This is a genomic window from Chitinophaga vietnamensis (genome assembly GCF_902167635.1).
In the GTDB taxonomy this organism is placed as follows: domain Bacteria; phylum Bacteroidota; class Bacteroidia; order Chitinophagales; family Chitinophagaceae; genus Chitinophaga; species Chitinophaga vietnamensis.
Window position 1 is genome coordinate 117,843 of record NZ_CABHMS010000011.1, and the last position, 57,671, is coordinate 175,513.

The following is a 57,671-nucleotide window of genomic DNA, read 5'->3' on the forward strand; positions in this document are numbered from 1 at the left end:
TATGCTTGAACCGCGCAAACTCGCGCTTCTCGGAAGTGAACGCCTGCACCACCACCATACCAGTGATATGCTCCTGTACAAACGCATTCAGCGCCGCCACCGCATTGCGCACGCGGTAAAAAGATTTGTTCACACTTTCCTTGAACACATAGGTAGCAAAGATCAATATCGGGAAGGGCGACAAACTGATCAGCGTCAGCCGCCAGTCTTCCATAAACATCACCACCAATATGGCCACGATCATCAACAGATCCGCCACAATGGAAATGATCCCTTCGGAAAATACATCGTTGATCGCTTCAATATCGTTGATGGTACGCGTAGTAAGTGTACCAATGGGTGTTTTATCGAAGAAGGCCAGGTTCAGGTGCACGATCTTTTTGTAGACCGTTACGCGCAGATCCTTTACCACCGACTGTCCCAGCCAGTTGGTCAGGTAAGAGAAGAAGAACCTTACAATGGTTTCCAGCAACAGCAATAATATCTGTACAACTGTCACGATCACCAGCATGCGCATCACCTGGTTCGCGATATATTTATCCACTGTAACCTGTATCAGATAAGGGCGCAAGGGCGAGATAACCGCCAGCACCACTGTTAACAACATGGAAACGTAAAAAGACCGCCTGTAAGGTGCTGCAAAGGAGAATATGCGCCGTAATAAACTGAAATCAAATACTTTCTTAACCGCCAGATTTTCCAAGGTTGTTCCGTTTGTAAACAAAAATACGATATAATTTCTCGCAAAGCAGCATAAGCAACAAAGCACGCGGAGAATATCTCTGCGTGCTTTGTTGCTTATGCTGCTTTGCGAGAAATTACGATTTCTTCTCGTCTTTCATGATCTGTTTGTAAGCCTTGATGAAGATCGCGCCCAGGTTTTTATGCGGCGGCACATAGTCGCTGAAAAGCTCCTTGTTACGCGCATCTCCGGCGAATTTTTTTGCCAGCTGCGCCCACATAGCCACCCAGTCTACATTTTTACCACTGCGGATCACATCTTCCAGGCTGCGGATGATCGGCTCGTTCACGAAACGGGTACCTACCTGTTTGGAAGAGATAATGTGCGCCTCGGGTGATTTCTCCAATACTACCGCCAGGTTGTGATAACCGCCACAGGAGCCCAATACCACGATCTTCGCAGAACTTTGCAGGTTATCCAGCGTCGTATTTACGTGGTAACTGTGACCACGATGGATGAATATGGTAGGGTGAATATCGCTCTGATCCAGGAACTCCGACAGGCGGGAAATAGCGTCCTTATCATCAGGCTCGTCCAGCGGCAGGTTCGCGAAAATGGTAGTGGGCTTGCCTTTCAGCGAAGTGATAGTAGCCCAGTATTTATTTTTCACCACCTTCCATTCTCCGGCCGGGAAGTTGGTCATGAAGCTCGCGAAAGATTCCTGTCCATCTTTATCACCATAAAAGAATACCTGCTGATAAATGCGGCCGCTGTCGCTTTCGAGCGTATTATAGCTCACATAGTTGATCGGCGGCAATTGCAGCTTGCTGGCCATATCCGTGGCTTTGGATGAATCGTTCTCCTTGCTGGATTCCGTTTCAAACAAACTGCTGAGCAGTTGATAGATCACCGTACCACGGCGGTCGTTATGTTTCTTCACATAAGCCAGGTTCTTTCTCACTTCTTCGCGGAGGAAGTCCAGCAGCTTCTCGTCGCGGATACTGCCAAAGGAATTGGCCACATCCACCGCATCTTCCAGGTCTTCGGTCTTCTCCAGGTTCTGCACGTATTTCTGCATGAGATAGTTGGAGTTTTCCGGCGCCATGGACTTCAGGAAATTATCGAGGGTATTGAAACCCGCTGCCATCGCGATGAATTTCTTGAAACGGTCGAAATTCACCATCATCAGCAAACTATCGCCACGCGGAGGTTTCATGCGGGCCATCATCTGGTCGTACAAACCGGCGTTGTTATGGTTTGTATAGCTGGAAGTATATAATTCTTCCTGACCGTTGATGATCAGGTAATACAATTCTTCAGGCGTAAAGTCTTTCACGATGCGGAAGCGCACTGGTGCTGGTTCTTCGTGGAGATCGTTCACGTCGCGGATATACAGCAGTGATTTGGCCTGCATATTTTCCATCATGGCTTTCATGCCTATCGGGGTCTGGCCTTGCGCTTTCATTTTTTGCAGCGCCACCATGGATTTCACCATCTGCTTGTAATAGGCGTAGTCGCTATCAGCGATCTTTTCCAGTTTTTCCACTGTGGTGGTGCCGGCCAGCAGCTCATCGATGAAAGGCAGGATGCGCGTGCTTTGCGGCGATTGTCCTATCCGCACGATCTGCTGTACGATAGGGTCCTGGTTACGTTTGATGGCATTGGCCATCGGCGTATAAGAAGTAGCATAGGTGAGCACCTGGTTCGGGTACTTGCGTGCTACCGCGGCCACGATGGAGTCGGTACCGGGATTGTCCAGGTAATAACTCAGTTTAGGCATCACCGTTTCCAGGTTATTGAAGGCATATTTGGTGAAAACCTGTCCCCTGGCCTCTTTGTAGCCGGGGTTCTCACGGAATATTTCGATAAGTTTTTCGGAAGCGTCGAAGGAGAGATGCTGGATATAAGGAACGATGCTCTGTCCTTTAATGTCGGCGCGCATCATGTTGTGAAAGGCCTTTACAATAGCAGGGGCTTCTTCCGGCTCTATCTTGTGATGGGCGCGTTTCTGGTTATAGTCTTTGAGCATCAGGTAGAGGCCTGTGAGGTATTTCACCTTCAAACGGTGATCCAGCGCGGTGTCCCGCTCGATCTCTATCTGCATATTGTCTACATCCCGGAGCAGGGCATTAGTCACTTGCAGATTGGTGGTCTGGTCGTCTGATACTTTCACCATATCATCAACTTTCCCATCAAACTTGTCGGCAGCAACCTGCTCTTTGTCGATGTTATCGTGGAATCCCTGTCGCGTAATAGGAATCTGGATATGGCTGCTCTGTGCATGCACCCAGCTGTTTTGAGAAGCTAGCAGCAGCAACATGAATAAAAATCTTCTCATTATAAATGTACTTTTCAACCGACCTGATAGCAAATTTACAACCAAAATATTACTGTGGTAGCTATTATGCCTTATTCGTTCTTTTCTAGCTTGAAACACATATATATTTTAGCCATGAATATATTTAATCATGGAAGATGTAAATTTCATCAGCATTAAAATGCAGACGATATGCAAACCTTTACCAGTGATGTTTCAGGACAACAATTTCCGGAAGAAGAAAAAGTAAGCGCCAAATGGATACGCCCTTCCCTGTTGGCGCTCATCAAAAAAGAGCATCCGCACTTCAATCATAAATGTCATATCTCGGCTTCCGAGATGCTCCATTACCGGCAAAAATATTATGAGTCCATCTTCTCAAAAGAGATGAGCGACTTGACAGAGATGGAGAAACAAGTGATGGAGAAGCTGAGGGATCATGAAACCCTTACCGACAAACTCGGCGAAGAACAGGAAGATCACCTCTCTTATGGCGAGCGGCTGGCCGACAAGATCGCTGATTTCGGCGGCAGCTGGCGCTTTATCATCATCTTTGTCGGCTTCATCATCGTGTGGATGGCCCTCAATATCATGTGGCTGGCCAACAAAGGCTTCGACCCCTATCCTTTCATCCTGCTCAATCTTATTCTCTCTTGCCTGGCGGCCTTGCAGGCGCCGGTGATCATGATGAGCCAGAACCGCCAGGAAGATAAAGACCGCAGGCGCGCCAAGAAAGACTATATGATCAATCTCAAATCAGAGCTGGAAGTGCGCATCCTGCATGAAAAGATCGACCACCTGATCATCCGCCAGCAACAAGATACGCTCGAATGGCAACAAGCGCAGATGGAAATGCTGAACCAATTGACCAACACCTTGTCCCAACATCTTCGCCATAGCAATCAGAAGGGTACGGATAAGGAATAATGCATATATTCCCTGCATTTTATTTTTAGCGTAACTTGCTGCCAGTCAATGGAATCAAGACTAGTACTGAATTAACAATTTCATAATGTTAAGTTTCCATTAATCACGAGGATGGCTTTATAATTTTGTGCCGTCTTTTTAAAAGAAAATTTTTATGGTAGACCAAGCGGTTGCAGGAAAAATTCTGGTGGTAGATGATGAGTTGGACATTCTTGAGATTATCAGCTACAATCTCAAAACAGCAGGTTACGACACGGTAACCGCCAAAGACGGCAGCGAGGCTATCCAGAAAGCAAAGATCTTCAGGCCCGACCTGATCATGCTGGATATCATGATGCCCAATAAAAACGGTATCGATACCTGCCGTGAGATCAGGAAGATCCCCGAGTTCAAGGACACCATGGTCCTGTTCCTTACAGCGCTCAATGATGAAAAATCAGAGATCGACGGCCTTAACATGGGCGCCGATGACTATATCGCCAAACCTATCAAACCTAAATTGCTGGTAAGCCGCATCAATGCGCTGTTCCGCCGTTTGCACAAACCGGAAGAAATGCAGGTGCACCTCGGCGACCTGATCATAGACCGCGAGAAATTCACCGTGACCTACAAAGGCCAGGAGATCATTCTCGCGAAAAAAGAATTTGAATTGTTGCAGCTGCTCGCTTCCAAACCAGGCCGCGTGTTCCTGCGCAATGAAATATTGAACCAGGTATGGGGCACCGAAGTAATCGTAGGCGACCGTACCATTGATGTACATATCCGCAAGATCCGCCAGAAGATCGGTATTGACCTGATCACCACTGTGAAAGGCGTAGGTTACAAATTCGAAATGTAATCCGCCCCCGGAAACCCTTCGCACATCATCTTCCATTCACCAAAACCATTTGGGCTGACAGCGCTTTGCTGCTAGTCACCGGCTTTTTTATGGCAAGTAAAAAATTTACAGTAATTTCCCACTATTACAATAATTACTCACTTTGGAGTATGTTCAAGACTAAAAACCTGTCGCCACAGAAACTGGCGGGATTCACAGCGCTGATCTTATCTGCTGTAATAGCATTGGGCACATGGTTCACTGTAGGTAACTGGAAGGTGGTACTGGGCGCATTCATCCTTACTTTCCTGGTATCCTACTACCTTTATCTCTATACGTTACAGAACTTCATCTACCGGAAGATCAAACTGATCTACAAATTTATCTACCAGACCAAAGCATCTAAAAGAGAAGAATTTTTCAACAAAAATATTCTTCCTCTGAAAACGATTGAAGAAGTAAGTGAAGATGTGGAGAAATGGGCCAGCCAGAAAAAAGAAGAACTGGAAAACCTCCGGCGCAACGAAGAGTTCCGTAAGGAGTTCCTGCTCAACCTCTCCCATGAGCTGAAAACGCCCATCTTCGCGGTACAGGGCTATATTCATACGCTGCTCGATGGCGCACTCGAAGATCCTAACGTGAACAAACAATTCCTGAAAAACGCCACTAAAAATATCGACCGCCTTTGCCGTCTCATCGATGACCTCGATGAAATATCCAAACTCGAAAGCGGTGAAATGACGATCAACAGCGAAGTGTTCGTGATCCAGGACCTGATCAAAGATGTATTTGATACCCTCTCCCTGAAAGCCAATACCAAAGGCATCAAATTCAGTATCAAAAAGGGTTGCGAAGCGCCGGTACAAGTGCTGGCCGACAAAGAAAAGATACGCCAGGTGCTCATCAACCTGGTAGATAACTCCATCAAATACGGCAAACCGGATGGCCATACCATCGCCAGCATTTACAGCATGGACGGCAAACGTGTGCTGGTAGAGATTTCCGACGATGGTATCGGTATGGCGGAAGAGCACCTGCCGCGTGTGTTTGAGCGTTTCTACCGGACAGACCGTGCCCGCAGCCGCGACATTGGCGGTACCGGCCTGGGCCTCGCCATCGTTAAGCATATCGTGGAAGCGCATGACCAGTCCATCACCGTACGCAGCAAGCCGGAAATAGGCAGCACCTTCGGTTTCACCATGGAATCAGGCCGCGAATAGCCCGCACTAAAAACGGTATTGCATCCTGCAAGTGAATACATTATCTCTCAGGTCTTTCTCAAAGCCGGCGAGGGAGGTGGATTCATTCTTCACCCAATCATAGTACACCGTGAACTTGAGGTGCTCATTGGCATAATACAGATAGCCAAGGCCCCAGGTATTATATCGTATATCCGCTTCCGTGAGTCCGGAGCCGGGAGCGCCGATCTCTTTACCACTCACTTTCTTGTTGGGGTCGTACCAGTCGTATTTCAATACCAGCTGGTGTTTGTTGCTGGCCAGGTTCTGAATAAAATAAAAATAGGCCCCATCAAAATTGCGGATATAAAGCGGCAGCGGCTTGCCCTGCGCATCCACCGGAATAATGCCGGGTGTTTCGGAAGTGGCCGCAGTGGCGGTTTGTACGCCACGGATATATTCCGCCCGGAACTGTGTGCTTCCTTTACCTGGCCCGTTGGGGATCTTCAGCTGCACATCGGCGCCATAGTAATGCCGGGGCGCAATGGCGCCATTGTTGGTTACTGCTGAATCCATTACAAAACCAGGTTTGCCGTTTACCGTTCCCATACGGTTGATATACTGCGTGAATTGCTGCATGCCGCCATACAATACCGACACGCCTGCGGATAGCAGCCATTGCTGGCGGTTAAGCCGCACCGGCTTGATGGCCACACGGCCGATAAAGTCCTTATGACTGTCGAAATCGCTGGTGGCCGTCAGGCCCTGGCCATTGAACAAGCCGGCGTCTATTTTCAGGAAGCGCAGCGGATGGTCTTTCCGTCGTGGCTCAAAAGAGATCATAGCGCCAAGGTCGCGTTCTGTTTTCATTAATATCTGCGACATGCGGCCACGCTCGGGCGTTTCACGATCGGCAGAAGAAAGGTTTACCTCATACCCGAAAGGCCGTGCAAACATCCCTCCCACCAGCGAAAACATGTTGAATTTATTTTCAAAGAAACGGCCGTAGAAATCGCGGATGAATACGCCGCGTTCCGTTCCATCAAACTGAAAAGCAAATTGCACCAGGGGCATATCGTTTTTGTCGTAACGCTCGTAATCCAGGCGCAGACGGCCGCGGCGTAAAGTGAAGCGGTTGTCTGCCTGTGGCCCAAAATCGCCACCAGCATAGCTTTTAGCTCCACGCGATGAAATAGCCTGGAACTGTGGCTGGATATAGCCGCTAAACCGCAAGGCGTCGTACTTATGATACATGGCGATCATGCCCTTACCCAGTTCGGTAGTGGTATCAATCATATCCATCAGGAATTGCGCACGCGCAGCAGTGGTGATTAAAAGCAATGCTATAATCAGCAGGTAGTGTCTCGTAAACCGCATCAGGCTTTTCAGATTTTGCGCAAAAGTATTGAATTGGGGCGGATTAGTGCAGAAATCATATCTGTTAAGGGCTAGTTAATCTGAGTTTCATCAGGCCAACTTCGTTTTATCATTCTCAAAATTGAAATAATATTATTAAATCTCAAATCACCATAAACTCCTTTACTATGAAAAAACCGGAAACCTATCTTTACTGGTACCACATCTGTTTGAAAGCCATGTCTATAGTAGATAGCTATCCACATAAAACCTTTACTGTCAAGGAAATTGCTGAAATGCTGAATGTGTATCCGCAAACACTGACACGACGATATGAAGAGATATTCGGTATACCATTCAAGCAAGATATCATATTGCGGAAACTGGAAGCCGCCGGTGGATTGCTTCGCCACAGCGGTTATCGTATCACCGATATTGCAGATTTTGTAGCTTACACGCTGGCCAACTTTTCCAATGATTTCAAGAAAGTATTCAGCCTCACGCCAACAGCATTCCGCAAAAGGCCGTTTCTCCCCAATGAACATGAAACCATGCGGCGTACAAGGATCATTACTCAATCGCAGGACGGCTACCGCGATATTTTCTGTACAGATAATATGGTACCGGTAAAATTACCTGCTTATACCCTTTACTACTATCGACTTCCGGGCCATAGGGATCCGGTGCGGAACCTGGTGGAGAAATTACGTTACAAATTTGATACGCTGGAAATCCTGCTGAAGCTGCATAACATCAAAGATGGCATGATCGTTACCGGTACGCTGGATGCGGTGCCATCTACCTCCTACGAACGGTTACGCATGTACGTAGGCATGCTGATACCAAACAGGCCGGAATACTATAAGAATCACTATGAGCTGATGAAATCGCCCAACCTGTATAACAAACAAGTACCGGCTGGCGATTACCTGCAACTGGATCTGAACATGTCTTTTTCGGAGGCTGGTGCGCCCATGTACGACTTTATCAACGATAGCTGCCGCAGCGGGTATTTCAAGATGAGCGGCAATCATTTCTTTTTATCGATCACAGGCGAGCAAAGCTGTACGCTCTACATCCCGCACCAGAAGCATTATTAGAACTGGAAATAGATCGGTATCATGGGTTGCGTGCTCTTCACCTGTACCAGTAGCCAGATGAACACCACCATGATCAGCACGCTACCTACCACGGGTACGCGGCTCAACAAGGCCTCTGTGGAAAACTCTGCCCTGCGCGGCAGGAAATGCAGGATGAAGCCCAACACCATTACCCAGAACACTGCAGTATAACCTTGATAGAGCTCAGGCCATATGTCTGGCTGGAAATCGTACACCACCTGGTGTATCAGCGCCCAGGCATCGTGGAAAGTGGCTGCCTTGAAGAATATCCAGCAGAAACAAACGAAGTGGAAAGTAAAGAGAACGCCCAATACCTTGAGCAGATTGCCTTTCCAGCCTTCGAACACAATCTGGCGTTTTTTGAGCCAGTCGATCCGCACTTTGTCGATGGCCAGCAAACTGCCATGCATGCCGCCCCAGAAGATAAAGTTCCAGCTGGCGCCATGCCAGAAACCGCCGATCAGCATGGTGAGGCCCAGGTTGATATATTGCCGCACCTTGCCTTTGCGGTTACCGCCCAGCGGGATATACAGGTAATCGCGCAACCAGCTTGAGAGAGAAATATGCCATCTGCGCCAGAACTCTGTGATGGAAGAACTTTGATAAGGCGAGTCAAAGTTAGGCGGGATGCGGAAGCCCGTCCAGCGGGCAATGCCCAGCGCCATATCCGAATACCCGGAAAAGTCGCAGTAGATTACTAACGCATATCCATACACGCCGAGCAGGCATTCCAGCCCGGTATGCTTACTTGGATCGTCAAAAATATATTGTACAAAGTTCTGGTAGATGAAATCCGATATCACAATCTTCTTGAACAGCCCGCTCATGATGAGGTACATGCCTTTGCCGATATCCTCTGATTCAATGCGGTAGGGTTTTGATATCTGCGGGATGAAGTCGGCCGCACGCACGATCGGTCCCATCATCAGTTTGGGGAAGAAAGACAGGAAGAAGAGATAATCCATGAAACTGTTCACCGGTTCTATCTCATCTCTGTAAACATCTATTGTATAACTCAGGTTTTCGAAGGTATAAAAAGAGATACCAATCGGCAAGGTCAGCTTCAGCAGCGGAATGTGGCCTGCGCCAAAATCGTTGATGATACCGATAAAGAAATTCGTGTACTTAAAATAGAATAGCAGGCCGATATTGAGCAGGATACTGAACACCAGCAGCGATTTCTTGACAGCACGGCTGGGCGTACGGTGTATCCAGCGGGAAAGATTGAAATCGACGATCGCCGAAAGGATCACCAGGCCTACGTAGTAGCCGCAGGCCTTGTAAAAGAAATAGAGCGAAAAGAGCGTATATACCCACACGCGCCCCGTTTTGCTGCGATGCACGGCGAGGTAGCACATCAGGAACAATGCAAAATAATAGAAGAAAAAGGCGCTGTTGAATAATACCGGATCTGATGGATTATAAACTAATTCGGACAACAGCTTGTTAAAGTCGATCATTGGCGGTTAAAATATTTTTCTTTGATTCTCCCAGGTATCTGTTCCACGATTGTTTGATGGCTTCGTACAAGAGCTGGCCTTGCAACTGATAGCCTCTCACATTAAAATGGATATGGTCGCCCGCCCAGGCGCCACTGAACTGCGCATGCTGCGCTTTATTGACAGCATTGAAATTCCAGCAGGCGAGGCCATGTTCACGGGCATATCCCATTATCTGCTGCGTTACCATAGCGATATAGGGATTCGGGTAATATGAAACGCGATAATAAGTTTTCCACTTCTTTTTACCTACTTTTTTACGATAAGAGGTACGTACCGCACGCATGCAATCCGGTGGCGTAGTTAACAGGATATTGACTGCCGGCAATTGCTGGCGGATCAGTTGCACGGTTTTATCGATCTCGCCCCGGAACTGGAAAGGATCAAATTTCCCGTAGGCTTCATTGGTACCGAGGGAGATGATCACCAGCTGAGGCGCCAGCACAGCCATCTGCGCCAGCAGGATATTATTGACATCATTATAGTGTTGGTACATGGCGCCGTTGATGCCAACGCTATGATACAACACGCCACTGTGGCCATTCTTCAGCACGGCCCCATAGAAGGTAAGCGGGCCGCTGCCGCCTTCCCAGCGAGCCTGGAACGATTGCTGCTGCTGCAGGAAGCTGAGCGTAGCCATACTGATCGTAGAAGATCCCGGAAACGGTGTAGGCGTTACCGTTACTTCGGCATCGGGCGCTACCACGGTGGTGTTGGTATTATGGGCATCGTACAGGAGTTGTACCTTATTGAAATTATTGTCGGGGCCGGCGTCTTGCTTGCCGGTGAAAGCCAGTGTGGGACTATGTTGCAGCGTGGTGATATCAATACCGCCGGGGCCGAGCACCGGTGATTTGGAACGATCTACCACGCGATCCGATTGCCAGCGCACCGTGCTGTTCCAGCGGTAGTCTTCCGGGCCATTGGTGCCGGCAACGTTATAAGGGAATACGAAGCCGCGGCCTGCATTGCCAAACTGTTGTTGCAGCATGATGCCGGTGGCCATCGGAAAATGGCCTGCCTGCACATGTGAATCGCCGAGATGTAATATGGAGATCACGCTGCTGTCGGCATGTTGCAAACTGTTGAAGAACCGGTACAGTGCTGTATCCTGTTGGATGGTATTACTGCCGGAGAACTGTTGTGCATAGGTCGATATACCGGTGAATAGCAGCGTTACCGCCATTATTCCTTTAAGGATGTTGTGCCTGGCTGTACTCATTCATGATGGCTTTATACAGCAGCGCCCCTACCTTGGCCGCTCCCTGTCGGTTAAAGTGTGTATAGTCTTTATTGGCGTAAGTGGTATCTCCCTCCACCCACTTGGTCATGGAGCCTTGCCCGCCCATGGCGGCAAAGAGGTTCCAGTAGCCGGTACCTTTATCTGCGGCCAGTTCGTGTTGTACTTTGAGCAATGCTTCCACACCGGGCGCTGTTACATAACGGTCGCCGCTTTTGTATGATTTGTCTGCCGTGCCTACGATCAGGAAAGAGGTGGCGGGCAGGTCGTTGCGTAAAGAGTCGATCACTTTTTTCATCGGGCGCTCGTACCAGCTATAGTCTGTGAGTTCCGGACGGAACAGTACATTGGCGCCGTAATGCAGTACCACGAGGTCATACGGGCGTTCCTGCTGCATTTTGCGGACCATCTCTGCGGAGAGGTGGCCCAGCTCTACGCCGCTGATGCCTCTGAAGGAATAGTTATCCACATATACGCCATCGTCGCCTTCGAAACAAACGCCATAGAAGGGGATGGTATTGCCGCCGCTATATTTTATGACCAGCGCCTGATGGCCGGTATCCTGTTGCAGGTCGAGGCGGTTCACTGGCGCATTGCCGGAAAGCGTATAGGCTTTATCGTTAATGTTGAGGGTAGCGCCATTACCCGGACCATACAGAACAGATACTTCATCGAATTTATCGAGGCGGGGTTTGCGTACGGGCGAATACCTGATCCAGCTGCCGGTTCCGGGCAGGAATGTATGGCCGGACAATCCCAGTGTCAGGTCTGAAGGGGGCGAATTTTTATAGTGATAATCTTTCCAGTCGGTGGAGAAGGTATGATTGATGGTGGTCCGGAAAGTGGCCACCACGGAGGTAACAGGCATGTATCCTACGCCTTGTCCGCCGAAATAGCGCTGGAGGCTGTCGCGCAGGTCCCCGGTGATGAGATCTCCTTCTATCATGGAGTCGCCGAAGTAGGCGATACGTACTTTTTTGCGTTTGCCGGCTTTCAGCTCGCGGAGGGCTTGCAGGAAATGCTGGATACCTTCCGAGGTATCGCCATTGGCGGCGGCGTATTGCATAATGCCGGTATACGACATAAAGTCATGTGTGGCATCAGGATCGGGAATATGGGTAACCGAGTCCCCAGGTTGGGTAACTGTAGAGGAGTCCCGGGCAACAGTTTGTTTCCTAGGCGATGTATTAGATAGCTGGCGGTTTTCAGGCTGGGATGCTGTCCGGAGTTCGGACAGCATATCCAGTTTTTTGAATTGAAAATCTTTATACGAAAAGCTGTAATTAAGTTGGGACAATGCCACGAGGCATACCAATGATCCAGCGATAATTAAAAAAGGATAGGCAGACTTATTTTTGCCAGGCATCATATTCATGAATCGATTTACACATCACCGGTTGCTGCATGGCGGGCCTGCGGTTTTATCATGATCCCCGGGCTACGCTGTCCATGTTGGCATCCAGCTTATATAGTTTGTATCTGTTAATGATCGAAGTTACGCGTTTTATCCATTCGTGCCCGGCGGAAGAGTAGCCGCTGTGGTTCATATGTTTGAGCCATACTGCATACTCGGGGTTACCTTTCAGCTGCGTGAACCATTTCTTTTTGGCCAGCAGTTGCACAAAATGTTCGTAGGATGCAAGATCAGAAAGATATTGTTTATATCTTGATCTGTGTCCGGGTTTTATTTTGGACATGTTGTTGCTGCCTACAATACCAAAGTGGTTATGCAGCAGCCTTGCGTTCCTGCTGGTGCCGGTACCGGATTCCAGCATGGCTACGCCCAGTATTACACTGGCGGGGATGCCTGTTTCCTGCATCAGTTCCACAGAAACCGGTTTAAATTTTTTCAAATAATTGTTTGTGGATTGTTGCGCAAACCCAACATTGCTGAGCATTAGCAATAAAAACACCGCACATAACCAACCTTTGCCCCTTAAGAATTTGGGAATTCTCATAGCAGTAGTTTTTGTATCAGGTGATAGTTTGTTGTTTGTTTTCAGCATCACTTCTTACCTCACATATCAACGATGATCACACCGCAATATTACTTTAAAAAATTAAATAATACGTCTTCTCTCTTTCCTTCTTCTTCCGTTAATTTCTTGTTAAAAAATGTAGTCTTTTATAATTATGCCAATCCCCTTTGATGCGGTTTTGCAACCATATCAAAGGGGATTTCCGCTTACGAGGCCAGCAAATAACAAATATTATGCCGACCCTATTTAACCAGGCTGATCTGTAATTCGTCCAGCTGCTTTTGATCGATCTCACTCGGCGCATCCAGCATCACATCGCGGCCCGAGTTATTTTTTGGGAAGGCGATAAAGTCGCGGATGCTCTCACTGCCACCCAGTAACGAGCACAAGCGGTCAAATCCGAAGGCGATACCACCATGTGGCGGCGCGCCATATTCAAAGGCACCCAGCAGGAAACCGAACTTATGGGCTGCTTCTTCTTTGGACATTCCCAGCGCAGCAAACATTTTCTCTTGCAGGTCGCGCTGGAAGATACGGATAGATCCACCTCCTACTTCAGTACCGTTCAATACAATATCGTAGGCATTTGCCTTGATCCGGGCGTATTGTGACATATCGTCCATCAGAACGATGTGTTCCGGCTTGGGCGACGTAAATGGATGGTGACGGGCCACCCAGCGGTTTTCCTCTTCCGCGTATTCAAACAGCGGAAAGTCTATTACCCACAACGGCTTGAACTCGTTTTTATTGCGGAGACCGAGGCGCTCGCCCATTTCCAGGCGCAGCTCGCTCATAGCCTTGCGGGTACGTTCTTCTTTGCCAGCCAATACCAGTATGAGATCGCCCGGCTGTGCCTGGCATTTTTCTGCCCATAACTTCAGTTGACCTTCGTCAAAGAATTTATCCACAGAGCTTTTCAGCGTACCGTCTGTATTATATTTAACGTAGATGAGGCCGCTCATGCCGATCTGCGGGCGTTTTACCCATTCTGTCAGCTCATCGAGCTGTTTGCGGGTATATTCCGAGCAACCTTTTGCGGCGATAGCCACTACCAGCTCGGCATCATCGAATACTTTGAAACCTTTGTTCTTAACGGTATCGCCGAGGTTTACCAGCTTCATTTCGAAGCGGATATCGGGTTTATCGTTACCATAGTATTCCATGGCATCGTCCCAGGTCATGCGCGGGAAGGCGCCGTCGAACTCAATGCCTTTGATCTCCTTGAAGATATATTTCATCATCTCTTCAAAAGTATGGAGCACATCTTCCTGGTCTACGAAACTCATTTCGCAGTCAATTTGCGTGAACTCCGGCTGGCGATCGGCACGGAGATCCTCATCCCTGAAGCATTTCACGATCTGGTAGTAGCGGTCGTAACCACTTACCATGAGGAGTTGCTTGAAGGTTTGCGGCGACTGAGGCAGGGCATAGAACTCATTCGGGTTCATGCGGCTGGGCACTACGAAGTCGCGGGCGCCTTCCGGTGTGGATTTGATCAGGAAAGGTGTTTCTATATCCATGAAGCCTTGCGTATGCAGGAACACGCGCGCAGCGCGGCCTACCCTGTAACGCAGTTCCAGGTTCTGTTTCACGATATTGCGACGCAGGTCGAGGTAGCGGTATTTCATGCGCAGCTCATCACCGCCATCGGTATCATCCTGGATGGTGAAAGGCGGTGTTTTAGCGGCGTTGAGGATAGTATAATCCTTCACGGTGATCTCGATATCGCCGGTAGGGAGGTTCGGGTTCTTGCTGGAACGCTCGGTTACGATGCCCGTTACCTGGATAACGAACTCGCGGCCCAATGGCTGGCTATCAAGTTTTGCATTGAGATTTTCGCCGAACAACAGCTGCGTGATGCCGTAGCGGTCGCGCAGATCAAAAAAGTTGATGCTACCGAACTTTCTTACTGTTTGTACCCATCCGGCCAGTGTTACTTCCTGACCAACCTGTTCTATTCTTAATTCCCCGCAAGTGTGCGTCCTGTACATGCGTAAATAATTGATTTTAATAGTTTTATGGAAGAATACCGGGAAAGCCGCCCATTGTTCATGACCACTATACCTTTGTTCAGCCATACCCGCAAGGGGGGCAAAGATACGGTTTGCCGCGGGCATTTTACCCCCGGCGTGTGTTAAAATATCTATTCAGGTCCACATCCTGCATCAGTAGCGACTTTCCCAGGATTGCCTCCGTGAAATGCGCGGCCATAAAGGGCGCCAGCGAGCAGCCTTTAGTACCCAGCCCGTTAAAGATGCCAGCCGCCGGATATGCAGGATGGAAGCCGATGACAGGCCGCCGGTCGTTGCCCGAAGGCCGTACTGCCGCCAGCTGGCCTTCTATCGTATAGGGAATCTTTAATAATTGTTGCAGTCCTTTTTCCAGGTGGGCGCGTTGCGCGGCCGTAGGCCGCTCGTCTGTATAATCCCATACGAAAGTAGAACCGGCCCAGAACAGGTCTCCGCCCTGCGGCACCAAGGTGATCCCTTTCTTGATGATATCATTTGTTTGCAGGCCTGGAATCCGCACCAGCAGCACTTCTCCTTTGTTTGGCAAAAACCTGATCGCCTCAAACATAGGGTTAGCCGCGGTGGCCATTCCATCGCAGAAAATAATCTTCTCGGCAATGATCTCTTCATAAATAATTTTATCGGGAGAGATATGCAGCGCCGACAGTTCCAGGTGACGCTCCTCCAGGGCGCCCTGTTGCAAAAGGTAGCGCCGATAGGCCGGCAGCAAGGCTTTCAGGTTCACCGTGGCGCCCCTGATGACTGCCGCGCCGAAAGGCTGATCAAGGATCCCCTCATAACGCAGACTGGCGGGCATTTCCGAGTATTGATCCGTGATGCCTTTCGCCGATTTGGCTATAAAGGCATCGCGCATTTGCTGCGAAGGAAATACCGTCCACAGTTCGCGCTCCGTAAAGATATCCGTTTGCAGCAGGGACGATAGTTCATAGTAAGTGCACTGCGCAAAAGGGTAAATCGTTTCGTATAGCCATGCAGGTTCGAAACGCCGGCCCGATACCGGGTTGATGATACCGGCTGCCACGCGCGACGCGCTATTGGGTTTGGCATCGTCGATCACCAGTACTTTTTTGCCGGCCTTCAGCAGAAACCAGCTGAGCATCGTGCCCGCAATCCCTTGCCCTGCTATGATATAATCCACTTGCTTCATGATTACGCGAAGGTATTAAAACAAAAACAGGGACGCTGCGGTCCCTGTTTTTGGCGACTTTATTATTTATTTTATTCCGCAACTTTAAAATTCAGTCCTTCGCTATGTGCGCTGAACTCCGGAGCATACATGCATTGCGCGGTGCTGATGCCATTGGAGAACTTGCCTTCGTGGGTGGTGAACAGCGTGTATTCGAACACGTAAGTCCCCTTTGGCAAATAACTGAAGAAGAAGTCTGTACTGGCATCGCGGGTGCTTTCGTAGTAGCTGAGGCCGTTCTGCCATTTAGCTGCGCTGATAACATTGGCAGGCTCGAAACAGGCGGCACGCATATCTTTCAGATGGATGTATTCCATGCTGCGGTCGGTGCGCAATACGATGCGCACTTTCACTTTATCGCCTATTTTCAGCTCATGGCCTTCTGTGATCTTTGTGAGCACCGGGCCTTGATCGCTGTTCACTTCCCTGAACAATTCTTTTTCTATGACGAGTGGTGTTTTGGCGGCGGTAATTTTATCGAGCTGTTCGAAATATTGCCAGTAAACGGCTCCCCAGGAAGGTTGGCCTTTGCTGTCTTTCACCGTTACGGAGATGTTACCCATGGCTGGTTTTACATCCTTTGTATCGATGCGGGTTTTGAGATAACCGGTGCCTGCTTCCGTTGATTCCGTAGCAGAGCTGATGGTCTCATTTCCGAGCTGGATATGCACTTGCGGTGTGGCGGCAAGCCAGTTACTGCCATGCAGCAGCATGGCGTAACATGCGTCGGCAGTGGCTTTGGTGGTATGCCAGTTATTGGTTTGTTTGTTTTTCAGGAGCCAGGTTTTCATATCTGCTACGGCGTTGGCATCTTTCCCCACCACATCAAATGCCTCGATCAGCAATGCCTGTGTTTCGATGGGGGCCTGGTACCAGTCGTATCCGCCGGTAATATCTTTCCAGTACATACCCATCTCTTTGCTGTTCATCGCATTTTCTTTCAGCGATTTTAGTATAGCCGTTGGCGTTACCTTGTCGTCGTTTTTGAACAAGGTGATGGCGATCATACCCTGGGCAAATTTGCTTTGCGTGAGCCAGTGTTTTTTCTCCTGGGCGAGGTAATAATCCATAGCAGTGCGGGTAGCGGCGGACATTGGCTCATTGAAGAACGAGCGGGCGTAGAGATAATGTACCTGTATCTGCGACAGCTGGTCGGCGTTTTTGTTCTTCGCTTTCTGCACTTCTTTATAATCTGCGACGAGACGTTGATCGAGATAGCCGATCGCTTTTTTGGCGATCGCCTTTGCATCCGGATCATTAAGTGTAGCGATCTGTTGCAGGTGACCGATACCCGCAAGGATGTATTGCGTGATATAACGATCCTCCCACATGCCGGAGAACCAGGGGAAGGCCCCATTTCCCAGCTGCTTTTCTTTCAGCGATTTCAGGGCAGCATTGCGACCTTTATCCATGGTGTTCAGATCGAACAGCAGGGCGATATTATGTTTCCGTTCTGCTTCATTTTTTGCTTCCAGCACCCAGGGGGTTTGCTGCAGCAGCAAGGATTTCAGCTCTTCATTTTTCTGGAGATTGCTGAGCAATGCGGCCGTATCTGTTGTTTTCCATTTATCGAAGATGGTTTTGATCGCCGGCACGGTGGCCACGATGTGCGTAGCCAGGGCATTTGCATAGTAGCGGTTGAACACCTGTTCTGCACACTCGTAGGGGAACTGCATCAGGTATGGCAATGCCTGCACGGCATACCAGGCAGGGTTACTGGTATATTCTACCGTGATGGCATGTTGTTGCAGTGTTTGTGATTCGCCACTGTGCAGCAGTTTGGTAAAGGTGAATTGTTCTTTACCGTCGCCGCGCATGGCCAGTGGCATGGATTCCGTTACCAGCATGCGATTGGTGAGCACTGGCAGTGCATTTTCTTCTCCATCGCTGAAATTACCTGCCTGGGCGGTGATGCGGTACAACAACGTAGAGGCGAAACCGTTAGGTATCTGTAAGGGGAAGTTCACCACGGCGCTCTGTCCTGCCTTGGCGGTAAAATGTTGCACGGGGAAGATGTTCTGGAACCAGCCATCTACCGGCTGCATGGTGGCGGCATCGAGGAGTTCGAGGCGCGCATGGCCAATCAGTTGTGTATCGGAGAGGTTACTTACTTTGGCGGAGAAGGAGATCTTATCGCCTTCGCGCAGGAACCGCGGTGCATTGGGCTGCACCATTAAGGTTTTCTGTGTAACGATGTCGGCGGTTTGGTAGCCGAAGGCCAGTTCTTTCGTATGTGCAAGACCGAGGAACTTCCATTTGGTCAGGGCTTCCGGCATGGTGAAACCGAAGGTGACATTGCCATCTTTATCGGTATGGAGCGCCGGGAAGAAGAAGGCGGTTTCGCGGAAATCTTTGCGGGCGATGGCTGTTGGCTCATTGACAGGTTTGCTTTCGCCGCCCTTGCCAGTAGTATCGGCCACCTTCGCGCCTGCTGCATCATCTGCCTGTACCATCGCCACAGCCAATTCTTTTTTCATCATCCGTCTTTCTGCTGATGGCGCCGGAGCAGCTGGCGCCACACCCATGCTGGCCACACCTCTTATCCGTACGTTATTACCATAGCGGTATACGGGTTGGCCGATGCTCCAACCAAAGAGGTTGAGTGAAGGGAATATGCGTTCTTTAAATATATCAGGGCGTTGATCCATTCCGTTCACCAGCATCACGCTGCTGATATCATCGAAGTTATTGAGGCCTGCAAAAGAGGTGGCGCTGCCGATGTACGGATAGATGCCGGGCACCTGCCAATCGTGCGTGCGGAAGGCATCCAGGGAAGCATCGTACATGGTGGCCAGCAATTCGGCAGCGGCCTTGTCGCCATTATGACCAGTGATCTGTATGCTCCATTGTTCTTTTTCGCCAGGCTCCAGTTTATTGCGATGCGCCGCCAGCTTCATTTGCAGGTCTTTGCTATCCCAGGGCACTGCAATTGTTTCATTGATGCTGAACACCCGGCTGTCTTTCACAAACGTGAAAGCGGTGCTGATACCGCCACGATCTTGCTCTGTAGCTTTGACATCGAATTTCTTCGTTCCGGAAAAATCAACTACAGAAAATTGCTCTTTGGCATTTTGCCTTCTCAGGGCTTGTACCAGGTGTATGTCTTTAGCTGATGAGCCGAGCAAGATGGTAGCCGTTTCGCCGGGTTGAACGCTGGTTGAGGATATGTATTTCCATAGATAGGATGGATAAGGCAGTTCTTTTATATCAGGATTGATGATCTCGAATACGGCCCGTTGCTGCACGGTATCGCCCTTATCATCTTTGGCGTTTACCTGCAATTCATACAGTCCTGGCGCCAGTTTGGGAAGATCCAGCGCCACTTTGCCATCGGAGGTGCTCACCACTTCTTTCTGATACAGCGATGCGCCGCGAGGCCATGTATCCTGCTTATCTTCATCTTTATAAATATCTTTCGGAAACAGTTTAACATATTCCTCTTCCGCCATCACAAACTGATCCGGCTGTGGCCAGTAACGCGGGCGCAGCAAGCGTTTGCCGGGTTGCACTGGTTTCAGTTGCAGTTGCATGGTTACGGGAACGAAGGCGCCATTGAGGTTCCGGGTTTGTATGTGCGCCTGTTTGATATCTTTCTGCACGGCAGCTGCTGGCATCGCCATTTCGATTTCCAGCGATTGGTAGCCGGCGCTGATATCCTGGCTGCCACTTCTTGTTTCACCGTTGATATCGGTAACATCAGCTGTTACCACATAGGTGAAAATGGGTTTCGTAGCCGGGTTGATGGTCCTGTCGGGCAATGCAGGGAAGCGCACACTGAAGCTGCCATCTGCGGCAGTCGTGGTGGTGCCACTGGTGATCTCACGGCTGCTGCCGTAAGGAATATAGCCGCGCGTAAGCCAGGGATAAGGGAAACGCACCCTTCTTTCCACCCGGTATTTTACGGTGGCGCCATCGATATTATTACCGGCGTACGCCAGGGCTTTGGCGTGGGTGATAACGGTATCGCCTAAACGATAAGCCAGTTTCACGGTATCGAACTTCACTTCAAATTTCGGGCGTTTGTACTCTTCTACGCTGAAATAAACTTCCGATTTCGTTTTTTCATCTACCAACCTGTATTCCCCGTTCAAACGGCCTTCCGGCAGGGTGAACTTGCCGGAGTAGGAACCATATTCATTGGTGAGCTGTACCATCTGGGCTACCTTCTGATAGTTGGCATCATAGAGCAACACGTTGGTGGTAAAGCCTTCCAGCGGCTTGCTCCCGTTGCCGTCCTTGTCTTTCTGCAATACAATGCCTTTGAAGTAAAGGGTTTGTCCGGGCCGGTAGATGCTCCTGTCGGTAAACAGGAAGGTTTGCGGCTTCGGCGTCGCCTTTGTTGCCGCCTCATTGGAGTGGTAGAGATAAGCGTCGTTATCGGTAATATAGAGTGAGTCTTTGCCATTGGTCCAGCGAATGAGCACACTGTAGTAATCCAGGGATACATCTGTAGAGATGTGGATGCTGCCATCTTTGTTGGTATTGCCATTGAAGATCAGCTTGGGTTCTTTCTTGTCCTGGTAGATATCGTAGGTCCAGAGATCCAGGCGGGCGCCGGCCAAAGGCGCGCCGGTGCTGCGGTCCAGCGCATAGGCATCTTTACCGTTATGGATATACGAAATATTGGATACGCTGAGCAGCTGGCCCGTCATCAGATTTTTTTCTGAAGAGAAAGAAGGATCGTTGGATACCAGCAGGAAGTATTGTCCTACCGGCAGGGCGTCTACTTTTATTTCTGTGCTGTGCGGGAGATAGTCCTGCGGATCGGGCAGCGGCTGATCCCAGGTTTTGAGGCTTGGGGATTTCAGGAAGTTGCTGATCGTTTTATTGTTGACATCGAAGCGGCCCTCATACAGCAAGGCTTTGCGGGTATCGTCATTCAAGGGCAGGAGGCGCAGGTATACTTTATTGATGTTGGTGTATTTCACGAGCAGGCGGAAGGGTTGTTCAGGCACATTCACTTTTTCCACCGAAAAATCGAGCGATTTGCTGTTGATCGTATACAGCAGGTTGCTGGCTTGTATAGCGCCGTATGATCCCGGATATTGCGCGATGGCTTTTTCCGCCAGAGCTTTTGCCTGTCTCATTTTTTCCGCATTGCCTGGATGCTCGTTGCCGGCGGGCCTTCCCTTCATAAAGTATTCGCCTGCCAGCATTGCCATGATCTCTGCCACGCCGCTTTCATGGCTGTAGGTCTGCATCATTTGCGACAATGCTTTTTCGTATAGTTCATCATGTTCGGGAGCTACGCTGATCTGCTTCATGTAGCTGATGCGGTCTTTGTCGGCTTCGAGGAGGGCGGCGTTCTGTCCATTTTTTTCATGTGTGGAGAGGAGTTCCTGAAAGAGCAGCAGGGCGCGGTATTGCAGGGAAGCGCTGTCTGTATTTTTGAAGTGGTGGCTGGCGAAAGTGGCTGCTGGCGCGAATGCGGCGGGATCGTCGAGTTCGAACTGGTTGGCCGGGTGTTGCAGGGTACTTTCGCCGGATTTATAATAGTCGAGGGCACGATGCGCGAGGAGATCGTAGAGCGAGGGCCAGAGGCCATCGGTGTTTTTGCCTTTATCGATCACTGGCGCGAGTGGTTCATAATCTGTTTTCTTCAGCAGGGCGGCTGGTTCCAGGGATGCCTGGTAGGCGGCTGTGATCTCGCGATTGAGCCGGCTGGCGGTCCAGGTGGTGATGTCGCCGCCTTCGTCGTTGGCGATGGTGGTGAGATTGTAGAGGCGATAGCGGTTGTTCATGAGATAGTTCCAGAGCATCTCGCCTCTGAGGCTTTGGAGCACGGCGCGCTGGATGCCGCTGGTACGGGTGATCTCTTTGCTGACATGCTCGAGGTTCTGTTGCACGCTGCTGTCGGAGAAGGCGGACGTGTATTTGAGCTGATGTATCAGCGCTTTGAGTTGTTCGCCTTCGTTCTTGTCTTTCACAGCCTGATCGTAAATCTCGTTTACAATTTTAAGGGCTGATTTGGGCAGGCCGTTCTTTTCTTCTTTTGCTACCGCATTCCACAGTCCGGTGTATTTGGATTGGGCCATCATGTTGTTGGTGCTAATGATTAAAACAATGACTATGCTGATGAATGATCTCATACAGGGTTTGGATTTAAGGTAAGTTACTTTATCTACAGCAGATAGATGCGGGGACTAACAGCAATTCCATAAAATAAAAAAGGTGAAAAGTGGCGGGTTGGCCCGATTCACTTTTCACCTTGAAGATATTGAAGAAAGGCTTACGCGAGTACGCCTTTTTTGCTCAGTACTTCTGCCATTGTTTTACCGATGTTGGCGGGGCTTTCCACAACGTGAACGCCACATTCGGCCATGATCTTCATTTTAGCGGCGGCAGTATCTTCGGCTCCGCCGATGATAGCGCCGGCGTGGCCCATACGGCGGCCCGGAGGCGCAGTCTGGCCAGCGATGAAGCCAACAACAGGTTTGGTACCATTTTCTTTGATCCAGCGGGCAGCTTCAGCTTCCATGCTGCCGCCGATTTCGCCGATCATGATGATACCTTCTGTTTCGGGATCGTTCATCAGCAGTTCCACAGCATCTTTGGTGGGGGTGCCGATGATCGGGTCGCCACCGATACCGATGGCGGTAGAAACACCGAGACCAGCTTTTACTACCTGGTCGGCCGCTTCGTAGGTGAGGGTACCGGATTTGGATACGATACCGATCTTGCCTTTTTTGAAGATGAAGCCGGGCATGATACCTACTTTGGCTTCTTCGGCGGTGATCACGCCTGGGCAGTTAGGCCCGATGAGGCGGGTGTTAGTACCCTGCAGGAAGTTTTTGGCTTTGATCATGTCCTGAACAGGAATGCCTTCTGTGATACAAACCACCAGGGCAATACCTGCTTCGGTAGCTTCCATGATGGCGTCAGCTGCAAAAGCCGGCGGAACGAAAATGATAGAAACATTGGCGCCAGTAGCTTTTACGGCATCGGCAACGGTATTGAACACCGGGCGTTCCAGGTGAGTAGTGCCGCCTTTACCAGGCGTAACGCCGCCAACCACCTGTGTACCGTATTCGATCATCTGTGTAGCATGGAATGTACCTTCAGTACCGGTAAATCCCTGAACAATCACTTTACTATCCTTATTAACTAAAACACTCATCGCGCTTGTTTTATTGGTTTATTATTTTATATGTTTATCTGTCAGGTGCGGCAAAAATAAGCTGATTTGGACAATTCTGCAATTTAGTTCCTGCGGTTATTTGGAGCCGCCGCCCTGCTGCTTTTTCAGCTCATCTTTCCAGCTGCCGTCCTTGAAGAGGTCGAGCTGGCGCATTTCCTTGGCTTCGCGGAGGAATTCGGAAGCGAAGATAAAGTCGTTCAGGCGCTGGTCCTTGCTGAAAACAATCTCTTTATTATTGCCTTCCCACTGTTTTTGTCCCTGGTACATATACACGATGTTATCACCGCTTTCCATTACGGTGTTCATATCATGGGTATTGATAACAGTGGTGATATTGTATTCAACGGTCAGTTCCTTGATCAATTTGTCGATCACGAGGGAGGTCTGCGGATCGAGGCCGGAGTTGGGCTCATCGCAGAAAAGGTATTTGGGATTGAGCACAATGGCCCTTGCGATCCCCACCCTTTTTTTCATACCGCCGCTGATCTCGGCAGGGAATTTTTTGGCGGCATCTTTCAGGTTCACTCGCTCCAGGCATTCTTCTACCCGCTTTTTCTTCTCTCTGTAACTACCTGTACCGAACATATCCAGCGGGAACATCACATTCTGTTCTACGGTCATGCTGTCGAACAATGCAGAGCCCTGGAACAGCATTCCAATTTGCTGGCGTACTTCTTTTTTCTGTTTCTCGTCCATGCTGGTAAAGTCCTGATCGCCATACAGGATCTTGCCGCTATCTACTGCTATCAGGCCTACCATGCACTTCATCATCACGGTTTTGCCGCTGCCGCTGGCGCCGATGATGAGGTTCACCTTCCCCGACTCCATTACTGCGGATACGCCTTTCAATATTTCCCTGTCGCCAAAGCCTTTTTTTATGTCTTGCAGTTCAATCATGATTATTCGTAATTGCTTACAGTAATATTGCCGACAATGCGTAGTCCATGAAGAGGATAAGCACACAGCTTACTACCACAGAGGTGGTGCTGGCCTTACCGATCTCGAGGGCGCCGCCCTGCACATTGTAGCCGTAGTAAGCGGATACGCTGGCAATGATAAACCCAAATGTATAGGATTTGGCCATGGCAAAAAATACGTTGTATGCTTTAAACTCTTGCCGCAGCCCCTGCATAAATTGTTCGCTGGAGATGATGCCGGACAACACGCCCGCTTCTTTACCGCCCCAAATACCGAGGAAGCCGGCAATGGCCACCAGCACGGGAATCATGAGCACTGCGGCGAGTATCTTCGGCAGGATCAGGTATCCTTTGGTATTGATGCCCATGATCTCCAATGCGTCGATCTGTTCGGAGATGCGCATGTTACCTAATTCTGATGCTATCTTGGAGCCGATCACGCCAGCCAGTACGATAGAAGTGAGCGTGGGCGCAAATTCCAGGATGATGGTATCTCTCACCACCTGTGCAATGGTACTCTTGGGAATGATAGGGCTGACCAGCTGATAAGCTGTTTGCAAAGTAGTAACACCCCCCATGAACAGCGAAATGATGAACACTATCCCGAACGACCCTACGCCGATATCCACACATTGCTGCATAAACTGTTTCCAGTACATCTTCATGTTTTCCGGCCGGGAAAACATGCCTTTGAGCATGAGCAGGTAGCTTCCGAAATGATAGAAGAATTTAAACTCCATAACTGGTCAAAGATATGAAGGATTTTTCCAATCGTATCCTAAATTCAGATTAAATCAGCTGCTTATCTCAAACTGCTTACCAGCAAGCGTTTCAGGCTACGCTCGATAATTTCGCCCATCGTTTTACAGTGGGCAAAAACGGGATCGTGATAGTAGTCGGCCAGTTCCTGTCCCAGCTGCTGTATCTTTTCGGGGAACGATACCCGGTCGGTCATGATCACATCGCGGAGGTCTTTGATGCGGTGCCGCTGCACTTTGATACGGCGGGCCATCAGTGCCCGTTCCTCTTGCTGGTATTGTTTCACCACTTCTGCATTGAGGTGCTTCATGGCCAGCTCCACGAACACGCGGTTCTCCTTGAAGAACTGCGGCATATATAAAGTACGTTTGCCTTCGTAAAACTGCTGATCAAAGTCGATCGCCCTGATACGGAACTGCACATCATCGAAATCAGGGGTGATATCGAATACGAAATTATAGGAGCGCATATCGCCCAACAGGCGCGCGAAACAGCGCTCATTGAATTTCACGAACTCTTTGGCGATACGTTTGGGATTAAATTCCGGGCGGTTCAGGTAATGCTCGATGAACTGATCTCCGGGCACACCGGCGATGTGCTCCTCTACCAATGTATTACCATCTATCAGAAAATTCATCCAGTAGGGAGAAAGGATGTGTTCCAGCTCCAGGCCGTAGATGCGCGATGCATCGGCTATTTTGATGTAGAAGTAGTCGTAAACTTCGTTGTAATTATTGACGATCTTGATACGGAAAGGATGTGAATTACCAAAGGTGCAATAATCGATCCGTTCGATGTGAAGGTGTTCTTCGGCGGCCTGGTCGCCACCGGCTTTGAGAATGGAATAAATGCGCTTGAGGCCCGCATGTATAGGCCCCATCATGCTTTGCGGGTAGAAGGCCGTTTCCCATAAGGTGTCTTTCCCATCCTTATCATATACGGCGATAGCATGATCATAATAACGCAGCTCTTCGTAAGATAATGGCAGCTTCACTTCCCGCTCGTACAACTTGAGATAGTTGCGGAAAGCCTGATTGATAGGAAAGAATATCTTTTTGCGGGAGATCGTTTGCATTTACGAATGTAAGGATTTTCGGATTTTTTGATTGAGGGAGACTCTCCCACCAATCAAAAAATCCGAAAATCCTCACATCCCTAAATATTTATTTCTTCTTCTTCGATTTCACTTCTTTGTCGCGGCAGCATTTTTCCTGTGCATCTACCACGGCGATGTTCACCATGTTCACGATCTGGCGTACGGTACTACCGAGTTGCAGGATATGCACCGGCTTTTTCATACCGAGCAATACCGGACCGATCGCATCGAAGCCAGCTACTTCCTGCAAGAGGTTATAAGCTACGTTGCCAGCTGCAAGATTCGGGAAGATGAGCGTGTTCACTTCATCATTCATCAATTCGGTGAACGGATAGTTATCTTTCAGGATTTCTTTGTTGAAAGCCATGGCAGCCTGTATCTCGCCATCCACGGTGAGCGAGGGGTCGCGTTGTTTCACGATCTCGCGCGCTTTGCTGACCAGCTGTGCTTCCGGCGTTTGGCTGGAACCAAAGTTGGAATAAGAGATCATCGCGATGCGTGGCGTGATGTTGAAGTGTTTCACTTCTTTGGCCACCATCAGGGTGATATCTGCCAGCTCTTCCGCGGTGGGATTGAAGTTAACAGTCGTATCCGCGAGGAACAGCGGGCCACGTTTGGTTTGGATGATATACATACCGGCTACACGTTTTGCGCCTTCTTCCATACCGATCACCTGCAATGCGGGACGGATGGTATCTGGATATTTACGGGTAAGGCCGGAGATGAGCGCATCTGCTTCGCCGGTTTCCACCATCATACAGCCAAAGTAGTTGCGTTCACGCATGATCTTCTTGGCTTCGTAGAGGTTGAAACCTTTGCGTTTGCGTTTTTCGAAGAACAGTTCACCAAAATGATGGCGTTTGTCCTGCATTTCATCGCTCTTGGGATCGATGATCACCACATCTTCGATCTCGATCGCATTTTCTTCCATGAGGGTGCGGATTCGGGCTTCATTACCGAGGAGTATCGGGAATGCGATGCCTTCGTCGGCCACTACCTGTGCGGCTTTCAGGATCTTGATATTGTCTGCTTCCGCGAAAACGACCTTGCGGGGATCGCGGCGGGCTTTGGTACCAATTACGCGGAACAGTTGGTTGTCGAGGCCAAGGCGTCCGTTCAGTTCCTGTTTGTATGCTTCCCAGTCGGTAACCGGGTGTTGTGCTACGCCGCTTTCCATGGCTGCTTTGGCGACGGCGGGCGCCACGGTGCTGAGCAGGCGCGGATCGAGCGGTTTCGGGATGATGTATTTAGGTCCGAAGAAAATGTTCCTTTCGTTATAGGCGAGGTTCACGATATCGGGCACGGGTGATTTGGCCAGTTCTGCCAAAGCCCTTACTGCGGCCAGTTTCATGGCTTCATTGATCTGTGTGGCCCTAACGTCGAGGGCGCCACGGAAGATATACGGGAAGCCCAGTACGTTGTTCACCTGGTTAGGATAATCGGAGCGGCCGGTAGCCATGATCACGTCCGGGCGCGCAGCGATGGCGGTATCGTAAGCGATCTCCGGGTCAGGATTGGCCATAGCGAACACGATGGGGTTCTTGGTCATGCTCTTCACCATTTCTGCTGTTACCACGTTACCAACAGACAGACCGAGAAATACATCGGCGCCTTTCATGGCTTCTGCCAGCGTTTTCACTTTGGAAGTGGTGGCAAACTGCATGTGGCGGGGCGTGAGGTCTTTACGATCGGTATTGAGTACGCCGTCTTTATCGAAGAGGATGAAGTTTTCCTTTTTTGCGCCCAGTGCGATGTACAGCTGTACGCAGGCCATGGCGGCGGCTCCTGCGCCATTCACCACCAGCTTCACCTTATCAATTTTTTTCTTTACCAGCTCGAGCGCATTCAGCAGGGCGGCGCCGGAGATGATGGCGGTGCCGTGCTGATCGTCGTGCATGATCGGTATTTTCAGTTCCTTGCGGAGGCGTTCTTCAATTTCGAAGCACTCCGGGCTTTTGATATCTTCCAGGTTGATACCGCCGAAAGTAGGCTCCAGCGCTTTCACAGCGGCTACGAAGCTGTCGGGGTCTTTGGTGTTGAGTTCAATATCAAAAACATCGATATCGGCGAAGATCTTGAAGAGTACGGCTTTCCCTTCCATTACGGGTTTGCCGGCTTCAGGTCCGATATCGCCGAGGCCCAGTACGGCAGTACCATTGCTGATAACGCCTACCAGGTTGCCTTTGGCAGTATATTTATAAACGTTTTCTACGTCTCTGTGAATTTCTTTACAAGGCTCTGCCACTCCCGGAGAGTAAGCAAGAGAAAGGTCCCATTGTGTTTTGGTGTTTTTTGTAGGTATTACTTCTATTTTACCCGGCCTGCCCATTGCATGGTAATCCAATGCATCCTGCTTATTCAGTTTTCTTGCCATATAAATATATAGATTGTTATTGGGCGTGCAATATACGAACTATTGTGCTAAGGAGGTCTACCAAAATAGTGTGACCTCTACGGGATACAACATAAATTTACTTACTTTTACAGCGTTAAACATTCATAAATATCATGATACAACGCATCCAGAGTCTTTACCTCCTATTGGCTGCCGGTGCTGGTGCGGCCACCCTGTTCTATAATCTTTGGAAGGCCAAATTAAGCAATGGCACTGAATCCTACGTGAATGCATCCAGCAATTACGTGATGTACGTGATTTATATTGTGATCATACTGTTGGCATTGGGCTGCATCTTTTTGTACAAGCGGAGAAAGCTCCAGTTCCGGTTAACGGTGTTCAACATCCTTTTTGCGATTGGCGCGCTGGTGCTGCAATATTCCATTGTACAACAAACGGCTAACAAGCTGAATTCCGGCGGCGTTACCATCACGAGCGCTACTTACCTGCCCGCGTCTTTTCTGCCGGTGGCCCTGATCATATTGCTGTTCCTCGCTGCGAGAGGGATTTATAAAGATGAGAAATTGATTAAATCATTGGATAGGTTGAGATGACCAGGATTAAACGGATTTATAAGATTAATAAGATTTTACGGCGAGATCTTCTGGAAGATTATATTTATTCCTCCAGAAGATCTCGCCGTAAAATCTTATTAATCTTATAAATCCGTTTAATCCTGGTCATCAAAGGAATCTGGCTGTATAACTTTCCTTCACTTTCTTCAAGCCTTCCGGAACGCCCGCGTAGAGCAGGTTTCCGCCGCCGGCGCCTCCTTCGGGGCCGAGGTCTATGGCCCAGTCGGCACTGCGTATCACATCGAGGTTATGTTCTATTACCAGTACGGTATGGCCCTGGTCGATCAATGCGTTGAAAGAGTTGAGCAATTTCTTGATATCGTGGAAATGCAGGCCCGTAGTGGGTTCGTCGAAGATGAAGAGGATATGCCCCTGCGCTTTGCCTTTACCAAGGAATGATGCCAGCTTCACACGTTGCGCTTCGCCGCCGGAGAGCGTATCACTGCTCTGGCCGAGTTTCACGTAGCCAAGACCAACATCACTGAGCGGTTTGATCTTGTTACATACATCTTTCTCATCTTTGAAAAATTCCAAGGCTTCGTCTACGCCGAGTTCGAGTACGTCGTAGATGTTTTTGCCTTTGTAGGTCACTTCCAGCACTTCTTCTTTAAATCGTTTACCACCGCAGCTTTCGCAGGTCAGGTGTACATCTGCAAGGAACTGCATTTCTACGATCACTTCTCCTTCTCCTTTGCAGGCGTCGCAACGGCCGCCGTCCACGTTGAAAGAAAAATGTTTCGGCTGGAAACCGCGCATCTTGCTCAGCGGCTGCCGTGCAAAGAGATCGCGTATTTCGTCGTATGCCTTGATGTACGTTACCGGATTGGAACGCGATGATTTACCGATCGGGTTCTGATCGATCATCTCGATCTGCGTAATATCATCTACCGCTCCTTTCAAAGCACGGTGATTGCCCACTTTCTCGGCAAATTCACCTTTCAACTTCATCAACGCAGGATACAGGATTTGCTTTACCAGCGTGGTTTTGCCGGATCCGCTCACCCCGCTCACCACTGTAAATACCTGCAAAGGAAAATCTACGGTGATATCTTTCAGGTTGTGCTGACGGCATCCTTCGAGGGTGATCGCTTTTTTCCATTTGCGGATCTTCAGTGGCGGGTCGATGCGGTAGTTACCGCTGAGATACTTGCCAGTCAAGCTTTTCGGATCGGTCAATATCTCTTTGTAAGTACCTTCAAAGATCACTTCACCACCGAGATGACTGGCCAGCGGCCCCATATCGATGATGTAATCTGCTTCCGCCATCAGTTGCTCGTCGTGCTCTACTACCACTACCGTGTTGCCGAGATCGCGCAACTCTTTCAGTACGCCGATCAAGCGGTGCGTATCCCTGGCGTGCAGACCGATACTCGGTTCATCGAGGATATAAAGAGAATTAGTAAGATTACTGCCTAATGAACGGGTGAGTTGTATACGCTGACTTTCCCCACCACTGAGCGTGTTGGCTACGCGATTGAGTGTGAGATAGCCCAAACCTACGTCCAGCAAAGTTTTCAGACGGTGGTTAATTTCTATGAGGATACGTTTCCCTACCTGTTGATCGTATTCGCTGAGTGCGAGAGAATCAAACCAGGCTTTCAGGTCTGATACCGGCATATCTACCAGCTCGGCGATATTGCGGCCGCCCACTTTGATGTAGAGCGCTTCTTTGCGCAGCCTGCCGCCGCCACATTCATGACATACGGTGCGGCCACGGTAGCGGGCTTGCAGCACGCGATATTGCACTTTGTACAGGTTCTGTTCTACCATTTTGAAGAACTCGTTGAGCCCATAAAAATGTTCATTGCCTGTCCATAACAGTTTGTATTGTTCGTCGGTAAGATCGGCGATCGGCTTGTGTACCGGGAAGCCGAACTTGCGGGAAGCCTTGATCAGCGCCTCTTTGTATTCACCCATCTTCTCCCCTCTCCAGGGCGCGATAGCGCCTTCGTATACGCTCAGGCGTTTGTCGGGTATCACGAGGTCTGCGTCGATGCCGAGCACCTGTCCAAAACCTTCACACACAGGGCATGCGCCATAGGGATTGTTGAAGGAGAAGAGATTGGGCACCGGTTCTTCAAATTGCAATCCATCGAGTTCAAAGCGGTTGGCAAAATGTTGCATTGCGCCCCCGTCGATCTCTACATAGCAATCACCTTCGCCCTCATAAAATGCAGTTTGCACGCTGTCGGCTATACGATGTTGGTCATCTTCATTAAAATCCTTCACCACGAGGCGATCGATGAGCACCCAAGTATTTTCGTTGATGGCGGGCTTTTTCTGTTCCAGCAGCTCTTCGATGCGGAGCAGGCCATTGCCTTCGCTACCGGCCACGTATAAACGAGAAAAACCTTTCTGCATGAGGATATTGAGCTCTTCTTTTGCATCTCTCTTGGCATGACGGCGGAAAGGCACCAGCAGCAATACTTTGCTGCCATGTTTGAGTTTCACGATATAGTCCACCACATCGCTCACTTCATGTTTTTTTACGAGCTGGCCGGAGATGGGGGAATATGTTTTACCTACGCGGCCAAAGAGCAGGCGCAGGTAATCGTAGATCTCTGTCATGGAACCCACGGTGGACCGCGGCGTGCGGGTGATCACCTTTTGTTCGATGGCGATGGCCGGGCAGATGCCTTTGATGTAATCCACATCCGGCTTGTTCATCCGCATGAGGAACTGACGTGCATATGCACTGAGGCTTTCCGCATAGCGGCGCTGGCCTTCGGCATATAAGGTGTCCATAGTGAGGGAAGATTTTCCCGACCCTGAAACACCTGTTACCACAATCAATTTATTGCGGGGAATAGAGACGCTCACATTCTTGAGGTTGTGTACCCTGGCGCCTTTTATGAAAATATTGTCCTGAGGTTTAACTACCTGAGGATCAATTCTAGTTTCCTGTTTCTTAACTTTTGTACCCATTACAGAACAAATTTAAGGGAAAAGATGTTTCAATAAAGCTAGTTGATTGGCTTTTAGGCGGCTACCAAAAAAGCGCAACAATAACCCCTTGCGGGAGCCGCTGAAAGGCAAAACAGCCAACGGCTGAAAGCTATTTTTATTATTTGTTTTATTGAACTATTCTTTTATATTTGCAAAGGACGTATGCTATACCTTGGATCAACAATAATTTCTTTAACTTTTTAAACTGCTCATTATCGCTTAAACTCTACGTAATCAAAGCAACCAACAGGCTGTAAAGTCCGTATTATTTACTAACCCGTCTAGTTGTAGAAGTTTATGCAAATAATGTACAAATTGTGCGACGAGCAGTTGATCACCCTTTTTAAGAAAGGTCATACTTCAGCTTTAGAAGAATTGGTCCATCGCCATAAGGATAAGGTATATACTTCTATCCTCCTGTTGGTTAAAGATCCATTTCTCGCCGAAGACATCTTCCAGGACACCTTCATAAAAATAATCGATACCATTCGGGCAGAACGTTATACGGAGAAAGGAAAATTTTTACCTTGGGCCATGCGTATCGCGCATAACCTTTGTGTAGATCATTTCAGGAAGATCAAACGTACGCCGATGATCAAAACCGGCGACGACAAAGATATTTTCGATGTATTAGGTTTTAGCGACAGCTGCGCAGAAGAAAAGATCATCACCCGTCAGAGCCACGACCGCGTACGCCGTATGCTGGACATGCTCCCGGAAGAACAACGGGAAGTGATCATCCTCCGCCATTATGCAGAACTGAGCTTCAAAGAAATTGCAGACCTCACACAGGTTAGTATCAATACCGCACTGGGTCGTATGCGGTATGGACTGATAAATCTCCGCAAGATGATGACGGAGAAACAAATTTGTCTATGAACGACCCTTTTTTTGCTTGCCATCAGCGGGCGGCCGGATGTAATGTCCGACCGCTCGTTTTTTTATGCCGGCTCCTTCTTCCGGCTGATCAGCAACACACCGGCCAATACCAGCGCTGTTCCGATCAGCTGCTGCCAGGTCACCGCCTCCTGTAAAAATAATGCTGCCAGCAAGATGGTGGCCACCGGCCCCACACTCGCAATGATCGCAGCATTGCCGGCGCCCACATATTTAATCCCTGCCGATAGCAGGAAAGTAGGCATCACCGTGGAGATAACGGCAATGCACAAACTCAGCCACAACGTATAAGCGGAAAAGTGCCGCGGCGTAGCGCCATACTTCACGAAGTAATGCGTAAGCACGCCCAGTGCGGCAAACGACAAAGCATAGGCAGTGAATTTCATCGCGCCCACCTGCGGGATGATCTCACCGCCGCCTACCATATAAAATGCATAGGTAACCGCGCAAGCCGCCACCAGCAAGGATCCTATGAGCAACTTACTATCAAAGCCCTGGTGCTGCATATCTCCCACAAAAGCGATACACATGCCCGCATAGGCCAGCAACATCGCTTTCCATTGCAGAGATGTGATCTTCTTCTTGAAGAAGGTGGCCGACATCAGCAGGGCAAAAGTGGGATACAGAAAGAGGATCAGCCGTTCCATGCCTGCGGAGATATATTGCAATCCCATGAAATCGAAAATGCTGCTGAGGTAATAACCGAAAATGCCCAGCGCAGCTATACCCAGCCACTGGCGGGCATTCAGGCGCTGGTTACCTTCACGGCGCCACAACACCAGCGCAGTGATCACATAGAACGGCAGAGAAAACAACATACGCAGCGCCAGCACAGAAATAGCATCTACAGGCGCTGCGCGATAGATCAGTTTGATGAAGATGGCCTTGGCAGAGAAGCAGACGGCGCTCAGCAGCACCAACATGCATCCCCACAAAAAAGAAGGCTCTTGCTTAGTTGGCATGACGAATCAAGGTACTTAGGGTTTCTCGAAAATAATGGCAGCGCCCTGCCCTACGCCCACGCACATGGTGGCGAGGCCGTATCTGGCGCCGGGCCTGCGTTTCAGCTCATGCAGCAAAGTGGCGGTGATACGCGCGCCGCTGCATCCGAGCGGGTGCCCGATAGCGATGGCGCCACCATTCACATTGATGATGTCTGGATTGAGGCCGAGGTCGCGCGTGCAGGCGAGCGACTGTGACGCGAAGGCTTCGTTCAGCTCTACGAGGTCGAGTTGGGATACCTGCAAACCTGCGCGGCGCAAGGCTTTCTGCGAGGCTGGTACCGGTCCGATGCCCATGATCGAAGGATCCACGCCGGCCACCGCCATGCTTCTGATCATTGCCAACGGCTTTAAATTGAACTGTTTCAGCGCCTTTTCAGATACCACCAGCACCGCAGCCGAGCCGTCGTTGATACCGGAAGAGTTACCGGCGGTAACGCTGCCATCCTTCATGAATGCAGGTTTCAGGCCGGCGAGCTTTTCCAGCGATGTATCGCGCGGTGGTTCATCTTTGGAGAACACTACCTGCTCTTCCTTATTGGGTGTGATCTCCACAGGGATGATCTCATCATTCCATTTGCCGGCCAGCAATGCCTGTTTATAGTTTTGCTGGCTACGGAGGGCAAAGCGATCCTGATCTTCCCGGCTGATCTGCCACTGACGGGCTACGTTTTCCGCCGTTTCGCCCATGGAATAGGGATGGTACATATCGGCCAGTTTCTTATTGGTAAAGCGCCACCCGATGGTGGTGTCAAATATCTCTGTTTTGCGGCTGAAGGGGCCGTCGGCTTTGGGCATCACGAAAGGCGCCCTGGTCATGCTTTCCACGCCGCCGGCGATATATACGTCGCCTTCGCCGCACATGACGGCGCGGGCGGCGTCCATGATGGCTTGCAGGCCGGAGGCGCAGAGGCGGTTCACGGTATTGCCGGCCACAGTTACGGGCAGGCCCGCCAGCAGGGCCGCCATACGGGCCACATCGCGATTGTCTTCACCGGCCTGGTTGGCAGCCCCGGCGATCACATCTTCGATCAGCGCAGGGTCGAGGGAATTGTTCCTGCTGAGCAAAGCCTTGATGAGATGCGCGAGCATATCATCCGGGCGGATTGTGCTCAGTGCGCCACCATAGCGGCCGATAGGGGTTCTGACAGCATCAGCGATATATGCAACTTGCATGTTGATTTCCAGTTTTGTTTGATGGTCGATAAATGATTAACCTGCAAATAAACCATTTCCGGCAACTCCGCCAATAATTAACTTTTAATCGCCTATATAGCGCCTTAAAGGCTAATAGTTAGCGGAGCACGGGCATTGTCATTGATTTTCTGTATCTTTGCCGCTGCTTACCGACTGCCGTAAGGGCAGCCAATTGCTTATTTAACGGTCAATAATGAAGTCTGACAAAAAGAACATCCGGCATTTAACTTTGCCATCATTACAAGAATATTTCGGGTCTATCGGAGAAAAGGCCTTCCGTGCAAAACAGGTGTACGAATGGTTATGGTTACGCCATGCTAGCAGCTTTGAGGCTATGACCAACCTCTCCAAAGAGCTGCGGCACAAGCTGGAAGAGAATTTCAGCCTGCCAGTCGTAAAGGTGGACGCCACCCAGCACAGTACTGATGGCACTATCAAGAGCCGTTTCCGCCTGCACGACAGCCACCTGGTGGAGGGCGTGCTGATACCGACAGACTCCCGTCAAACCGCCTGCGTATCCTCGCAGGTAGGGTGCAGCCTCAGTTGCAAATTTTGCGCAACCGGCTATATGGACCGTAAGCGTAATCTTGATTTCGACGAGATATTTGATGAGGTAGCGCTCATCAACCAGCAATCCCTTGAACATTATGGCAAAAAGCTCAGCAATATCGTATTTATGGGTATGGGCGAGCCTTTGCTGAATTATAAAAATGTGCTGCATTCCATCGAACGTATTACTGCACCCGATGGACTGGGCATGTCGCCCAAGCGCATTACCGTATCTACCGCCGGCGTGGCCAAAATGATCCGCCAGCTTGGAGATGATCAGGTGAAATTCAACCTGGCGCTGTCTTTACACGCCGCTAACGATACCAAACGCAGCCAGATCATGCCTATCAACGATTCCAACAGCCTGAAGGAACTGATAGATGCATTGAACTACTTCTACAAAGCAACCGGCAACGAAATTTCGTTCGAGTATATCCTCTTTGATAATTTCAATGATTCGAAAACAGATGCTGATGAGCTGATCAAGATCTATCGTCAGGTACCTGCCGACCTGGTGAATATCATTGAATACAACCCGATCGACAATGCCCGCTTCATGAAGCCTGATGCGCAAACCGCAGAATCATTCATGGAATACCTCGGCAAAAACCGCGTGAATGCACGTTTACGCCGGAGCCGCGGGAAAGACATAGACGCCGCCTGCGGACAGCTGGCCAATAAAGGTTGATCATCAAATATTGCAAATACACAGACCATCTCATGGTCATCATTCAATAATAGTTTATGAAGAAAAGAATACCTGCTAAAAAAGGGTTTGCCCCTTTCAAAGAAAATAAACCGGGCAAAACCGATAAGCCAGCAGGCCACCGCAACCGCCCTTCCTCTGATGGCGAAAGGCCTGGAAGAGCATCTGCAAAAGATCAGCATAACGGCGATGATACACCATCACTCCGCAAACGCAGCTTCGACAAACCGGCCAAAGACGAACAGCCTGCCCGCAAACGCGGCTTCAGCACCGGCCGCAATGGCGACGATGCCCCCGTGCGTAAGAAATTCTCTGATAGAAAAGAAGGCGATAACAGCTCCTTCCATGGTGATTTCTCCCGTAAAACCACTGGCAACCGTGAACACCGCGAAACACCCAGTGGCTTTAACCGCAAAAAATTCTTCGATCGTGTAAACGAGCGCTTCGCCGACAAACACGAAAGAAAGAGAATGCCTGTTAAAAAGAAAGATACTAACGATCACGAATACACGAAAAAGTCATCCGAGCCCAAAGCTCCTAAAGAAAGCACCTTCGGGCCTGGTGAAATGCCGCTCAATAAATATATCGCCCATTGCGGCCTTTGCTCGCGCAGGAAAGCGGTGGACTATATTAAAGAAGGTAAAGTGACCGTAAACGGTAAAACCGTCACAGAGCCGGCCACCAAAGTAACCGCTGCCGACACGGTTACCCTGCAGGATAAAAAGATCACGCTGCAAAAGAACCTCGTGTACATCCTGCTCAACAAACCGAAAGGGTATATCACTACCACCGATGATCCCGAAGGCCGCAAAACCGTGATGGACCTGATTGAAGACGCCGTGGAAAATGAGCGTGTATATCCTGTGGGCCGCCTGGACCGCAACACCTCCGGTCTGCTGCTCCTCACCAACGATGGCGAGCTGGCGCAGAAACTGGCGCATCCCAAACACAATATCAAAAAGATCTACCAGGTGGAGCTGGACAAACCACTCACCAAGAACGACGCAGAAAAGATCCTTGCCGGCGTAACATTGGAAGATGGCGTGGCGCATGTAGACGCTCTCGGTTATGTAGATCCCAGGGATAAAAAGCAGGTAGGCATCGAAATCCATAGCGGCAAAAACCGCATTGTACGCCGCATCTTTGAGCACATGGAATACAATGTGGAAAAGCTGGACCGCGTGATGTATGCCGGCCTGACCAAAAAAACCCTCAACCGCGGCCAATGGCGCTTCCTGACCGACAAAGAAGTGATCCTCCTGAAACATTTTAAATAAGAGCCGGACATTTGATGCGATTAGAAGATCATATTATACTTGAAACACCCGATTTTGTGGTGGTCAACAAACCATCGGGGATGCTTACCCTTCCCGACCGTCATGATAACGAACTGGCTTCGCTCATCGCCATCATGAAGAAGGCGTATGGCGAGATTTTCACTGTTCATCGTCTGGACCGTGATACCAGCGGCATTATCCTCTTCGCCCGTAACGAGGCGGCGCATAAATATTTTTCCCAGCTTTTTGAAAGCAGAGATGTAAAGAAATTTTACCTGGGCATTGTGAATGGCCAGTTGCAGGAGAAGAAAGGCAGTGTGGCGGAGGGTATTATGGAGCACCCGGTGCAGAAAGGCAAGATGGTGACGAACCGCAAGGGTAAAGCCTCGCTCACTGACTATGAAGTGTTGGAAGAGTTCGGGCTTTACAGCCTGGTGAAGATGCAGATACATACGGGCCGCACGCATCAGATCAGGGTACATATGAAACACCTGGGGCATCCTATTGCGGTAGATGAATTGTATGGCAGTGCAGAGCCGGTGCGGCTTTCCAGTATCAAGAAGAAATTCAAGCTGGGGAAGCATACGGAAGAAGAGCGGCCGTTGCTCAACAGGCTGGCCTTGCATGCTTTCATGCTGCAATTCAGGGACCCTAACGGTAAAGAATATACGATAGAGGCGCCGCTGCCGAAAGATATGAGCGCCTTGCTCAATCAGCTAAGGAAAACAATTCATAAATAACAAGAGGCGCGAAACGCGCCTCTTGTTATTTATGGGCAATAAAAAAACGGGGAAAAATCCCCGTTTCGTAAAAATCAAAAACCAACCATTAAAAAATCTTTATCGCTAGGGGCTGCGGCCTGGTGGTAGCGGCAGCTTCCGGATATTTTATTTGTTGGGTTGCGGTGTTGTTCTCAGATAAGGTTTGATGATCTTATGACCTTTCGGAAAACGTTCCGGGATGTCGGCGGTGGCTACTGCAGCCGTTACGATAACATCTTCACCGTCTTTCCAGTCGGCGGGTGTAGCAACGCTATACTTCGCGGTGAGCTGGAGGGAGTCGATCACACGCAGTACTTCGTGGAAGTTTCTGCCGGTAGAAGCCGGGTAGGTGATCGTCAGTTTTACTTTCTTGTCGGGGCCTATTACAAACAGGGACCTTACTGTGAATGTTTCAGAAGCGTTAGGGTGGATCATGCCATAGAGGTTGGCCACCGTTTTATCTTCATCTGCAATAATAGGAAAAGTTACGTCACAATGTTGTGTTTCGTTGATATCTCCTATCCAGCTAAGGTGTTTGTCCAGCGGGTCTACGCTGAGCGCCAGCACTTTAACGTTACGTTTTGCAAATTCTTCCTTTAAAAGCGCGGTTTTACCCAGCTCGGTGGTACAAACAGGTGTGAAATCTGCGGGATGCGAGAATAATACGCCCCAGCTATCACCGAGGTAATCGTAAAAACTTATTTCTCCTAAAGTTGTTTTGGCCTTAAAGTCCGGAGCTGCGTCGCCTAGTCTTAAACTCATAGTTTCTCGATTTACTTGTTCAAAAATAGCATTTTCCTACAAAAGTTATAGACTTTAAAGGAATTTTTTCGTTTTTTTTCCAGATTTTTTATAAGGGGACTCGGCTAAAATGGGATTGGGGCTAACAAACAGATCGGGTAACAAACCGGACAAAAAACAGGGTTAATTCAAACGGATAAAAATATGGTTAGGAAAATATTGTTATATCAGGCGGACTGCTGCAGCTGCCAGGCATAGTAGGCCAGGCTGAATTTGGTATCATCAGCCAGGTCTGCTTCCTGCCGGGCGGCTGCATCCTCCAGTTCCAGCTCAAGGTATCCGAGGTATAGGTCGTAGTAGTGGCCCAACGATTTCACACATTGCCGGATCTTTTTGTTCACATCTTTACGATGGGTGCTATGATGGGCATTCTTCGCGGCCGCAGGCGGCAACGTAGGCGTAACCGGCGCGGGTGGCGCCGCTGGCATAGGGATCACTTTTGCAGGTGTCTCTTTCTCTTCCAATGCAAGCCAGTTCACATGTTGCAGGAGGTGCCCGATCAGAACCGGTTGCTGTGCTTGTACTGCGGATGTATGTGCTGTTTTCATCGCCATCATGTTTTATTAACGATACAAAAATATCATGGCAACGCGCATTCGATCTGCGTAGTGAAAAAACTTTACTTATTTTTATTTCCTAAATTTTTGTTTGTGCCAAAGAATAAGGATGCGGTATCGCGATACCGCTGGATCGATGAAAGGCTGCGCAACAAGCGCCTGCCAAAACCTACACTGGAAGCCCTGATCGAGTATGTTTCCGACAAAATGGATACTGCTGTTTCCACCCGTACCATCCAGAAAGATATTCAGGATATGCGCCAGGACCCTGAACTGAACTACCTGGCCCCCATCGTATACGACCGCAGCAGCGGTACCTACCGCTATTCCGATGAGAACTTCTCCATCAGCAATATCCCTATTGAAGAAGCCGACCTGCAAGGGTTGGAAATCGCCATCGGCATATTGGAGCAATTCCGCAGTCTGCCGGTGGTGCAACAGTTTGAGGATGCTATCCTCAAGATCGCAGCCAGCCTGAAGATGAATCGCGAAGCGCTGCAACACCGGGGCCTGATCAAATTCACGCGCACCACGCAATACAAGGGCGCCGAACATATCCCCGAAATAGTGGACGCCATCAAAAACCTGGAAGTGATCCGCATCGCCTACCAGAGCTTCGATCGCGACGAGCCCAAGGAGCATTGGGTAGAACCCTACCATCTGCGTGAATACCAGCACCGCTTCTACCTCATCGGCAAAAGCCAGCGAACACGCGGTGGCGCAGTGCTCACCTTCGCCCTCGACCGTGTAGTGAAACTATGGCCTACCATGAAACATTTTGATGAGAAAAATTTCGACGACGCCAGCTATTTTCAGCATGCGATCGGTATTACGGTGCATGACGGAGAGCCGGAAAACGTGCTGCTGTCCTTCACTCCCCGGCAGGGTAAATATATCAAATCCCAGCCCATACACGCTTCGCAGCGCGTAGTGAAAGACACTGACAAGGAATGCCGTATATCCCTCAACGTGGTGATCAACCCTGAACTCACGATGACGCTCCTCAGCTATGGCGCCAACGTGAAAGTCCTGGAGCCTGCACACCTGGCCGGCAAAATGGCCGAAGAAGCCAAAAATATGATGGCCCTGTACAAGTAGAGGCAACCGTTTCGCCGCCGCCAACGTAACAGTTAAAAAACAACTGTTATGCAGTCCATATCCATCCACAGGCAGTTCAGGCGCCACGCCGCAGCGTGGCTGCTGGCAACAGGCATGCTGTTCTCTGCCTGCAGCAAGAGCAACGACTATGGCGGCGGCAGCCCGTCGCCATCTACCTACAACCTGAGCGCCTCGCTGAATGGCGCACAGGAAGTACCACCCACTACCAGTTCCGCCACCGGTACCTTCTCCGGCTCCTATGACCCAGCAAGCTATAAGATCACTTTCACCCTCAGCTGGAATGGCCTCACCGGCCCTCCTACCGCCATGCATATCCACGGCCCTGCCGCGGCCGGCAGTAATGCTGGCGTGGAAGTGCCCATCACTGGCTTCGCGGCAGCGGCTTCCGGCTCTGTCACCGTTACCGCCACCGTGCTCACACAGGCGCAGGGCACCGATCTTATCGCCAATAAATATTATGTAAATATTCACACCGCCGCCAATCCGGGCGGCGAAATACGCGGACAGATCAGCGCCTCTAAATAATCATTGCATAAAAAAAGGCCCTGCTGCGAAATGCAGCAGGGCCTTTTTTATGCAATGATTATTATTGTTGCGGCTTGTTGAACAAAGTATCAGCTACCGGCTTGTTCACATCCAGGCGCTGTACCGTAACAATCACGCCCATCGGGCCTTGTGAGGTAGTGCCGGGATATACGTAACCTTCCGCGTTTTTCTTGTAGTCAGACAGTTCTGTTACCAGCTCCATATCTTTTCCCTGTACGTTCAGGGTATTGGTAGTTTTCACAATGTAGTAAGACCCTGCATCGATATAGGCATAGCCATCTTTACCTTCTTTGTTGGTCACTTTCAGTTTAAAAGCAGGCTTGCCGTTTACGGTATCTTTACCCATCAGCGCTACTTTCTTGCCTTTGGCGGCATAATCATATAATTCGCTGCCGGAGATATCCAGCTGGCCTTTCATTACTTTCAGCGTATTGGCGTCCATATCCTGTGGAGAGGTTTGACCCATTACCGGCATCTGCATCCAGCCGGAATCGCCTCTTACTACCTGGATATTCTGTGTGCCCATCACGTCAAACTCCATGCGCATGGCTTTGTTGTGCTCTACCCATCTTTTGAAAGGCATTTCCTGACCCTGCGTAGATACCTGTCCTTCGAGGTATTGCGTTTTCACGCCTTTTATCTTATCTACACCGCCCATAGCAGTGAAATGTTTCTTTAATATTTCTTCCAGTGATTGACCGAAAGAAACGTGGCTGTTCAGAAACAGCAAGCTGGTAATCAGGGTTAAGATCTTGAAATATCTCATAAAAAAATTTTATCGAATAAAGATAATATAAAAACAACTCCACGCTCCATCTCGCCAATTATTTAGTTTTGCCAGATGAATACATTCCAGATATCCGGTAATCTGATAGATGTCCTGCAACAGGAGATCTATCCCGCCACGCTGCACATCGTTGATGGACGTATCCGGCGGATAGTACGCAATAATGATACCACGGCGGCAGGCTACATCCTGCCGGGCTTTACGGACGCGCATGTACATGTGGAGAGCTCTATGCTCATCCCCTCTGAATTTGCGCGCCTCGCCGTGGTGCATGGCACCATCGCCACCGTGAGCGACCCGCATGAAATTGCCAATGTGATGGGGGTGAAAGGTGTGGAATATATGCTCAATAATGGCAAACAGGTCCCTTTCAAATTCAGCTTTGGCGCGCCCTCCTGCGTGCCGGCCACTGTTTTTGAAACGGCCGGCGCCACCGTTACCGTAAACGATATCAAACATTTGCTGCAACGGGATGATATCGGTTACCTGACGGAGATGATGAATTTCCCCGGTGTACTGCACCAGGACCCCGACGTCATGGCCAAGATCGCGGCGGCCAAAGCCGTGAACAAGCCTGTTGACGGCCACGCACCGAGCCTCCGCGGCGATGATGCCCGCCGCTATATCGCTGCCGGCATCAGCACCGACCACGAATGTTTTACACTGGAAGAAGCACAGGAGAAGCTGTCCTACGGCATGCATATACTCATCCGCGAAGGCAGCGCCGCCAAAAACTTTGAAGCACTGATACCATTGCTCCATGATCACCCGGAAAAGATCATGTTCTGCAGCGACGATAAACATCCCGACAACCTCGAGGAAGGACATATCAACCAACTCGTAAAACGCGCGCTGGCAAAGGGTATCGACCTGTTCAAAGTGTTGCGCGCCGCCTGCGTGAACCCGGTACTGCATTACAAGCTGCATAACGGCCTCCTGCGCGAAAACGATCCTGCCGATTTCATCGTGATCGATAACACACAGGATTTTAATGTGCTCGCCACTTACATCGAGGGGCAAAAAGTAGCAGAGAAGGGCCGCACGCTGATCCCTTCCGCTCCCTGCGCTCCTGTCAATAATTTTGTATGCGAAACCAAACAACCCGCAGATTTTCGTATATCCGTTGACGGTAGCGACCGTATAAAAGTGAAAGTGATCGGCGCCCTGGATGGCCAGCTGATCACACTGAAACAGGAAGCCCTGCTGCCCGTGGAAAATGGCGCCCTGCAAGGCGATACCATGCAGGATGTACTGAAACTCACGGTGGTGAACCGCTACCGCCCGTCTGCGCCCGCTATGGCATTTATACATGGTTTCGGCCTGAAACAAGGCGCCATCGCCTCGTCCGTAGCGCACGACAGCCATAACATTATTGCAGTAGGAACAGATGATGAGCAGATATGCGCCGCCGTGAACGCCGTTATTGCTGCCCAGGGCGGCATCAGCGTAGCCGGCAAAGCGGGCGTAGAAGTATTGCCGCTGCCGGTGGCCGGCCTGATGAGTAACCTCGACGGCTATACGATTGCAGCGCAATACAGCGCGCTCGACAAAGCCGCCAAAGCCCTGGGATCCACGCTGGCATCGCCTTTCATGACCTTATCATTCATGGCCCTCCTCGTGATCCCTCACCTCAAACTCAGTGATCTCGGCTTGTTTGACGGAGACAATTTTTCTTTTACGACTATTGACTAACCCACAGGGCGCCACCGATACTATCGCGGCTGGCGCCTGTTACAGACGACAGCACATTATTTTCCTGCCGCCAGCGAAGCGCACCGATAAGCGCCATCACCAGTGCTTCTTTGAAGCTCACGGTGGTGGCATCCGGCACCGTAACGCTGATGCCCAATGGCGCCAGTTGTTCTGCAATACTATTGACCATAAAAGTATTGAAAGCGCCGCCGCCGGTGATCAGCATCTTCGCTCCCCCTTCTACCGCCGGCAGCTGACGTTGCAATGCAGCAGCGGCTTTCGCCACCTGCACCGCAATATGATCTGTATAAGTACGGAGCTTGCCCTGCACCGATATGGACAGCGCGGTGATCATAGGCAGCACGGTGCCGGTGCCGAAATCATTGGCCAGCGATTTAGGCCATGGCTCGCTGTAGTAGGGCAAGGCATTGAGCTGTTGCAGGAGTGCGGCATCTTTTACGCCGCCTTGCGCCAGTTGGCCGCCATCGTCATAAGGGCGGCCCAGCACGGCCGCGAGCGCATTGAGCACACGGTTACAGGGGCATATATCGAAAGCCGTAAAGCCATCAGGCAGCGCTGCTGATATGTTGGCGATGCCGCCAAGGTTCAACCAGTATTGATATCCGGGGAATAGATATTTTTCGCCGACAGGTACGATGGGAGCGCCTTGTCCGCCGAGTGCCACATCCATCGCGCGAAGATCGCTGATAACGGGGAGGCCTGTTACAGCGGCAATAGCGGCGCCATCACCCAGCTGGGCGGTCATCTTGCCCGCAGGAAGGTGAAAAGTAGTGTGTCCGTGAGAAGCGATGAAATGTACTTTATGATCCAGCTGATGCGTCTCGATAAATTTCAGGATGCGATGGCCGGTATAATGACCGTATTCACTGTGCAGCAGCAGGTAATCGCGGGCAGGCAGGGAAGTAGCATTGGTCAGTTTGTTCACCCATTCCGGCTCATATGGCAGGCTTTCGGATGCTTTGATAGCATAGGTCCATTGTCCCCGTACTTCGGTCAGTTCTGCGAAAACCAGGTCCAGTCCATCAAGAGAGCTGCCCGACATAGTGCCAATCACATTGTATACCATCAGATAAAATTTGGGCAAAGGTAAGCAAAGAGAAAATTTATCTGCGGCTTTATGGAATACTGTTCATCTCCGGCATCATGCCGGCAGAAAATCTTTCCTTATGCGCAGATATCTCTCTTTATTATTCCTCTCCTGCCTGATGACACTGCGGGCAGATGCCCAATCCCGGCTGCTTTCCGGCTACGTAAAAGATGCCCAAACCCACGACGCCCTGGCGGGCGTATTGGTGCGTGTAGTCAATACCGATATCATGGCCAGCACCGATAAAAATGGCCACTATAGCCTGAAAGTGGCTGGCAGCGTAACGTTGGAGGCCATCTACCTGGGTTATCAGCGTGCGGTGGTAAAAGTAAGTGAACAAACTACTTCCAAAGATATTTTCCTGCAAGCCGATACCAGGGCATTAAGTGAAGTAGTGGTGGCCCGCGGCAATTATAACGTCAAAGCCATGAGCATAGTGCCTTCTCCGGCGAAAATATACTTCCGTGGTAACGATGATTTTACCGAGTCTTATGCTGCCATTCATGAAAACGTTTTCCACAATGTAAGCGACCAGCCCCTCAGCACATTCAGCTCCGATGTAGACCGTGCTTCGTACAGCAATGTGCGCCGCTTTCTCAATAACGGCAGCATGCCCGTTCCGGACGCGGTGCGGGTGGAAGAGATGATCAATTATTTCGATTACCATTATAAAGCGCCGCAGGGCAAAGACCCGGTGGCTATCTATTCGGATATGGCCGTCTGTCCCTGGAATACCCGTCATCAGCTGGTGCGCATTGCCTTGCAGGCCAAAACCATTGACACCAAAGACTTACCGCCTTCCAACCTGGTTTTTCTGATAGATGTTTCCGGCTCGATGAATGAGCCCAACAAGCTGCCCCTGGTAAAAAAGGCCTTCAAGGCCTTGGTGCAGCAGCTACGCCCACAGGATCGTGTAGCCATCGTGGTATACGCCGGCGCTGCCGGCGAGGTGCTGCCTTCCACTTCCGGCGACCGCAAAGCGGATATCATCAAAGCGCTGGAAGACTTGCAACCCGGCGGTTCCACCGCCGGTGGCGAAGGCATCACCCTGGCGTATAATATCGCCGCCAAGCACTTTCTCAAGAAGGGCAACAACCGCGTGATACTGGCTACCGACGGGGATTTCAACGTAGGCCCTTCTTCGGCAGGCGAACTGGAAAGATTGATAGAAAGTAAACGTGATAAAGGCATCTACCTGTCGGTGCTGGGCTTCGGCATGGGCAACCTTAAAGATGTTACGATGGAAACCATCGCCGACAAAGGCAATGGCAACTATGCCTACATCGATAACTTTGAAGAGGCCCGCCGCACCTTCGTTACGGAGTTTGGCGGTACCCTGTTCACCATCGCCAAAGATGTGAAGCTGCAGGTGGAGTTCAATCCACGATTCGTACAGGCGTACCGGTTAGTAGGCTACGAAAACCGTGTGATGCAAAATGAAGATTTCAACAACGATAAAAAAGATGCCGGCGATATGGGCATGGGCCACACCGTTACCGCTCTCTATGAAATCATTCCTACCGGCGCCAAAGGCGAAAAAGTAAATTGGGTAGACCCGCTCAAATACCAGCAACCTAAAATTATTGGCAGCGGTTCGGAAGTGCTGACCGTGAAGATGCGTTACAAACAGCCCGACAGCAACACCAGCGCGCTGGTAGAAGAAGTGTTGCGATACAACGACAACAAGATCGAAAGCAGCAACAGCGATTTCCGTATGGCGGCCGCTGTGGCGGCTTTCGGGCAACTGCTGCGCAATTCCGCTTTCAAGGGCACCGCTACCTACGACCAGGTGCTGACATGGGCCACCAGCGCCAAAGGCGATGATCCTGAAGGTTATCGCGCTGAATTTATTCAGCTGGTAAAAAAAGCGAAGCTCCTCGATAAGTAAGCATCAACTATTTTCGGTAATTTGCCGGCTCAAAGAGGAAAGCTCATGATTATCAATTTAAGTGAAACTAATTCGCTGGTAGGAGAATGGCTTAGCGAGATCAGGAATATTGAAGTGCAGCAAGATCGTATGCGCTTCCGCCGCAACATGGAAAGGTTGGGCGAAGTAGCCGCATATGAGATCAGCAAAACGCTGGAATATGTTGAAAAAGAAGTGACCACTCCTATGGGGATTGCCAACTGCCGTGTGCTGAAATCACAGCCCGTATTGGCTACTATCCTGCGTGCCGGGCTGGCGCTGCATCAGGGATTGCTTCATTATTTCGACAAGGCAGACCATGCGTTCATTTCGGCCTACCGCAAACATAATCATGATGGTTCTTTTGATATTAGTCTGGAATATGTGAGCAGTCCTTCCATTGAAGGGCAGGTGCTGATCCTCTCCGACCCCATGCTGGCCACCGGCGCGTCTTTGGTGAAAACTATCGAGCATCTCGAAGAGATCGGAAAGCCGGTACATATCCATCTTGTAGTGGCGATCGCCTGCACCGTGGGCATCGAATATGTGCTGCGCAATACCAAGGCCAATCTCACGATCTGGGCCGGAGATATCGACGACGAGCTCACTGCCAAAGGCTATATTGTACCAGGCCTCGGCGATGCAGGCGATCTCGCCTTCGGCAATAAACTGCAACAATAATTGTTGGATGTAAGAATTTATAGATTTATGGATTTTCGGATTTGAGGGAGCGAATCGATAGATTCGAAAATCCATAAATGCTTATCTTCATTAGGGTTCCTTTTTTCTTTTTGTTAAATAATTCTTTTTATACATGCATTTTATTTGAAATATAACTTAAAATGCCGTACCTTCACCGGTACTGCATAAACCCTATGCTTTAAGCTTTACATTATGAAAAGAGCTTTACTATTCCTGACCATATTCTTTTGCGTGAATAACTTGCGGGCGCAAGACCCGCATTTCTCACAATTCTTTGCCTCACCACTGACCCTTAACCCGGCCTTTACAGGTTTATTCTCAGGCGACTATCGCTTGTCCGGCAACTATCGCTCCCAGTGGCGCAGCATTTCCACTCCTTTTGTAACTGGAACCGCCGCGATCGATTTCGGCATTTTGAAGAATGTGATTTCCTATACAGACATCTGGGGTGTGGGCATTGAAGCAATGTATGACAGAACCGGTGGCGGCGCACTCACCTCCAGCTACCTTTCATTCAGCACCGCTTACCACAAAGGCCTGGACCCGGAAGGCAATCATACACTCGCCATCGGGCTACAGGGAACACTGGTGCAGAAGAGAATAGATAACGACAAACTCCGTTTTGAAAACCAGATCGATAACAACGGCTACAATCCTTCTATCCCGAGTAACGAAACACTGGTGAATCCGAAGATATCCTATTTCGATCCCAACATCGGAGTCCTCTATAATGGCTTGATCGGCGACGCCTCCAACATTTACCTGGGCGCCTCCTACTATCATATCACACAGCCTACCGAATCATTCATGAACGCGACACAAAACCGCCTCAGCTACCGCTGGACGGTGCATGGCGGCGGCTCCGTTCCTGTGAACGGGAAAGACCGCTTCCACGCCAGCATACTGTACATGAAACAAAGCACTGCCACAGAATTTACATTTGGCGGAGCTTATGGCTTTACCCTCAGCGATATGGACGACACCCCCACCGTGTTTTATGTGGGCAGCTGGTACCGCGCCAAAGACGCCGTGATCCCTTACATAGGCATGGAACTGAAAGGATTCCAGGTGGGCCTCACCTACGATACCAACGTTTCCAGCCTGAAACCCGCCTCCAACTACCGCGGAGGCCTTGAATTATCAGTCATCTACATCCATACCCGCAATCAGAATAACAAATACAAAACCTTGTGCCCCCGTTTTTGATGGGAGAATTTATTGATTTACGGATTTATTGATTTACGGATTTATAAATTTATAAATCCGTAAATCAATAAATCCGTAAATCAAATAACCAAATAATCCACTATTTTCGTTCATCTTAAAATTATTCTGTTTACACTAAAACTGTTCGGGCTTGTTTTCATTCAGAGAAGTGCTGTCGGCTATCCAGTCATACGGAAAAGCACACCAGTTTATCATGCAGCACAAATTGTGGAAGTGGATTTTGATACCGGGGATCATTTACTGCCTGCTGTTCTTTGCCGGGTTTTATTTTGTGTGGGGATATTCCGGGCAATTCGTGGAATACCTCTCTCATTTGCTGCACATCACGGAATGGGTGCAGGACCTGGAAAGCAGCTGGATAAGTTTCCTGTTTATCCTCGTGGCGTTTTCTGTCCGTATCATCTTTGTATTCTGGTATTTCTCCTATTTCAAATATTTATTTCTCATCCTGGCATCGCCTGTATTCTCCTATCTGTCTGAAAAAACAGAGGCGATACTCGAATACCGCGATTTTCCTTTCAGCTGGAAACAGCTCTGGAACGATGCTTTGAGAGGTATTAAGATGTCGTGCCGCAATATCATTTATCAAACGGCCGCGATCCTGATATTGCTCGTAGTGTCATTTGTACCTGTGGTAGGATGGCTTACGCCGATGGTGGGCTTCTTCATAGAATCTTATTTCTATGGTTTCTCTATGATGGATTACAGCTGCGAGCGGCATCGTATGAGCATGTCGCAAAGCATACAATTCATCCGGCAGCATCGCGGCATGGCGCTGGGCAATGGCATGGTGTTCTATCTGTTCATGCTGATCCCCGTGGTAGGCTGGATGTTGGCGCCCTCCTATGCGGTAATCGCCGCCACTATTGATTTACAACGTAAAAGACTGATGTGATGAATGCTCCTGGCAAAGTGTACCTGGTTCCTACTGTGTTGAGCGCAGATGCCCTCTTCAGCATTCCCGCCTATATTACCGCTGTTGTACAACGGCTGACCGTTTTTTATGTAGAGAATGAACGCACCGCGCGCCGCTACCTGAAAGCGCTCGACAGGAATATCAATATCGATGCTTTACAGCTGTTGCCCATGCATGAAAACCAGCCGCCGGATACTGCGCTTGCTAAAAAATTACTGCTGGCGGGCACCGATATCGGTGTGCTCAGCGAGGCCGGATGCCCTGCCATCGCTGATCCTGGCCATCTCATTGTGCAGGTAGCCCACAGCATCGACGCAGCGGTAGTGCCGATGGTTGGCCCCAATTCCATGCTGCTGGCCCTGATGGCCTCCGGCATGAATGGCCAAAATTTTCAGTTCGTGGGCTATCTTCCGGTGAAGCCTCATGAAAGGGTCAAAGCCATTAAAGACCTGGAACTGCAATCAGAACGCAAAAAACAAACACAGCTGTTCATCGAAACACCCTACCGCAATAACCAGCTGCTGAAAGATATCCTCGATAACTGTAAAGACTATACGAAGATCTGTATAGCCGCAGATATCACCGCACCCACAGAATTTATCAAAACAAAAACAGTGAAGGAATGGCGGAAAGCCTTGCCGGAGTTGCATAAGCGGCCGGCGATCTTTTTACTGTCTGTTTAAAATAAAAATGGCCCCTGAGGGGCCATTTTTGTTAAGTTATTTAGTATGGAACAGATCGTCCGGCAGGTTCTGTAACGGATATCACGCTATCCACTATAAACGGGCTGTAGCCACGCCAGGGCAGTGCGCCGAGGTATTCTTTGTAATGCAGTTCCACCCATTTGCCGCTGGCAGTCATGAGCTGATTGGCGATACGTTCATCGGCTACCGAGAACTGAAATTCATTGGATTGAATAGATCCCGTCACCTGGCCTTTGTAGCCTGACTGGATCAATTTACCTTCATAGGTTTTGAACACGTATCCTTTCTGTACAAAATAATTCAGCTCTCCTGCTTTTACTCCCTTACCAAATACGAAATAGTATTTATAGAAGAAAATGCCGCCTAATATCAGTACGATGATCGATACGACGATAAAAACAAATCGGCCCATGTAATTTGCTGGTTTATAGTTTTTAGGTTGATGATCAGAAATTGAGATCCACCATGTACAACAATGCGGCCATACCGAAGGCGCCCAGTTCCAGTTCACGTTTATTCACTCCTTCGAAAACGTCGTTGGCAGCGTGATGAATATCAAAATAACGTTGCGAGTCGGGAGAAAGTTCAGCCATCGGCGTGCCCAATGCTGCATGCAGCTGGCCTACGTCCGTTCCGCCGCCTTCTTCTTCAAAATCGTATATGCCATAAGGTTCGAAGAGGGGCCTCCAGCTTACGAACAGGGCTTTTTTATCTGCGGGCATTTCGGAACTGAAACCTCTCGGGGTGAAACCGCCGCCATCACTTTCCAGCGCAAAAATATGCTTTTCATTGCGAGCTTTTGCTAATTCAGCATATTTACGTGCGCCGCGGGTACCATTTTCTTCGTTGGCAAACAATACTACGCGGAGCGTGCGTTGCGGATGTATACCGGCAGCTTTGAAAGCGCGCAGCACTTCGATGGATTGCACACAGCCGGCGCCATCATCCTGTGCGCCTTCTGCCACATCCCATGAATCAAGGTGACCGCCTACGGTAATATACTGATCCGGGTGCTTGCTGCCACGCAATTCACCGATCACATTATGCCCGATGGTATCGGCCAGCATCTGGCAATTGGTACGCAGGAATACTTTGGCGTCCGGATCATTTTTGAGGCGGGCGCTCAGGCGGTCCGCATCTTCGAGGCCGATGGCTACTGCCGGAATTTTCGGATAGGCAGGATCGTATTGCATCGCGCCGGTATGCGGGAAATTGTTAGCGCCATGCGACATCGACCTCACGATCACCGCCAGGGCGCCGTATTTGGCGGCACGACTGGCCCCGCCTCCACGATAAGCTACCGCATCACGGTAAGCATGGAAGGTTTTTACGAAAGTGGGATTGAAATGATAGTTATAGAAAACGATCTTCCCTTTTACCTGGTCTTTCTTCGCTTCCAGATCCTCGAATGAGGCCACTTCTATCACCGGGGCAGTAACGCCTGCAGCGCCGCTGCCAACGGAATTGCCCAGCGCCAGTACATTCAGCGGCGGAATGAAATCGCGCCGTTTGGAGATGATGCGGGCTTCCTCTTTGGCGCCACGCACCCAATGCGGCACCATACATTCCTGCAGGTATACCGTATCGGCGCCGGCAGCCTTGAGGGCGGCCACGCCCCATTGTTCGGCTTTAGGCATCTGCGGAGAACCCGCCAACCGGCCGCCTATCTTCTTGGTTAGCGTTCTAAGGTTTTCGTAGGCCGTACTGTTTGTCAACACTTCGTCGGCTAAATGTCGCAATGTAAGGGAATCTTGGTGCTGTGCCACTGCCAGCGCGGGGATAGCGCAGGTGAGCAGAATTGGCAAAAGGCTTTTTTTCATCTAGCAGTAGATTTTGGTTAAAGCTAATTAATTGACCGGGCAAGTACAAATAACAATAAAATGGCTTATGAGCCAGCTTCTATTTGAAAATTCGTAGTTACCTTCGTTGACGCAAAGTAATCAAGCTATTGGCACTAAACAATCCTGATATTGCTTTTTTTACTGGCAAGGCTTTCCATTCAGAATAAAAAATAAATCATGCGCATAGGAATAGTATGTTATCCGACGTATGGTGGTAGCGGCGTTCTGGCCACAGAGCTGGGAAAAGCGCTGGCCGACAAAGGCCATATGGTCCACTTTATTACGTATCAGCAACCTGTAAGATTGAACGCGTTTCACGCCAACATATATTACCACGAAGTACAGGTGCCCACTTATCCCCTTTTTGATTTTCCTCCTTATGAGTCGGCTCTCAGCAGCACCATGGTGGATGTGATCCTCAACCAGAAGCTGGATCTGTTACACGTGCACTATGCCATCCCGCACGCCTCTACGGCGTACATGGCCAAACAGATCGTGGCCAAACAAGGTAAGAACATTCCTTTCATCACCACGCTGCATGGTACCGACATTACGCTGGTAGGAAAAGACAAGACCTATGCACCGGTGGTAACCTTCTCCATCAACGAGTCCGACGCCATTACTGCGGTATCAGAAAACCTCCGCGACGAAACGTATAAATCTTTCCAGATCGAAAAAGATATCTCTGTGATCTACAACTTCGTGGATACACAACGTTTCGCACGCCGCGAGATGCCGCATTTCCGCCAGGCGATCGCACCTAACGGAGAGAAAATATTACTGCACGTGTCCAACTTCCGTAAAGTGAAACGTGTGCCCGACGTGGTGAAAATTTTCGCTAAAGTGCGCAAGGAAATACCTGCAAAACTGCTGCTGGTGGGCGATGGCCCCGACAGGCCCACGATTGAATGCATGTGCAGGGAGATGAATTTATGCGATGATATCCGCTTTGTAGGTAAACAGGAACAGCTGGAAGATGTGATGTCGATCAGCGATCTCTTCATCCTGCCTTCTGAATACGAGAGCTTTGGTTTGGCCGCCCTGGAAGCAATGGCGTCAGAAGTACCGGTACTGTCGTCCAATGCAGGCGGCTTACCGGAGATCAATATTCCCGGTGTTACCGGTTATATGGCGGATGTGGGAGATGTAGACACGATGGCAAAATATGCGATCAACCTGTTGCAAGACGAAGCCCTGCTGAAGAAAGTGCGCAAAGGCGCATGGGAACAGGCGCAGCGCTTCCATATCGACAATATTATTCCGCAATACGAGGCTTTATATGAGCAGGTGTTGCAAACCAGCCGTCAGGCACAATTGCTTTAACGGCTGCGTATCCATCTTTCCGGGTTCTGCTTCGTCATATTACGGTAGATCTGTAATTCGATCTCACCATTGCCGCCACCGGTGGCTGGCGCAGCAGAACCTAATACCTGTCCGCGTTTCACGTTCATGCCTTTCTTGACGCGCAGGTCCAGCAAGCGTACATAGTTGGTAAAATATTTTCCGTGGCGAAGGGTCACCATATATCCGGCGCCCTGGATCATGAACACCATGATCACTTCTCCGTCGAAAATGGCTTTCACGGCGGCTCCGCGCGGTGTGGCGAAGATCACGCCATTATGGTCCACTTCCACTTTACCGATCATGCCGGTACCGAAATGCGCGCTTACCCGGCCTGCATCCACGGGCCATGGCAGCCTGCCGCGGTTAGCTTCAAAATTACGTGAGAGCGACAGCGCTTCCGGGCTGGCCGCCAGCACATCTTCGCTGGATGTATTGCTTGCTACCGGCGTATCATCCTCATCATCTTCCGGCTCTTCTTTTTCTTTCACGGGCGGCGGAACAGGCTTCGCTTTTTTGCCGGCCTTCTTCGCCGCTGCCAGTGCGGCTTTGCGGGCGGCTTCCGCTTTTCTCATCTTCTCCTCTCTTTCTTTCTTCTTTCTGGCGGCGAGCGCACGTTTGCGGGCCAGCGCTTCGGCGGCCGCTTTCCTGCGCGCAGCTTCTATCTCCCGGCGGATAGCCTCCTGTATCGCATTATCTACCTGGCGGGCTTCTGCCTTGCGCTGCGCAATATTCTGTTGCAGTTCTTTTTCTTTTCCCTGCAATTCTTTAATCGTTTGATCGGTTTCTTTTTTATCGGCCAGCAGCGCTATTTTCTGTTGCTGCTCATTATGCAGTACGCCGGCTTTCCGGGCGCGCTGCTGTTCGAGGGCGGCGAGCTTCTGTCCCAGCAGCTCTTTGGTAGAGAGCAGGTTTTCTGCCTGGCGGCGCCTGTTCTCCCGGTATTGCCGCAGGTATTGAAAGCGGCGCAGGGCATCGTTGAAGTTATTGGCGGTAAACAAGAAGTTGAGCACATCGAAGGAGGTCCTGGATTTATAGGTGTATACCACCAGCTGGGCATAACGCGCCCGCAGAGAGTCTACCGTCTTCTCCAGCGTTTGTACGTTATCGTTAGTGTTGCTGATATCGCCTTCTATCTCGCTGAGCTCTGCGTTGATGGTATTGATCTGTTCATTGCGGGTGGCGATCTTGCTTTCCAGCTGACGCTGTAAGCCTATATTCTGGCGGGTCGACTTCTTCGTTTCCTGCAAGGTGCGGGTGGCTTCTTCAATTTCTTTCTGCAGCTGCTGTTTACGCTGTTCCAGTGCAGCGCGCGACTGTCTGCCGCTCTTTTGTGCATACAGCAGGGCGGGCAACAGCCACAAGGCCATCAACAGAGGGATCAACTTTCTCAAACGATCAATGCTTTAGGTTAGTAAGCTATCGGTGGCGAATCCATTGCTCAGGATTCTGTTTGGTAACACCTTTCCAGATCTGCAACTCTACTTCGCCGGTATTTTCAATTTCGTTTACGCTCGCAGTGCCTATCACCTGGCCTGTTCTCACATTGTCTCCTTTTTTCACGCGTGTAGTTTGCAAACGTACATAAGTGGTAAAGTATTGTCCGTGACGGATGATGATCACATATCCTGATCCGGGCATTACCACTACAGATTTCACTTCCCCATCGAAAATAGATTTTACGGGGCCGCCTTTGGTGGTGGCGATCACGATACCATCGGAAGGCACCTGGATATGTTCCATCACCGCATGCTGGTGTATACCAAAATGTTCGATGATGTTACCGGCATCTACGGGCCAGGGCAGTTTTCCGCGGTTGGCTTCAAAGCTCTCTGACAGGGCCAGGGCTTCGGGCGTAGCTTCCAGTACGTTTTCGCTGCGGGCCGGTGCTGGTTTTTCGGCAGGTTTCTCTACTGGTTTTTCAACTGGTTTATCCACCGGCTTTTCCGGCGCCGGGTTATTGCTTGCGTTGTTATTATTAGCGGCAGCGGCTTTGGCTCTTTCGGCGGCGGCGGCTGCCAGCGCGGCTTTGCGGGCTTCTTCTTCACGCCTGCGTTTTTCTTCTGCGGCTTTACGGCGGGCAGCTTCTTCTTCCATAGCTTTGCGGCGGGCCTCTTCGATCTCACGACGGATTACTGCACGGATGGCGGCCTGCACTTTCTGCGCGTCTTTATTACGCTGGTTGATATCGGCCACCAGCTCTTTCTCGCGGCCTTTCAGTTTGGAGAGTACTTCGTCTTTTTCTTTCTTGTCTGCTTCGAGGGTGGCGCGTTGGTCCTGCTCTGTTTTGAGTGCATCCGAGCGTTTCACGCGCTGGTTCTCGAGGCTCTGTATCTTTTTATTCAGCTGCTCCTGCGTGCTCAGGATGTTATCGGCCTGACGGCGGCGGTATTCGCGGTATTGTTTCAGGTATTGAAAGCGTTTTACGGCATCGTTGAAACTTTGCGCAGAGAACACGAAGTTCATCATATCATACGCAGAGCGGTTCTTGTAAGCGTAAACAACTAACTGTGCGTATTGTGCTTTGAGGGTGTCGAGGTCTTTCTGCAATGTTTTCACATCGCGGTAGGCTGTGTTGATATCGCCGTTGATGAAGTTGATCTCTTCGTTGATGTTGTTGATCAGTCGGCTACGCAGGGTGATCTTGTCGCGTAAGGCACGCAGCTGGCCCAGGCTTTCGCGGGTAGATTTTTTCGTTTCTTTCAGCTGTTCGTTTGCTTCATCGATCTCGCGCTGCAGTTCCTTTTTCCTGCGCTCCAGCTCTTCCCGGGATTGCGATTGCTGTTGCCCGCTCTGGGCAAGCAACACGGTCGGCATCAACCATACAATCAACATTAACGGGATAATCTTCTTCAAATACAACATGACTATTTTAGTAACTGCGAATTAAATATCAGGTATATAAACGATAAATATACAACGTTTATTAGTTTAATACACGCTTAGATGCGTTTATAGCCGGAAGGCATATTGAACGGGAAACTCAGCGGTGTATCAAAATCATAGCGGGTGAAGTCCAATGCTACTTTCGTTACATTTTTTTCTTCCACATAGATGCGCCTGGTGGTCGGGAATTTGTGGCCTGCTACAGTGGCATAGTCGCCATAGGTCATTTCGCAGGAACGTTTGCTGCCATTATCTTCTTTATCCATCACCTTGCTCTGCTGCAATACATAATCATCTGCAAATACATTGAACAGACTGATAAACTGTGGATGATCACAGCTGAAAGATACGATAGACGGGGTTTTCACGACCTGGAAGATAGAATCGCCGAGGTACACCGGGTTACCGATCAGCAGGTCTTGCAAGGTTTTGAAATCAAAAGGAATATTCAGTTGTGCTGCGGCGTCCGACAGCTTGCGGAGCATGAGCTGTTTCTTCAACCGGTTATACATCTTGAGGCTGTCGGGTGTGATGGTGGCGCGTATCACTTCATCAATGATTGGCGCGCTGATAGAGATCCAGATCACGCTGTCTTTCTGCATGCGGATGCTCAGGGTGAGGCCATTGCGGCTGTCCTGTTCGTTCTCGAATGCAAATTTTGCACGGCCGGAAAAAGTGTTGAAGTTGATGTGATTGCCCTGAATGCCTTGCAGCATCTGGCTGGTGAATTTAGACAGTTCTTCCGAAGAAGAGCTGTCTTTATGTGCTGCTACCTTGTTGGTATCAGCAGCAGGAAATGTAGTGCGTGCCAGTTGTTTGGGATGACGGCAGGAAACGGCTGCCAGGCCTATCAGCCCCAGTATTAACATTAATCTCATTGAATGTATCTTTTTTCTGCAATCTTCCTGGCCAGGTCCACAGAGGATGCTCCTTTGTCTTTGGCCTTTTGCCAGTATTCGACTGCCTTTGTCACATCTTTCAGGTTGAAGAGA

46 protein-coding genes (2 of these 46 cut by a window edge) are annotated in these 57,671 nt (G+C 49.9%); 18 read left to right on the top strand and 28 right to left on the bottom strand.

The annotated features are described in order from the left end of the window. Together FPG75_RS24705 and FPG75_RS24710 are read right to left on the bottom strand one after the other, a co-directional pair. Positions 1-703, bottom strand: partial view of an ABC transporter ATP-binding protein gene (locus FPG75_RS24705; RefSeq protein WP_143310720.1) — the start only. Its footprint begins 1,058 nt before the window's first position; only the first 703 of its 1,761 coding nucleotides appear in the window; the start codon lies at positions 701-703; its stop codon lies beyond the left edge, outside the window. Positions 704-818: 115 nt separating this feature from the next. Continuing rightward, positions 819-3,020 carry a hypothetical protein gene (locus FPG75_RS24710; RefSeq protein ID WP_143310721.1) on the bottom strand — a complete coding sequence of 734 codons (2,202 nt, stop codon included), beginning with the start codon at positions 3,018-3,020 and terminating at the stop codon, positions 819-821. Positions 3,021-3,191: 171 nt separating this feature from the next. On the opposite strand from FPG75_RS24710, the gene FPG75_RS24715 reads away from it, so the two are divergent. From FPG75_RS24715 to FPG75_RS24725, 3 genes are all read left to right on the top strand, one after another. Further along, a complete protein-coding gene (locus tag FPG75_RS24715) occupies positions 3,192-3,926 on the top strand; it encodes a DUF1003 domain-containing protein (RefSeq protein WP_143310722.1) in 735 nt (244 codons plus the stop codon). Positions 3,927-4,080: 154 nt separating this feature from the next. Beyond that, positions 4,081-4,764 carry a response regulator transcription factor gene (locus FPG75_RS24720; protein ID WP_143310723.1) on the top strand — a complete coding sequence of 228 codons (684 nt, stop codon included), beginning with the start codon at positions 4,081-4,083 and terminating at the stop codon, positions 4,762-4,764. A 149-nt stretch (positions 4,765-4,913) separates the two neighbouring features. Beyond that, complete coding sequence (locus FPG75_RS24725) at positions 4,914-5,963, top strand: sensor histidine kinase (RefSeq protein WP_236652892.1); 1,050 nt, start codon at positions 4,914-4,916, stop codon at positions 5,961-5,963. Positions 5,964-5,969: 6 nt separating this feature from the next. Here FPG75_RS24725 and FPG75_RS24730 read toward each other — a convergent pair whose 3' ends face one another. Next, on the bottom strand, positions 5,970-7,298 hold the full coding sequence (locus FPG75_RS24730) for a porin (protein WP_236652893.1): 1,329 nt from the start codon (positions 7,296-7,298) through the stop codon (positions 5,970-5,972). A 167-nt stretch (positions 7,299-7,465) separates the two neighbouring features. Between FPG75_RS24730 and FPG75_RS24735 the strand changes: the two genes are divergently transcribed. Then, positions 7,466-8,377, top strand: coding sequence for a helix-turn-helix domain-containing protein (locus FPG75_RS24735; RefSeq protein ID WP_143310725.1), 912 nt, complete (start codon positions 7,466-7,468; stop codon positions 8,375-8,377). Here the strand turns inward: FPG75_RS24735 and FPG75_RS24740 are convergent. The 12 genes from FPG75_RS24740 to FPG75_RS26405 form a co-directional block, all read right to left on the bottom strand. Then, positions 8,374-9,858 (bottom strand): MBOAT family O-acyltransferase, encoded by a 1,485-nt coding sequence (locus tag FPG75_RS24740; protein ID WP_143310726.1) that lies wholly within the window; start codon positions 9,856-9,858, stop codon positions 8,374-8,376. The genes FPG75_RS24735 and FPG75_RS24740 overlap by 4 nt on opposite strands. After that, positions 9,845-11,119, bottom strand: a complete 1,275-nt coding sequence (locus tag FPG75_RS24745) for a GDSL-type esterase/lipase family protein (RefSeq protein WP_143310727.1) — start codon at positions 11,117-11,119, stop codon at positions 9,845-9,847. Before FPG75_RS24745 ends, FPG75_RS24740 begins: the two co-directional genes overlap by 14 nt. Then, positions 11,091-12,377, bottom strand: a complete 1,287-nt coding sequence (locus tag FPG75_RS24750) for an SGNH/GDSL hydrolase family protein (RefSeq protein WP_143310728.1) — start codon at positions 12,375-12,377, stop codon at positions 11,091-11,093. The genes FPG75_RS24745 and FPG75_RS24750 overlap by 29 nt, the downstream gene beginning before the upstream one ends. Before the next feature lie 184 nt (positions 12,378-12,561). Then, positions 12,562-12,990: a glucosaminidase domain-containing protein gene (locus tag FPG75_RS24755; RefSeq protein WP_161596914.1), complete on the bottom strand. Its 429-nt coding sequence runs from the start codon at positions 12,988-12,990 to the stop codon at positions 12,562-12,564. Between the two features lie 368 nt (positions 12,991-13,358). Next, positions 13,359-15,107 carry an aspartate--tRNA ligase gene (gene aspS, locus FPG75_RS24760; protein WP_143310730.1) on the bottom strand — a complete coding sequence of 583 codons (1,749 nt, stop codon included), beginning with the start codon at positions 15,105-15,107 and terminating at the stop codon, positions 13,359-13,361. Between the two features lie 127 nt (positions 15,108-15,234). After that, complete coding sequence (locus FPG75_RS24765; protein ID WP_143310731.1) at positions 15,235-16,293, bottom strand: NAD(P)/FAD-dependent oxidoreductase; 1,059 nt, start codon at positions 16,291-16,293, stop codon at positions 15,235-15,237. Positions 16,294-16,364: 71 nt separating this feature from the next. Further along, positions 16,365-22,421: an alpha-2-macroglobulin family protein gene (locus tag FPG75_RS24770; RefSeq protein WP_143310732.1), complete on the bottom strand. Its 6,057-nt coding sequence runs from the start codon at positions 22,419-22,421 to the stop codon at positions 16,365-16,367. Between the two features lie 140 nt (positions 22,422-22,561). After that, positions 22,562-23,449, bottom strand: coding sequence for a succinate--CoA ligase subunit alpha (gene sucD / locus FPG75_RS24775; RefSeq protein ID WP_143310733.1), 888 nt, complete (start codon positions 23,447-23,449; stop codon positions 22,562-22,564). A 96-nt stretch (positions 23,450-23,545) separates the two neighbouring features. Next, entirely contained in the window at positions 23,546-24,367 is an 822-nt protein-coding gene (locus FPG75_RS24780) for an ABC transporter ATP-binding protein (protein WP_143310734.1), read from the bottom strand. Positions 24,368-24,383: 16 nt separating this feature from the next. After that, positions 24,384-25,127 carry an MlaE family ABC transporter permease gene (locus tag FPG75_RS24785; protein ID WP_143310735.1) on the bottom strand — a complete coding sequence of 248 codons (744 nt, stop codon included), beginning with the start codon at positions 25,125-25,127 and terminating at the stop codon, positions 24,384-24,386. 62 nt (positions 25,128-25,189) lie between these two features. Further along, the gene (locus tag FPG75_RS24790; RefSeq protein ID WP_143310736.1) at positions 25,190-26,221 is read right to left on the bottom strand and encodes a hypothetical protein; all 1,032 of its coding nucleotides are present in this window, start codon (positions 26,219-26,221) and stop codon (positions 25,190-25,192) included. Between the two features lie 88 nt (positions 26,222-26,309). Next, positions 26,310-28,616, bottom strand: a complete 2,307-nt coding sequence (locus tag FPG75_RS26405) for an NADP-dependent malic enzyme (RefSeq protein WP_143310737.1) — start codon at positions 28,614-28,616, stop codon at positions 26,310-26,312. Between the two features lie 134 nt (positions 28,617-28,750). On the opposite strand from FPG75_RS26405, the gene FPG75_RS24800 reads away from it, so the two are divergent. Next, complete coding sequence (locus FPG75_RS24800; protein WP_143310738.1) at positions 28,751-29,191, top strand: DUF4293 domain-containing protein; 441 nt, start codon at positions 28,751-28,753, stop codon at positions 29,189-29,191. A 129-nt stretch (positions 29,192-29,320) separates the two neighbouring features. Here FPG75_RS24800 and uvrA read toward each other — a convergent pair whose 3' ends face one another. Next, positions 29,321-32,137: an excinuclease ABC subunit UvrA gene (gene uvrA, locus FPG75_RS24805; RefSeq protein WP_143310739.1), complete on the bottom strand. Its 2,817-nt coding sequence runs from the start codon at positions 32,135-32,137 to the stop codon at positions 29,321-29,323. Positions 32,138-32,464: 327 nt separating this feature from the next. Between uvrA and FPG75_RS24810 the strand changes: the two genes are divergently transcribed. Continuing rightward, positions 32,465-33,037, top strand: coding sequence for an RNA polymerase sigma factor (locus FPG75_RS24810; RefSeq protein WP_143310740.1), 573 nt, complete (start codon positions 32,465-32,467; stop codon positions 33,035-33,037). Positions 33,038-33,099: 62 nt separating this feature from the next. On the opposite strand, the gene FPG75_RS24815 is transcribed toward FPG75_RS24810, so the two are convergent. Beyond that, the gene (locus FPG75_RS24815) at positions 33,100-34,017 is read right to left on the bottom strand and encodes a DMT family transporter (protein ID WP_143310741.1); all 918 of its coding nucleotides are present in this window, start codon (positions 34,015-34,017) and stop codon (positions 33,100-33,102) included. Positions 34,018-34,032: 15 nt separating this feature from the next. Then, positions 34,033-35,232, bottom strand: a complete 1,200-nt coding sequence (locus FPG75_RS24820) for a thiolase family protein (protein ID WP_143310742.1) — start codon at positions 35,230-35,232, stop codon at positions 34,033-34,035. A 214-nt stretch (positions 35,233-35,446) separates the two neighbouring features. Here FPG75_RS24820 and rlmN point away from each other — a divergent pair, with 214 nt between their 5' ends. Genes rlmN through FPG75_RS24835 form a run of 3 tightly spaced genes read left to right on the top strand, consistent with a single transcriptional unit; the run spans position 35,447 to position 38,525 of the window. Beyond that, positions 35,447-36,490 carry a 23S rRNA (adenine(2503)-C(2))-methyltransferase RlmN gene (gene rlmN / locus FPG75_RS24825; protein ID WP_143310743.1) on the top strand — a complete coding sequence of 348 codons (1,044 nt, stop codon included), beginning with the start codon at positions 35,447-35,449 and terminating at the stop codon, positions 36,488-36,490. 56 nt (positions 36,491-36,546) lie between these two features. Beyond that, positions 36,547-37,785 (top strand): pseudouridine synthase, encoded by a 1,239-nt coding sequence (locus FPG75_RS24830; RefSeq protein ID WP_236652894.1) that lies wholly within the window; start codon positions 36,547-36,549, stop codon positions 37,783-37,785. A 14-nt stretch (positions 37,786-37,799) separates the two neighbouring features. Then, positions 37,800-38,525 carry an RluA family pseudouridine synthase gene (locus FPG75_RS24835; RefSeq protein ID WP_143310795.1) on the top strand — a complete coding sequence of 242 codons (726 nt, stop codon included), beginning with the start codon at positions 37,800-37,802 and terminating at the stop codon, positions 38,523-38,525. A 147-nt stretch (positions 38,526-38,672) separates the two neighbouring features. Here the strand turns inward: FPG75_RS24835 and FPG75_RS24840 are convergent, their stop codons facing one another. Both FPG75_RS24840 and FPG75_RS26100 read right to left on the bottom strand, forming a co-directional pair. Continuing rightward, on the bottom strand, positions 38,673-39,308 hold the full coding sequence (locus tag FPG75_RS24840; protein WP_143310744.1) for a peroxiredoxin: 636 nt from the start codon (positions 39,306-39,308) through the stop codon (positions 38,673-38,675). Between the two features lie 206 nt (positions 39,309-39,514). Next, positions 39,515-39,895 (bottom strand): hypothetical protein, encoded by a 381-nt coding sequence (locus tag FPG75_RS26100; protein WP_161596915.1) that lies wholly within the window; start codon positions 39,893-39,895, stop codon positions 39,515-39,517. 102 nt (positions 39,896-39,997) lie between these two features. Between FPG75_RS26100 and FPG75_RS24845 the strand changes: the two genes are divergently transcribed. Continuing rightward, positions 39,998-41,002: a helix-turn-helix transcriptional regulator gene (locus FPG75_RS24845; RefSeq protein ID WP_161596916.1), complete on the top strand. Its 1,005-nt coding sequence runs from the start codon at positions 39,998-40,000 to the stop codon at positions 41,000-41,002. Between the two features lie 48 nt (positions 41,003-41,050). Beyond that, complete coding sequence (locus FPG75_RS24850) at positions 41,051-41,548, top strand: CHRD domain-containing protein (protein ID WP_201748008.1); 498 nt, start codon at positions 41,051-41,053, stop codon at positions 41,546-41,548. 61 nt (positions 41,549-41,609) lie between these two features. Here the strand turns inward: FPG75_RS24850 and FPG75_RS24855 are convergent, their stop codons facing one another. Further along, positions 41,610-42,335: a LolA family protein gene (locus FPG75_RS24855; protein ID WP_143310746.1), complete on the bottom strand. Its 726-nt coding sequence runs from the start codon at positions 42,333-42,335 to the stop codon at positions 41,610-41,612. Positions 42,336-42,410: 75 nt separating this feature from the next. Between FPG75_RS24855 and ade the strand changes: the two genes are divergently transcribed. Continuing rightward, positions 42,411-44,048: an adenine deaminase gene (ade, locus tag FPG75_RS24860; RefSeq protein WP_143310747.1), complete on the top strand. Its 1,638-nt coding sequence runs from the start codon at positions 42,411-42,413 to the stop codon at positions 44,046-44,048. Here ade and FPG75_RS24865 read toward each other — a convergent pair. Then, on the bottom strand, positions 44,038-45,135 hold the full coding sequence (locus FPG75_RS24865) for an anhydro-N-acetylmuramic acid kinase (protein WP_143310748.1): 1,098 nt from the start codon (positions 45,133-45,135) through the stop codon (positions 44,038-44,040). The genes ade and FPG75_RS24865 overlap by 11 nt on opposite strands. 100 nt (positions 45,136-45,235) lie before the next feature. Here FPG75_RS24865 and FPG75_RS24870 point away from each other — a divergent pair, with 100 nt between their 5' ends. The 5 genes from FPG75_RS24870 (at position 45,236) to FPG75_RS24890 (ending at position 50,590) form a co-directional block, all read left to right on the top strand. After that, positions 45,236-47,044, top strand: coding sequence for a YfbK domain-containing protein (locus tag FPG75_RS24870; RefSeq protein ID WP_143310749.1), 1,809 nt, complete (start codon positions 45,236-45,238; stop codon positions 47,042-47,044). Between the two features lie 45 nt (positions 47,045-47,089). Continuing rightward, a complete protein-coding gene (gene upp, locus FPG75_RS24875; RefSeq protein WP_143310750.1) occupies positions 47,090-47,743 on the top strand; it encodes a uracil phosphoribosyltransferase in 654 nt (217 codons plus the stop codon). Positions 47,744-47,956: 213 nt separating this feature from the next. Next, positions 47,957-48,970 carry a PorP/SprF family type IX secretion system membrane protein gene (locus tag FPG75_RS24880; protein ID WP_143310751.1) on the top strand — a complete coding sequence of 338 codons (1,014 nt, stop codon included), beginning with the start codon at positions 47,957-47,959 and terminating at the stop codon, positions 48,968-48,970. Positions 48,971-49,121: 151 nt separating this feature from the next. Then, positions 49,122-49,886, top strand: coding sequence for an EI24 domain-containing protein (locus tag FPG75_RS24885; protein ID WP_143310752.1), 765 nt, complete (start codon positions 49,122-49,124; stop codon positions 49,884-49,886). Next, the gene (locus tag FPG75_RS24890; protein WP_143310797.1) at positions 49,886-50,590 is read left to right on the top strand and encodes an SAM-dependent methyltransferase; all 705 of its coding nucleotides are present in this window, start codon (positions 49,886-49,888) and stop codon (positions 50,588-50,590) included. The genes FPG75_RS24885 and FPG75_RS24890 overlap by 1 nt, the downstream gene beginning before the upstream one ends. Before the next feature lie 40 nt (positions 50,591-50,630). Here FPG75_RS24890 and FPG75_RS24895 read toward each other — a convergent pair whose 3' ends face one another. After that, on the bottom strand, positions 50,631-51,023 hold the full coding sequence (locus FPG75_RS24895) for a hypothetical protein (RefSeq protein WP_143310753.1): 393 nt from the start codon (positions 51,021-51,023) through the stop codon (positions 50,631-50,633). Between the two features lie 34 nt (positions 51,024-51,057). Further along, positions 51,058-52,431: a M20/M25/M40 family metallo-hydrolase gene (locus FPG75_RS24900; protein WP_143310754.1), complete on the bottom strand. Its 1,374-nt coding sequence runs from the start codon at positions 52,429-52,431 to the stop codon at positions 51,058-51,060. A gap of 198 nt (positions 52,432-52,629) precedes the next feature. Here FPG75_RS24900 and bshA point away from each other — a divergent pair, with 198 nt between their 5' ends. Next, positions 52,630-53,775, top strand: coding sequence for an N-acetyl-alpha-D-glucosaminyl L-malate synthase BshA (gene bshA, locus FPG75_RS24905; protein WP_143310755.1), 1,146 nt, complete (start codon positions 52,630-52,632; stop codon positions 53,773-53,775). Here bshA and FPG75_RS24910 read toward each other — a convergent pair. The 4 genes from FPG75_RS24910 to FPG75_RS24925 form a co-directional block, all read right to left on the bottom strand. Next, on the bottom strand, positions 53,772-55,187 hold the full coding sequence (locus FPG75_RS24910) for a murein hydrolase activator EnvC family protein (RefSeq protein WP_143310756.1): 1,416 nt from the start codon (positions 55,185-55,187) through the stop codon (positions 53,772-53,774). The genes bshA and FPG75_RS24910 overlap by 4 nt on opposite strands. A gap of 25 nt (positions 55,188-55,212) precedes the next feature. Further along, complete coding sequence (locus FPG75_RS24915) at positions 55,213-56,649, bottom strand: murein hydrolase activator EnvC family protein (protein ID WP_161596917.1); 1,437 nt, start codon at positions 56,647-56,649, stop codon at positions 55,213-55,215. A gap of 86 nt (positions 56,650-56,735) precedes the next feature. Beyond that, on the bottom strand, positions 56,736-57,557 hold the full coding sequence (locus FPG75_RS24920; protein WP_143310758.1) for a DUF4292 domain-containing protein: 822 nt from the start codon (positions 57,555-57,557) through the stop codon (positions 56,736-56,738). Then, positions 57,554-57,671 carry the 3' portion of a tetratricopeptide repeat protein gene (locus FPG75_RS24925; protein ID WP_143310759.1) on the bottom strand. It continues 1,619 nt past the right edge of the window, so only the last 118 of its 1,737 coding nucleotides appear in the window; the start codon falls outside the window, past its right edge; the stop codon is at positions 57,554-57,556. The genes FPG75_RS24920 and FPG75_RS24925 overlap by 4 nt, the downstream gene beginning before the upstream one ends.

What these genes read in the sequence shown, in the direction of transcription:
- aspS (WP_143310730.1), bottom strand. Translation starts at nt 15,107, where the DNA reads ATGTACAGGACGCACACTTGCGGGGAATTAAGAATAGAACAGGTTGGT.
- FPG75_RS24820 (WP_143310742.1), bottom strand. Translation starts at nt 35,232, where the DNA reads ATGCAAGTTGCATATATCGCTGATGCTGTCAGAACCCCTATCGGCCGC.
- upp (WP_143310750.1), top strand. Translation starts at nt 47,090, where the DNA reads ATGATTATCAATTTAAGTGAAACTAATTCGCTGGTAGGAGAATGGCTT.
- FPG75_RS24725 (WP_236652892.1), top strand. Translation starts at nt 4,914, where the DNA reads ATGTTCAAGACTAAAAACCTGTCGCCACAGAAACTGGCGGGATTCACA.
- FPG75_RS24765 (WP_143310731.1), bottom strand. Translation starts at nt 16,293, where the DNA reads ATGAAGCAAGTGGATTATATCATAGCAGGGCAAGGGATTGCGGGCACG.
- FPG75_RS24850 (WP_201748008.1), top strand. Translation starts at nt 41,051, where the DNA reads ATGCAGTCCATATCCATCCACAGGCAGTTCAGGCGCCACGCCGCAGCG.
- FPG75_RS24870 (WP_143310749.1), top strand. Translation starts at nt 45,236, where the DNA reads ATGCGCAGATATCTCTCTTTATTATTCCTCTCCTGCCTGATGACACTG.
- FPG75_RS24745 (WP_143310727.1), bottom strand. Translation starts at nt 11,119, where the DNA reads ATGAGTACAGCCAGGCACAACATCCTTAAAGGAATAATGGCGGTAACG.
- FPG75_RS24900 (WP_143310754.1), bottom strand. Translation starts at nt 52,431, where the DNA reads ATGAAAAAAAGCCTTTTGCCAATTCTGCTCACCTGCGCTATCCCCGCG.
- ade (WP_143310747.1), top strand. Translation starts at nt 42,411, where the DNA reads ATGAATACATTCCAGATATCCGGTAATCTGATAGATGTCCTGCAACAG.
- FPG75_RS24740 (WP_143310726.1), bottom strand. Translation starts at nt 9,858, where the DNA reads ATGATCGACTTTAACAAGCTGTTGTCCGAATTAGTTTATAATCCATCA.
- FPG75_RS24890 (WP_143310797.1), top strand. Translation starts at nt 49,886, where the DNA reads ATGAATGCTCCTGGCAAAGTGTACCTGGTTCCTACTGTGTTGAGCGCA.
- rlmN (WP_143310743.1), top strand. Translation starts at nt 35,447, where the DNA reads ATGAAGTCTGACAAAAAGAACATCCGGCATTTAACTTTGCCATCATTA.
- FPG75_RS24785 (WP_143310735.1), bottom strand. Translation starts at nt 25,127, where the DNA reads ATGGAGTTTAAATTCTTCTATCATTTCGGAAGCTACCTGCTCATGCTC.
- FPG75_RS24880 (WP_143310751.1), top strand. Translation starts at nt 47,957, where the DNA reads ATGAAAAGAGCTTTACTATTCCTGACCATATTCTTTTGCGTGAATAAC.
- FPG75_RS26100 (WP_161596915.1), bottom strand. Translation starts at nt 39,895, where the DNA reads ATGAAAACAGCACATACATCCGCAGTACAAGCACAGCAACCGGTTCTG.
- FPG75_RS24710 (WP_143310721.1), bottom strand. Translation starts at nt 3,020, where the DNA reads ATGAGAAGATTTTTATTCATGTTGCTGCTGCTAGCTTCTCAAAACAGC.
- FPG75_RS24800 (WP_143310738.1), top strand. Translation starts at nt 28,751, where the DNA reads ATGATACAACGCATCCAGAGTCTTTACCTCCTATTGGCTGCCGGTGCT.
- sucD (WP_143310733.1), bottom strand. Translation starts at nt 23,449, where the DNA reads ATGAGTGTTTTAGTTAATAAGGATAGTAAAGTGATTGTTCAGGGATTT.
- FPG75_RS24830 (WP_236652894.1), top strand. Translation starts at nt 36,547, where the DNA reads ATGAAGAAAAGAATACCTGCTAAAAAAGGGTTTGCCCCTTTCAAAGAA.
- FPG75_RS24750 (WP_143310728.1), bottom strand. Translation starts at nt 12,377, where the DNA reads ATGCTGTCCGAACTCCGGACAGCATCCCAGCCTGAAAACCGCCAGCTA.
- FPG75_RS24720 (WP_143310723.1), top strand. Translation starts at nt 4,081, where the DNA reads ATGGTAGACCAAGCGGTTGCAGGAAAAATTCTGGTGGTAGATGATGAG.
- FPG75_RS24715 (WP_143310722.1), top strand. Translation starts at nt 3,192, where the DNA reads ATGCAAACCTTTACCAGTGATGTTTCAGGACAACAATTTCCGGAAGAA.
- FPG75_RS24840 (WP_143310744.1), bottom strand. Translation starts at nt 39,308, where the DNA reads ATGAGTTTAAGACTAGGCGACGCAGCTCCGGACTTTAAGGCCAAAACA.
- FPG75_RS24770 (WP_143310732.1), bottom strand. Translation starts at nt 22,421, where the DNA reads ATGAGATCATTCATCAGCATAGTCATTGTTTTAATCATTAGCACCAAC.
- FPG75_RS24895 (WP_143310753.1), bottom strand. Translation starts at nt 51,023, where the DNA reads ATGGGCCGATTTGTTTTTATCGTCGTATCGATCATCGTACTGATATTA.
- FPG75_RS24790 (WP_143310736.1), bottom strand. Translation starts at nt 26,221, where the DNA reads ATGCAAACGATCTCCCGCAAAAAGATATTCTTTCCTATCAATCAGGCT.
- FPG75_RS24855 (WP_143310746.1), bottom strand. Translation starts at nt 42,335, where the DNA reads ATGAGATATTTCAAGATCTTAACCCTGATTACCAGCTTGCTGTTTCTG.
- FPG75_RS24730 (WP_236652893.1), bottom strand. Translation starts at nt 7,298, where the DNA reads ATGCGGTTTACGAGACACTACCTGCTGATTATAGCATTGCTTTTAATC.
- FPG75_RS26405 (WP_143310737.1), bottom strand. Translation starts at nt 28,616, where the DNA reads ATGGCAAGAAAACTGAATAAGCAGGATGCATTGGATTACCATGCAATG.
- FPG75_RS24835 (WP_143310795.1), top strand. Translation starts at nt 37,800, where the DNA reads ATGCGATTAGAAGATCATATTATACTTGAAACACCCGATTTTGTGGTG.
- bshA (WP_143310755.1), top strand. Translation starts at nt 52,630, where the DNA reads ATGCGCATAGGAATAGTATGTTATCCGACGTATGGTGGTAGCGGCGTT.
- FPG75_RS24920 (WP_143310758.1), bottom strand. Translation starts at nt 57,557, where the DNA reads ATGAGATTAATGTTAATACTGGGGCTGATAGGCCTGGCAGCCGTTTCC.
- uvrA (WP_143310739.1), bottom strand. Translation starts at nt 32,137, where the DNA reads ATGGGTACAAAAGTTAAGAAACAGGAAACTAGAATTGATCCTCAGGTA.
- FPG75_RS24735 (WP_143310725.1), top strand. Translation starts at nt 7,466, where the DNA reads ATGAAAAAACCGGAAACCTATCTTTACTGGTACCACATCTGTTTGAAA.
- FPG75_RS24810 (WP_143310740.1), top strand. Translation starts at nt 32,465, where the DNA reads ATGTACAAATTGTGCGACGAGCAGTTGATCACCCTTTTTAAGAAAGGT.
- FPG75_RS24865 (WP_143310748.1), bottom strand. Translation starts at nt 45,135, where the DNA reads ATGGTATACAATGTGATTGGCACTATGTCGGGCAGCTCTCTTGATGGA.
- FPG75_RS24780 (WP_143310734.1), bottom strand. Translation starts at nt 24,367, where the DNA reads ATGATTGAACTGCAAGACATAAAAAAAGGCTTTGGCGACAGGGAAATA.
- FPG75_RS24815 (WP_143310741.1), bottom strand. Translation starts at nt 34,017, where the DNA reads ATGCCAACTAAGCAAGAGCCTTCTTTTTTGTGGGGATGCATGTTGGTG.